The organism is Pandoraea sp. ISTKB (assembly GCF_001721285.1).
GTDB lineage: Bacteria > Pseudomonadota > Gammaproteobacteria > Burkholderiales > Burkholderiaceae > Pandoraea > Pandoraea capi.
Map to the genome: position 1 here is coordinate 1 of NZ_MAOS01000027.1, position 57,671 is coordinate 57,671.

Consider the following 57,671-nt stretch of genomic DNA (forward strand, 5'->3'; position numbering starts at 1 on the left):
GCGCTGCAAGCCGCGCACCGTGGCTACGTGATGGACAGCGGCCTGGTCACCATGACCGGCGACGCGAAGGACATGCTCGACGATCCGAAGGTGCGCGCGGCGTATCTCGGGGAGTAATTCGAGACGTCAATCAAAGCGCGGGCAGGGATCGGTCGACGCCAGCCAGTCCATCGATCCCCACCCGGTCGGACGGTGTGTCATGCAAAGGGCGCCGGAGGCAACTCCCGGCGCCCTTTGTGTCTTGTGGCGCAGCGTGTTGTCGTCATCACGAACGGCGGCGCTTACCGATGGCGATCACGCCGACGCACATGCATCAACGCATCAGCGCTTCAGGCCACCACATGCGGGCTGGCGCCGGACGCGGGCGGCAGTCGCTTGCCGAGGGACACGACATCGTCCGCGGCGTACCCATGGGCGTTGTAGAACGCCAGCGCCTCCCGCGACTGCGTGAGCACTTGCAGGTTGAGCTTGAGACAACCCCGTTCGGCCAGCGCCATCTCCGAGTGGCGCAGCAGCGCACTCGCTACGCCGCGACGACGCAGCGCCGACGTCACCGCCAGCGAATAGACCCAGCCACGATGGCCGTCGTATCCGGCCATGACCGTACCGACGATCTTGCGCTCGCGCACTGCGACGAAGAACAGTCCGTCGCGCATGGCTACCTTGTTGGCGATCGAGCGACGCGGCTCGCGGTGCGGCTTGTCGGCCCGGTTGTATTCCGGAAACGCTTCACGCCAGAGCGTGATGACGGCGTCGGTATCCGCTTCGTCGAACGTGCGGATGTGAATGTCGGCGGATAGGCGGGTCATGGCGCTTCCTGCTGGCCCGTGTAGATGTCGGGCCGATGGATCTGCATCATCTTGTTCACGGGGCCGAGCGGCTCGAAGCCGTAACGGGCATAGAGGCTGGCGGCGTCGGTGGTCGCGAGCAGGAAGCGGCGCAGCCCCTGCAATGCCGGATGGGCGAGTACGTTCTCGCACAGACGCTTGCCGATACTGAGTCCGCGCATCGACGGGTCGACGAACACATCCGCCAGATACGCGAACGTGGCGTGATCCGTGATCACGCGGGCGAAACCGACCTGTCGCGAGATGCCGCCTTCGACCTGCGTGGCGTAAGCGCCGAAACACAGCGAGTGACTGATGGCGCGCATGAGCGTGGTGCGCGGAATGTCCTGCGCCCAGTGCGTCTGCGTCGACAGGGCGTGATGGATGAAGCCGATGTCGAGCCGTGCCGGATCGGCGGAAATTTCGACGATGGCGTCGGCGGGCGGTGTCGGGTGCCCCTGACTCAGGTCGTTCATCGATGGGTTCTCCTGAGATTGTCGTTTGCGCTCGCCCGAGCGAGGTCCGGGCGAGCGTCGTCGTTCAAAACGTTGCAAGCGAACGTTGTCACCGAACGTTGCCAGCGGGGCTGGCGCACGGTCGGTGGGCCGCGCTCAGACGTGCTTGGCGAGCAGCGTGTCGAGCATCGAGAGCATCTGGTCGATCTCTTCGCGGCTCACGTTCAGCGCGGGCATGAAACGCAGCAGGTTGGGGCGTGCCGAGTTGAGCAGCAGACCGTCAGGCGTCATGTCGCGGGCAGCTTCGACCAGCTGCGGGCCGATGTCACGACCGAGCAGCAGCGCACGCAGCAGACCGGCGCCGCGCTCGCCCTGACCGCCGTAGCGCGAGGACAGATGCTGCAACCCCGCGCTCAGATAGTCCGCCTGCGCCCGAACGAACTCGAGGAAGCCCGGCGAGCTGACCGTGCGCATCACCGCGAGGCCGACGGCGCACATCAGCGGATTGCCGTTGTAGGTACCGCCTTGATCGCCCGGCTGGAACACCGCGAACTCGTCGCCGCAGAGCATGGCAGCGAGCGGCACGCCGCCGCCGATGCCCTTGCCGAGCGTCATGATGTCGGGAACGATGCCGTTCTGCTGGTGGGAGAAGAGCGTGCCGGTACGCCCGCAGCCCGTCTGTACTTCATCCACGATCAGCAGCAGGCCACGCGCCTTCGTGAGCTCGCGCAAAGCCTTCATGAACGCGTCTGTGGCGGGCACGACGCCGGCTTCGCCCTGAATCGGTTCGAGCATCACGGCGACCGTATCCGGGCCGATGAGCGCCTCGACCGACGCGATATCGTTCAGTTCGGCCTTCGGGAAGCCCGGCACCTGCGGCGCGAAGATCTTGTCCCAGCCGGGTTTGCCGCTCGCGGACATGGTGGCGAGCGTGCGGCCATGGAAAGCGTTGTTGAACGTGATGATTTCGTAGCGCGCACCGCCTGCCGCGTTCGGATGCAACTGTCCCCACTTGCGCGCGAGCTTGATCGCGCTTTCGTTGGCTTCCGCGCCGCTGTTGGCGAAGAAGACCTTGCCGAGGCCGGAGAGCTTCGCGAGCAGATCGGCCAGCTCGATCATCGGCACGTTGTAGTACGCCGGGCTCGGGTTGAGGAGCAACGAGCCTTGCGTGGCGAGCGCATCGCGCATCACCGGGTGGCAATGGCCGAGGCTGTTCACGGCCCAGCCCTGAATGAAATCGAGATATCGCTTGCCTTCGTGGTCGTACAGCCAGCCGCCCTTGCCATGCGTGAACACGAGTTCGGGGCGCGTAGTAATGGGTAGCAGCGCCTGCGTCGGGAACTCGGTGAACTTGGCATTACGGGCATGACGGGTAGTAGCCGCTTCGTTGGAAGGGTTGGCGGCGGCGGACGATTGAGCAAGCGACATGACGGTCTCCGAGGGCAAAGGGAAAAGAGACGAGGGAATAAAAAAAGCCACGGGGGTTGCCCGTGGCTTCGCTGTGCTTGAGAACTTGCGTTGTTATCGCAGTCGATAGCGTGCCGCGCGGCATCCCGGTTGGGGCAGCGTACGGCGACGTCGGATCGAGGCGATGGCAATCAGGTTCATGTCGGCAAGCATAAGACGGTGACGCGCCGCTTGTCAAAGGGAATGCACGGACTGTGGTTTGCATGCATCTTCTGCGCATTCCTCTGACGGGCACGTCGATCAGCGGGGTCCGGATGCCATGACGGCGTCACGGCGTCCTGTCAGGTCACTCCCCGCCGCCAGGGTTATCGGCTTCGGTCGTGAAGGCGTCGGCGTAGAAGGCGTCTTCCGGCAGTCCGTGATGTGCGATGAAGTCGCGCCGGGCCGATTCGACCATCACCGGCGCGCCGCAGGCATAGACCTCGTAACCCGACATGTCGGCAAGGTCTTCGGCCACGGCGCGATGCACGAAGCCCGTGCGACCTTGCCACTGGTCTTCCGGCGCGGCGTCGGAGAGCACCGGTACGAACTTGAAGCCGGGGATCTCGCGCGCCCATTGCTCTGCCAGTTCGCGCAGGTAGATGTCCTTCAACTGACGTGCGCCCCAGTAGAGCGTCATCGGCCGGTCGAGTCCCTTGTGCGCGGCATGTTCGACGATGGCCTTGATCGGCGCGAAGCCGGTGCCCGAGGCGAGCAGCACGATCGGCTTGTCGGAATCTTCACGCACGAAGAACGTGCCCAGCGGTCCCTCGAAGCGCAGGATTTCGCGCTCCTTCATGTTGTTGAACACATGATCGGTGAACAGGCCGCCGGGCATGTGGCGCAGGTGCAGTTCGAGGAGGCCTTCCTCATGCGGCGCGCTCGCCATCGAATAGCTGCGACGCTTGCCGTCCTTGAGGATGAAGTCGAGGTATTGCCCGGCGAGATACTGGAAGCGTTCGTTGGCGGGCAGTTGCAGACGCATGACGATGACGTCGTCGGCGCGGCGCTCCAGCGCGTTCACGCGGCACGGCAGGCGTTTGACCGGAATATCGCCGATGCCCTTGACCTCGCGCGACTCGATGACGAGGTCACCTTTGGCGTGGGCGCAGCACAGCAAGGCGAAACCGCGCGTTTCTTCGTCCTTGGTGAGGGCCGAACTGGGGTGAGAGCCGTGTTCGACGGTGCCCTCGACGAGCTTGGCCTTGCACGACCCGCAGCCGCCGTTCTTGCATCCGTACGGCAGACCGACGCCCTGACGCAACGCGGCTGAGAGCACGGCCTCGCCGTCTTCGACCTGGAACTCGCGCCCGCTCGGCACGAGGGTAACGTTGTAAGCCATACTACAATCCGAAAAATGAAAAAACCGTCCAAATCATTCGGTCGACCGCGCCTCTTGATCGTGGGCTGCGGCGACGTCGGTATGCGTGCCTTGCCGGCGCTCGTCAAACGCTTTCGTGTCTTTGCCGTGACGTCCAGCGATGCACGTCACGCGGCCTTGCGCGCGGCGGGTGCAGTGCCTGTCGTCGCCAATCTGGACGACGCACGGCGTCTGCAACGCATCGGCCATCTGGCCTCTCGGGTCCTGCATCTGGCGCCGCCCGCAGCGGTTGCTGGCAACGGTACGCAAGATCTTCGTACCCGTCGATTGCGCGCTGCGCTGACCCGACCGTACAAACGCAATATTGTACCCGATGGGGGGTATCGCGCCGCGACAGGCGTGCCCCTGTCACGCCCTCCGGCTTCCCGGATTCTCGTCTACGCGAGCACCAGCGGCGTCTACGGCGATTGCGGCGGGGCATATGTCGATGAGACCCGAACACCCATGCCGCGTTCGCCGCGCGGCCAGCGCCGGGTCGACGCCGAGCACACCGTGCGCAGCCTCGGTCTTCCGACCTTCCATGCGCGCAATCCGCGCCGCTCGGCGGCGGCAGGGGCGCCGCGAGCGCGGGGGCCGCAGGTGGCCGGGACGTCGGGCACGCGTGCGTCATGGCGTCATACCGCCCGGGCCCGCGGGATGTGGCGTGCGTCGATCGTGCGGATTCCGGGGATCTATGCGGCGCAACGTCTGCCCCTTGCGCGATTGCAAAAGGGTACGCCCGCCTTGCAGGCGTCGGACGACGTCTACACCAACCATATCCATGCCGACGATCTTGCCGCGATCCTGATTCGCACGATGTGGCGCGGCAAGGCGCAGCGTGTCGTGCACGCGAGCGACGACACCGACTGGCGCATGGGCGAGTACTTCGACCACGTGGCGGATGCCTTCGGCTTGCCGCGCGCGCCGCGCATTTCCCGCGACGAGGCGACGCACGTGCTCGAACCGACATTGTTGTCCTTCATGTCGGAGTCGCGACGTCTGGTCAACACGCGGCTCAAGCGCGAACTCGGCTACCGTCTGAAGTATCCGGACGTGGCGGCGCTGCTCATGACGCTGTCCCCAGCGTACCGCCGAGCGCCTTGACGAGCGTGAGCGTCGCGTCGATCTGATCGAGCCGCGACTGCGCGGCGTTACGACGCGCCTGGCGCGAGAGTCGCTGCGCGTCGAGCCACGTTTGCAGGTCGATGTCCCCGGCGCGATAGCGCGCACCCGAGAGGTCTGCCGCGCGCTGCGCCAACGTGGCTGCGCTGGCGAGCGAGGCATATTGCGACGCCGTGCGCTCTCGCGCCGCGAGGGCGTCTTCCACTTCGGTCAGTGCAGTCAGCAACGTACTGCGGAACGTGGTGACGGATTGCGCGTAATCGTTGCGTGCGAGCGCCGTGGTGAAGCGCGCCGTTTGCACCTGAAGGAACGGCATCGCAATCGTCGCGGCGAGTGTACCGACGGGATTGGCGAGCAGACGGGAGAGCGCGTCGCTGCTGGTCGCGGCCGTGCCGGTCAGCGTGAGCGAGGGATAGAACGACAGACGGGCGGCGTCGACGTCGGCCAGACGGGCGCGAACGCGCGTCTCGGCTGCTGCGAGATCGGGGCGCTGCGCGAGCAGCGATGCGGGCAGTCCCGCTGCGACCTCGGGCAACTGCACGGGGGCGAGTGAATCGCGCTCGGCGAAGCGGGTTTGCGCCGGCTGCCCCAACGCATTCGCCAAGGCATGTCGCGCGACGTCGCGCAGACGCTCCCATTCGGCCAGCGCCCCGGCCACCGCGTCGCGATCCTGCTGCGCCTGCACCGGATCGAGCGCTGACACGGCCCCCGCACGACGACGCGCTTCGACGACCGTCACCACCCGATTGGCGGCGTCGAGGTCTGCCGTCGCACTGCGCACGTTCTCGTTCAGATAGGCCACACGCCAGTACAGCGACGCCACCTGACTCGACAGCGACAGCGCTGCGGCGCGCCGCTCCCATGCACTCGCGGCGGCTTGCCAGTTGGCGGCGTCGCGCTGCGCGCCGAGTTTGTTCCAGAGATCGATTTCATAGCTGATGCCGAGATTCGCGCCGGATTTCGTGCGCGTTTGCCCATCGTATGCGAGCGCGGCGCGGCCGCCGTCGAGCGCGCGCGACTTCGAGCCGGTGAGGCTGCCGGCGAACTGCGGCCAGCGGTTGGCGTCCGTCAGTCCGGCCTGGAGCGCGTCGCGATCCGCTTGCAACGCCTTGAGCGCGAGCCCCGGGTTGCCGGCGAGTGCCTGTGAGACGAGGGTATCGAGTTGAGGCTCGCGAAACGCCTGCCACCACGGCGCGATCTCCGCATCGGACGTGTTCTGTGCGTTGACGGACCCCACGTCGTCGGGCGCTGCACCTTGCTGTGTGCCGTCGATGGGCGTACCGAAGTGGGGCGGGACCGGCAGCGCCGGGCGCTCATAGTCCGTGCGCGTGAGCGCGCATCCCGAGGTGATGAGGGCGACGACGACAGACACGGCGAAGGGGGCAATGCGTACGCGCGGCGACAAGGGAAGCCATGGTGGGATCGGACGGAAAGGTCGTGGGAGACGAATCATCGGAGGTATGACATCGTGTATCGAATCGGCGCACGCCAGGCTACCGGTGCGCATGCGCGTGAATTGGACAAAAAGACCCCCGCGCGCGACACCGAATCGCGCGCGGGGTGTAAAAGCCATCCCGAGCCTGAGGGGGGGCGCCGCGGGACGGCGGGGGGCAATCATTCACGGGCGAGGGCATCGACCGGATCGAGGCGGGCCGCGCTGCGTGCGGGCAGCCAGCCACTGAGCATGCCGATGGCGCACGCGCAGGAGAGCGCTGCGGCGAACGTATTCGCGGAGAACACCACGGCGACCTGCGGCACGAACGTCGACACCAGCCAGCCGATCGCATACGACAGCGCGACGCCGACCGCGCCGCCCATCAGGCAGACCAGCACCGCCTCGATGAGGAACTGCCGGAGAATGTCCTGACGTCGTGCGCCGATGGCGCGTCGGATGCCGATCTCGCGCGTGCGCTCCGTCACCGAGACCAGCATGATGTTCATCACGCCGATACCGCCGACAACGAGCGAAATCAGCGCGACGAACGAAAGCAGCAGCGTGAGCATCTGGCTCGTGCGCGAGATCGACTTCACGATCGTGTCCATGTTGAACGTGAAGAAGTCCTTCTGGCCGTGCGCCCGCGTGAGCACGCGAACGATGCCGGCTTCGGCCGCCGCAGGCGGATGTCCGTCGAGAATGCGCACCGTGATCGACTCCAGATGCTGCTGTCCGGCCAGTCGGCTCGCGACCGTCGTCCAGGGCACATAGACGTTGAGCGAGCGGCTCACGAACATCGACGAACGATCTTTCACCACACCGATGACGCGTAGCGGCAGCGACCCGGCGAGCACGATTTGACCGACGGGGTCGCCGCCGTTCGGCATCAGCTTCTTGAGGGTGTTTTCGCCGAGCAGTGCGACTTGCGCCTGACGCTCGACTTCGGTGGCGTCGAAGCTGCGTCCACGGGCGAGCTTCAATCCGTTGGCCCGCAGGAAGTCGGCGCCTTCGCCGTGAACCTGTGCGTCGGTGTCGAGACGTCCGAAACGCATGCGGGCCGTGCGCGGACCGACCTGCGGCGACACGCTGTCGGTGTAGGGCTGCGCCGCGAGCAGCGAGGCGTCGCGCGGCAGCAGCGTGCGAATCTCGGCGGCCTTATCGTCGTTGAAGTCCTTGCCGCGCAGCACGGTGATCGTGTTGGGGGCGATGTTGCCGATGTCGTCGAGTACGCGCCGTTTGGTGCCCTCGCCGATGGCCGAGAGCGAGACGACCGACGTGATGCCGATGATGATGCCGAGCATCGTCAGCCCGGTGCGAAGCCGATGCGACGCGAGCGCGTGCCACGCCATCGACAGACTCTCCGCGAACGTGGGCCAGCCTTGCAGCCAGCGCGTGAGCGTGTGACGACGGCCGGCACGCAACGACGCTATCGCGGGCGATGAGACCGACAGCGCCGACGAGGCCTCTCGTGACGTAGTGCGTTCCGGATCGTCAGACAGATGGCCCGCCGTTGATGCCATCGATGCCGTTGATGCCGGTGACGCGTGCGATGCCTGCGGCGTGTCGTTGATGCGATCGCGCTGAATGCGTCCGTCGGCGATCTCGATGACGCGTTGCGCCCACGCCGCGACACCGGGATCGTGCGTCACGAGAATGATCGTGTGCCCGCGCGCGTGAAGTTCGCGCAGGATGTGCATGACTTCCAGCCCGCTGTGGCTATCGAGTGCGCCGGTCGGTTCGTCCGCAAGGATGATGTCGCCGCCATTCATCAGCGCGCGGGCGATGCTCACGCGTTGCTGTTGTCCGCCTGACATCTGCGCCGGACGATGCGCGTGGTGCCTGACGAGTCCGAGACGGTCGAGCAGGGCCGCAGAGCGCGACGCACGCTGCGCGCGGGAAGTCCCGGCGTACACGGCAGGCACTTCCACATTGCCCTGCGCCGTGAGATGCCCCATCAGGTGATAGCGCTGGAAGATGAAACCGAAATACTCGCGTCGCAGTTGCGCAAGTTCGTCATCGGACAGCGAGGCGACGTCCCGCCCATCGATCTCGTAACGTCCGGCGCTGGCACGGTCGAGGCAGCCGAGTACGTTCATCAGCGTCGACTTACCGGAACCGGACGGCCCCATGATCGCGACCATTTCGCCGCGTCGGATGACGAGGTCGACGTCGCGCAGCACGCTCACGGCCCCCACGCCCTCGCCGAACGTGCGCGAGATGCCGGTAAGACACAGGAGGGGAGCCTCGGTGTGCGTCACAGCAATGTCCCCGAGTCGTTGCTGCCGGTCGCAGGCGCGTCGGTTGGATCGGCGGTCACGACACGATCGCCCGCCGACAGACCGTCGAGCGCTTGCGCGGTGAGACGGTTGTCGAGCCCGACCTTGACCCAGCGCGCGTGAGCGTTGCCCTGCGCGTCGAGCACGCGAACACGATAACGGCCATCGGCACGTTTCTCGCCGAGCGCGACCGACGGAAACGTCAGCGCACTTGCGATCCGTGCGCTGACGATCGACACCTGCGCCGTCATGTCGGGACGCAGCACGCCGCTCGGATTCGGCACATCGAAAAGCGCATTGAAGAAGATCGCGTTGTTGATCTTTTCCGGCGACGGCTGAATCACGCGCAGCTTGCCCTCGTAGCGCTTGTCGGGGGCGCCGAGGATCGTGAAGTACACCGGCTGTCCGGCGCGAATGCGCACCACGTCGGCTTCCGAGACCTGCGCGCGCACCGTCATCATCGACAGGTCGGCGACCTTCAGGATCGTCGGAATCTGATAGATCGCCGTCACCGTCTGGCCTTCCTGCGTGGTGATGGCGGTCACGGTGCCGTTGATGGGAGCGGTGATACGCGTATAGGAAAGATTCGTGCGCGCCTTGTCGACCTTGACCTTTTGCTGGCTGATCTGCGAATCGAGCGACGCGAGTTCGGCGGTGAGCGCTTCGGCTTCGGTGCGCGCCTTTTCAAGATCGCGTGGCGAGGTCGCCTCGTCGCGTGCCAACTGACGTTGGCGTGCGAGTTCGCGATCGGCCTGCGCGTGACGAATGGCCTTCGCGCGCCGGTCGGCCGCGAGCGTCGTCAGTCCGGCGCTGGCTTCGCGCAGGTCGTTTTCGCTGGAGGTCGGATCGATTTCCGCGAGCAGTTGTCCCCTGGTGACGGTATCGCCGAGCACGACCTTGAGCGAGCGAAGCTGCCCGTTGGCCTGCGAGCCGACTTCGACCTGCTTGATGGGCTGGAGCACCCCGGTGGCGAGCACTGCATCTTCGAGATCGCTGTGCCGGACGGTAGCGAAGAGATAGGCCGGCGGCTTCGGATGCGGCCAGAGCCAGAGCGCCAGACCACAGGCCACGACGATCGCGACCGCAACGCTCATACGGCGACGCGACTTTCGTAAGCGGGCCAACGAGGTAATGGGCAAGGTAATGAGCAAGGCAACAAGCCGCGGGAAAAGCTTCATCGATCGGGAGATAGGCCAATGACTGCCGCAAACCAACCGGGATGCGGACCTGTGGCGATCCTAATCAAAGGGCGCCTGACAAACTGTTTTCAGTTGTTGGGACTTTGTGAACAGAGATGACCGGCGCGAGACCTTGGGAATCGACCCAGCGCGAACCAGCGAATCGACGCCCACGGCGAAATGTGGAGAGCGCGATCCGGGTCGAAATCGCGACGTGCGGCGGTCGCGTTAGTCCCCGTGGACGGTTCGATAGCCGCTCGGACCCGCACCGGATAAGGCGCTCGGCGATGCGGGGGCTGCGATGGCCCGTGTGCGGTGCCGTCGGCCATGTCGGGGTGCGCCGGCTGCACAGTGTGAAGATTGCGAGGGTGATCCTTCGCGCTGAGCACCGTCCGGCATGACGCGGGCGGTACGGTAAGGCGAGGGGTATGTGACAAATTGGCTATAATTTCGCCTTATGTCGTCCAACGTCGACGAAATTTGTATTTTTCGGCATATTTCTCAATGGTGATGACGACGAAACGTCTCAGTGCGCCTTACGAATCCTTTCTGAAATAAGGATTAGGCGCCATTCTGTTGGATGCTTCGGTCAACGGTGCACTGGACGGGCGCGCAAACTGCGGTGTATCTCGTCACAGAGGGAGCACAAAGCATGGCCATCACCATTGGTTCACCCGACACGGCGGTGCATCGGGCCTGGCGTTTGCCGGGGCAGGGTTCGGCGTCGACGATTGGCACGCATCGCGCGCAATCGGGCGCGGACCGCTATTCGAACGCGCTGCGGGCGCTCTCCAGCACCCCGGAGACGCCGTCTGTGACGCAGGACGATGCTGTGAAGTTGTCGCAAAGCGCGACCACGCCGCGCGGAATTTAAATTACCGAGAAATTTTCATGAGTCTGCATGTTCTTCTGGTCGACGACGATCCTGTCGTGCGCGACCTATTGCGCGAATTGCTGCACGCCAATGGCATGCAGGTCTCGGTGCTTCACAACGGCGCGTCGCTGCTGCGTCGACTCGAACTGGAACGGCCGTCGGTCATCCTGCTCGACATCATGATGCCGGAGCGCGACGGGCTGCGCGCCTTGCAGGACCTGCGTGCCGCCGGCGAAGACATTCCCGTCATCATGCTGTCCGCACGCGGGGGGCCGCTCGACCGTGCGCTCGGCCTCGAACTGGGCGCCGACGATTACCTCGCCAAGCCGTTCGACCCGCGCGAGTTGCTCGCCCGCATTCACGCCGTGCTGCGCCGTCGCGGCCCGGTGGCGGCCAGCGCCCCCGACGCGCGTGCGCCGTACCGCTTCGGGCCGTTCGAGCTCGATTACTCGCTGCGCACGCTTCAGCGCGCGGGCGAACGTCTGCCGCTGCGCGACACCGAGTTCGCGATGCTCAAGGCGTTCACGCAACATCCGATGCAAGTGCTGCCGCGTGTGAAGCTGCACGCCATGCTCTACGGCGACGGCATCGCGTTTCGCGACCGCAGCCTCGACGTGCCGGTGTGGCGTCTGCGCCGTCTCATCGAGGTCGATCCGTCCGAGCCGCGCTACATCCAGACCATTCGTGGCAAGGGTTACGTCTTCGTGCCGGGCGGCGAGCTGTCCGAAGGTGCGACGTCCGATGCGAGGGACCGCGGCATGGGCGACGTGGGTAACCTGAGCGGCGAAGGCGACGACGGCCTGTCGCTCGCCACGACGGCGTCGGCGTCGGCAGGCAAGCGTACAGTGCGCGGCTGGCGGGAGTCGGTTGCGTGACGTTACGTTGGTTGCTGCGAGACTCCCTGTTTCGCCGCATGGCTTGTCTGGGCATCGCCGTCTTGCTGGTGATGCATCTCGTGTGGAGCGCGCTGGTGTTCTACCAGCGCCCGCGACAGCAGGTCGACGGCTTCGCCCGCGGCCTGCTGGTCGCCATTCAGAGCGTGGATCAGCGCGCTGTCGATCCCGGCAGCCTCGCGCCGCCCCATGCGCTGCGTCGCGTACCGGTGGCGCAGACCCCGACGTTTAGCGGCGAGTCTGACGACGAACGCAGTATCCGGTTGCGTCAGGAACTGCTCTCGCGCCTGCCGACGGGCACGCAACTGCATATCGTCAACGACCGCAAGCGCGGCAACATCTGGGTGTTGCTGCCGCAGCATACGGAGTGGATCGTCATCGGCCTCGATCTGCCGCCGATGCCGCCGTTCATTCGCGAGACGCTTGGCATTCTGATCGGTGCTGTCCTGCTCGCATTGCTCGTTGCGTGGCAGATGCAGCGGCCCATCGCCCGGCTGGCGCACGCGGCGCGTGTGATCGCGCGTGGACGCCGCCCCGCACTATTGCCCGAGCAGGGGCCGCACGAATTGCGTGATCTGACGCACGCGTTCAACGACATGGCCAAGCGTCTGGCCGAAGCCGAAGACAACCAGGCCATCATGCTCGCGGGCATTGCCCACGACCTGAAGTCACCGCTCACGCGTTTGCGTCTGCGCGCCGATCTGATCGACAGCGAAGGCTCGCGCGACGGCTTCGTGCGCGATATCGCCTCCATCGATCACATCGTTCAGCAGTTCCTCGCCTACGCACGCGACGAGGCCGACACCAGCCCGCTGGTGAGCGTCGACGAATTCCTGCGCGAGCAATTTCCGGCGGACGAGGAAACCCCCGACAGCTCCCCAACCGCACGTGGGCCAACGGATGACGCCTCGCTATTCGTCAGCAGTCTGCGTGCGGGGCCGGACTTTCTGCTGCCGCGCACGCTGCTCGATCGCGTGATGTCCAACCTTGTCGACAATGCGCTCGAACACGGCGAGCCGACGGTGCGTCTGGCCACGTGGCGCGAGGGCGCGACCGGATACATCGAAGTGAGCGACTGCGGGAAGGGGATTCCGGACGATCAGGTGGCGCTGGCGATGCGGCCGTTCGTGCGGCTCGACGCGTCGCGCGGCGGCGAAGGGCACTGCGGCCTCGGCCTGTCGCTGGTCGTGCGTCTGGTGGAAGGTCTGGGTGGCGCGGTGCGTCTGGGCCGATCACCGGGTGACGGGCTACGCGTGACGCTGACCTTGCCGATCGGCGCCACGCAAGACAGCGTCGCTCAGTAAATCTCCGGCACGATGATCTCGGACGGCACCGGGTGACGGATGTAGCTTTCGCTGCGTGCGCGCTCGGGCAGCACGACCTGTGAGCGCTCCACGTCGTGATAAGGCACTTGCTGGAGCAGGTGATGGATGCAGTTCAGACGCGCGCGCTTCTTGTCGTCGGCCTGCACCACCCACCACGGCGCTTCCGGAATGTGCGTGCGCTCCAGCATCACTTCCTTGGCGACGGTGTACTTCTCCCAGCGCGTGCGGCTCTCCAGATCCATCGGGCTGAGCTTCCACTGCTTGAGCGGGTCCTGAATGCGCGCGAGAAAGCGCGCTTCCTGCTCCTCATCCGAAATCGAGAACCAGTACTTCACGATCTGGATGCCGCTGCGCACCAGCATCTTCTCGAAGTCCGGCACTGAACGGAAGAACTCCTCGTACTCGTTTTCCGTACAGAAGCCCATCACGTGCTCGACCCCTGCGCGGTTGTACCAGCTACGGTCGAACAGCACGATCTCGCCGGCGGCGGGCAGGTGCTGCACATAGCGCTGGAAATACCACTGCGTGCGCTCGCGATCGTTCGGCGCGGGCAGGGCGGCTACCCGGCAGACACGGGGATTGAGTCGCTGCGTGATGCGCTTGATCGCGCCGCCCTTGCCTGCGGCGTCGCGGCCTTCGAAGATCACCACGAGACGGTGACGGCTGCGGATCACCCAGTCCTGCAACTTCACTAGCTCGCCTTGCAGACGGAACAGCTCGCGGAAGTAGTGCAGACGGTCATCGCGCGCTTCGGCGCTCAGATCGTTCAGACCGGGCAGACGAAGGTCGTCGATTTCCATCTCGATCTCTTCGTCATAGCTGTCGATCAGGTCATCCTGGAGACGACGCGTGAGCATGGCGTCGTGGTTGGCGTCGGAATCGAATTTGGTCATGGCGACGATCTCTTGCGGCCAAAAAGCACAAAAGGCACCCGTACTGCGGGGGTGACGACGGACGCGCTGACACGGCGTCCGGTAGTGAATCCGAGTATGCGACGATTTTATGACACCCGCATGGCGTTGACGAATCACCGTCCGGCAGAGTTCCCATCAGTGCCCGGCAGGCAGGCGTCCCGGCGGTGCGGTTAGCGGATGGCGGGGGGCTCGTCATGTCACAAAAATGAAATATGACATTGTCATGATGGCAAGTCCCGCCGTCATACCGCGCGGATCGCGTGATCGCCACGCCATCGCCCGGTTGTCCCCGCCCACGTTCGCCCAGACAGCGCGCATGTTCGCCGACTTAGTTCACAACACCTACGGCTGCGATCAGGCTGGCCTGATCTACGGCTATCGCTTTACCGACGGTGCGCCTCCCCAACCGGTCGATTCCGGCGAGGCGCTGGCGTGGCTGATGCAAGGCGAACGGGCCGAAGGCTTTCTCTGGTTGCACTTCAACTTTGCTCACGCGGCTTGCGAGAAGTGGCTGCGCCTGCAAATGAACCTGCCCGACGAGTTCTACGAGAACCTGGCGGAAGGGTCGCGCTCCACGCGCATCGAACATTCCGACGATTGGCTGCTTGCCGTCATCAACGATGTGATCTTTGCCTTCGATATTGCGCAATCGGAGATATCGACGCTGCGTGTTGCGGCCAATGCGCGTCTGCTGGTGACGGGGCGCGTGAAGCCGCTGCGCTCCATCGACAAGCTGCGGGCGTCCGTGAAACGGGGCGACGCCTTTCGCACGCCCCTCGCGCTGCTCGTGCATCTGCTGCGCGATCAGGCGGATGTGCTGGAGCGCATCGTGCGCGAGACGAGCCGCCGCGTGGATATCGTCGAAGACCGGCTGTTGCAGCAGCGCATCGAGAGCAATCGGGCCGATCTCGGCTCGCTACGACGGGTGCTGGTGCGCTTGCAGCGTCTGCTGGCGCCGGAGCCGGCGGCGCTCTTCCGTCTGTTGAGTCGCCCGCCGGCGTGGGGACATGCAGACGACGTGCAGGAATTCCGTCAGGCGACGGAAGAGTTTGCCGTCGTGCTCAACGACCTGTCGGCGTTGCTCGAACGGATCAAGTTGCTTCAGGAAGAAATTGCGGCGATGGTCAGCGAGCGCACGGAACGCACGATTTATACGCTGACCGTCGTGACCGTGCTCGCGCTGCCGATCAACATCGTGGCCGGCTTTTTTGGGATGAACGTCGGCGGCATTCCGCTCGCCGATCATCCGCATGGCTTCTGGGTGCTGGTCGCCATCGTGGCGACAGGCACTGCGGCGGCTGGCTGGTGGGCGTTCCGGCGGCGACCCGACTGACATCGCAGCGCGGCCCGTCCCCCAACGACCGCCATCACTGCCGCCACCGCCGAAGCGGGTGCCGCCCCCCGGCAAGCCCCCGCTTCGGCAGCCGTACGTCAATGCCAGAACTTCATGAGCAGCGTGGCGATGACGACCATACCGGCGCCGCCGATGCGCGTCGAAATCTGCGCGAACGGCATCAGCCCCATACGATTCGACGACGACAGGATCGCCACGTCGCCCGTGCCGCCGAGCCCGCTGTGGCAGGCCGTGACGATGGCCGACTCGACCGGGAACATCTTCAGCCACATGCCGACGAAGAAGCCCGAGACGACCATGGCGATCACCGTCGACGCGCAAATCACGAAGTAGGCGGTGGAGAACGCGCCGACGAGCTTGTCCCATGAGACGAACAGCGTGCCGAGACCCACGAGGATCGCGAACGTCAGGTTCGTCGACATGAACTTGTACATCTGATACGCGCCGGTTTCCATGCTCGCCGGAATCACGCGCGCCACCTTCATGACCGCTGCCGCCACGATCATCAGCACCGGCCCGGGAATGCCGGTGATCGGCGCGAGCAATGCGCCGAGGATGAACAGCGTGCAGGCGAGCAGCAGACCGTGTCCCATCAGGCGCAGGTCGAGCGCCGGTTCGACGTGCTGTCCCTCCAGCAGCGCGCGGTCTTCTCCGCTGCGCACGAGCATGCCGTTGCCGTTGTAATGCGGACGCTTCTCGCCGAAGCGCTTGAGCAGCCCCGCCGACAGAATCGCGACGACGTTGCCGATGAGCGCGGCGGGCACCATCGTTGCGATCAGGTGACCTTGCGCTTCGCCCGTGATCTCCGAATAGCCGATCGACAGCGGCAGAATGCCTTCGCCGATACCGCCACCGAGAATCGGCATCACGATGAAGAAGAACGTGTGACGCGGGCTGAAGCCGAAGAGCAGCCCGGCCAGACATCCGGCGGCAATCGCCGCGAGCGTGCCGATCAGCAGGGGCACGAACATCTTCAGAAAGCCCTGAATCAGGATCTTCCGGTTCATGCCGAGCATACTGCCCGCCACCAGACAGGCGATGTAGAGGTATTGCAGGTTCGCCGTCTTCATGGTGACGGTGATCGCCTTGAGGATCGCGTCGTCCATCAGGCCATTGCCGAGTAGCGCGGCGGGCACGAACAGGCACAGGATGGCCGGGCCGCCGATGTGCTTGAACACGGGAATCGCGCCGCCGATTTCACCGAGCAGCATGCCGGCGATCATCAGCACCGCGAAGCCGCCGATCATGTCGGCGGGCAGGCGGCCTGTGACGGCGGCAAGCCCGGTGATGACGACAATCGCAGCGAACATCGGCAGCGGGGCGCCGCCGACGGTGAATTTCGTCCAGCGGGATGCGGGCGATGACTGTGATGCATCGGCGAGCGACGTCGCGCTCGCCTGAGCGGTCTGGCTTTCCATGGGGTGTCTCCTGAAAGTCCTGAGGGTTTGCTTTTCAGCCAGACCGGGGCGCTGGATGCGCCTCTTCTCGGTCGTGCCGGGTGGTTCGGTTTTTTAGGTTGTCGTTTTCCCGAGGCTTCGTGTGGCGTCAGGCCTGACGTTGTTGTCGCGGCAGATCGATCTGCATCCAGGGCGCGGCTTCGCGATGACGCGCTTCGAACGCGGAGATGGCGTCGCTGTCGCGCAACGTCATGCCGATCATGTCGAGGCCTTCCATGAACATGTGCTTTTGACGCGGTGGCAACTCGAAGCTGAACGTCATGCCGTTGGCCGTCGTCACGCATTGACGTTCGACGTCGATCGTCAATTGGCTGCGCGCCGGATCGCCGACCATCTCGGAAATCTGTGCGACCACGAGCGGGTCGAGCACGATCAGCAACAGACGGTTGTTGAGCGCATTGAAGTAGAAAATCTCGCCGAAGCTCGGCGCGATCACGGCCTGGATGCCAGCCTGCTGCAACCCCCAGACAGCGTGCTCGCGGCTCGAACCGCAACCGAAGTTCGCGCCGCCGACGAGAATGCACGCGTCGCGATAGGCGGGGCGATTGAGCACGAATGCCTCATTGGGCGAGCCGTCGGCGTTGGTGCGCAGGTCGTAGAGCACGCCGCGCGCGAGGCCCGACTTGTCGATGCCGAGCAGGAACTGCTTGGGCATGATCTGATCGGTGTCGAGATTGTTGAGCGGCAGCGGCGCGGCGATACCGGCAACGGTCGTGTGCTTAGTCATGAGCGATCTCCTTGCGAATGTCCACGATGCGACCTGCCAGCGCCGCAGCAGCGGCCATCGCCGGGCTCATCAGATGCGTGCGTGCGCCGCGTCCCTGACGGCCTTCGAAATTGCGGTTGGTGGTCGACGCGCAACGCTCGCCGGGCTTGAGAATGTCGTCGTTCATCGCGAGGCACATCGAGCACCCCGGCTGACGCCATTCGAAGCCCGCGTCGATGAGCGCGGCCGCAATGCCCTCGCGCTCGGCCTGATCGCGCACGCGGCCCGAGCCGGGCACGACCATGGCGCGCACGCTCGGTGCAACCTTGTGACCACGTACGATGTCGGCGATGGCACGCAGGTCTTCGATCCGCGCGTTGGTGCACGAGCCGATGAAGACGTGATCGATGGGCAGACCGTCGAGCGACTGACCGGCGTCGAGGCCCATATAGTTCAGCGCCTTCGACGCGTTGTGCCGCTCGGTCTCATCCGCCGACAGCGCCGGAATCCGGTGGTTGATCGCAATCGCCTGATCGGGGCTGGTGCCCCACGTCACGAAGGGGCCGACGTCGCTCGCGTCGAAGCGATGCGTGACGTCGAACTCGGCGTCGTCATCGGAGCGCAGCGAGAGCCAGCGGGCTTTCGCGTCGTCGAGCGCTTCGCCCGACAGATCCTTGATGTGGGCGCCGACGTATTGCAGCGTGGTGGCGTCGGGGGCGATGAGCGCGCCGCGCGCACCGGCTTCGACGGTCATGTTGCACAACGTCATGCGCGCTTCGGCCGACAGCGCTTCGATGGCCGGGCCGGTGTACTCGACGACGAAGCCGCGTGCGCCTTGCGCGCCGATGCGGGCAATGATGTAGAGCACGAGATCTTTCGACGTGGTGCCACGGGCGAGCGTGCCGTCGACATGAATGCGCATGTCGCGCGCGACACGGTAGATGAGCGTCTGCGTGGCCAGCACGTGTTCGACTTCGGACGTGCCGATCCCGAATCCCAGTGCGCCGAGCGCACCGTACGTCGTCGTATGGCTGTCGCCGCACAGCACGACCATGCCCGGGCGGATCAGACCCAGCTCGGGGGCGACCACGTGTTCGATACCCTGCTCGGGGTCCGTGACGTCGAACAGATGAATACCGTGCTTCTGGCAGTTACGCGTGAAGTTGGCGGCCTGATGCGCGGCGGCGTCGATCACGATGGTGCGCTGACCGACCGGTACCGGATGCGTGGGAATCACGTGATCCACCACGCCCATCTGCTTCTCGGGGCAACGTACCGGCAGGCCCTTTTCCGCGAGCCCGGCGAACGCCTGCGGGCTCGTGTACTCGTTCATGATGTGCAGATCGGCATACAGCGCGACGTGTTGCGCATCGACCTCGAAGACCGTGTGGCCTCGTACGATTTTCTGGTAAAGCGTTTGTCCCATGGGGTGACTCCACGAAGGGGGCGGTCGTCGATTTCGTCATGTGTCGCAACCTTGCGTGCAGTCTAATTCGTTCATAGAATCGCAAAATGCATATTCGCTTAACCTATTTTTAAGTTGAATTTAACAATGGATGCCATCGCCGATCTGGAATTCTTCGCAAGGCTGGTCACGCTGGGGAGTCTGTCGGCGTTGGCCCGCGATCTCGGCGTGACGCCGCCGGCGATCAGTGCGCGACTGAGTCAACTGGAGCGGCGTCTGGGGGTGAAGCTACTCAACCGCACCACCCGCCGCCTCGCAATGACCCACGAGGGCGAGCTGTATCTGGGCACCGGCTCGAAGATCATCGAGCAGGTGCAGGAGCTGGAGCGCATGGTGTCGAGCAGCCGGGATCTGCCGCGCGGGCTGCTCAAGGTGAACGCCACGTTCGGCTTCGGGCGCCGCCACGTCGTACCGGCGCTATCCGAGTTTCGTGAACAGTATCCGGAAGTCGAAGTGCAACTGGACCTGACGGATCGCCCGATGAATCTGGCCGAATTCGCGTTCGACGTCGGGATTCGGTTCGGCGAGTTGCCGGATCAGCGGGTGGTGGGGCGTCGCATCGCTGCCAACCGGCGTCTGGTGTGTGCGTCGCCGAAATATCTGGCGCGTCACGGCGTGCCGAAGGTGCCCGACGACTTGCGCAATCACCTGTGCATCGTGCTGCGGGAGAACGACACCGCTTACGGCACGTGGCATTTCACCAAGGGCCGCCGTCACGAACTGGTGAAGGTGCACGGCGCCATGAGCAGCAACGACGGCGAGGCGACCCTGCGTTGGGCGCTCGATGGGCATGGCGTGCTGGTGAGATCGGAGTGGGACGTGCAATCCGCGCTGGCATCGAAGGCGCTGACGCAGTTGCTTGCCGACTGGGCGCTGCCTGCGGCGGATGTTTATGCGATCTATCCCGAGCGTCTCAATCTGTCGGCGAAGGTGCGGCTTTTCGTCGATTTCATGGAGCAATATCTGATGCGGGAATTAAATCGCGACGGCACGGCGATTCCCCGCTGACATGAATCGGTTTGAATGGGTAGTGCGTTGATGGTGAACTGATGATTAAAGCGATTGCATGCAATCGCATCAGTCAATGTGTAATTCCAAACAATCGTATCAATCGATGGTGGCGCGCACCGTGCGTGCCGGATGCGCCTGCCGTACGGGCTTGTCGTCATTGGCGAGTCGTACGAAAAAATTAAAAACCGCACTCGAATTCCGGGCTTTCGGCATGTTTTGTATAACGAACAAACCGGAGGCATCTTTTACGGTGTTGCCTTTATAATCCGCTAAATCGGACGTCGAATATCCGGAGTCTGGCAAGCAGGCACGCGCTACGGGGCGAAGTATGGCGTGTGCGGCTCGCATGAGGACCCGGTTCAAACGGTGCGGACAGCCAGGCTTTCCACGCACCGCACATCAGGCATCCGACGTTGTCCATCAAGCTGTTTTTCATGGGCGAGGAGACCGACGATGAAGTGTCCCGCTGTATTGCCGACGGAAAAGGAAAGGCTGGCTGCACTGGCGGATTACGGCCTGGGCAGCGAACGTCCGCTGCCGAGTCTCGACGCGGTCGTGCATATTGCCGCGCACATGTTCGGTGTGCCGGTCGCCGCCGTGAACATGGTCGGCAACGATCACGTCTTCTTTGCGGCCGCCACCGGCTTTTCAAGCACGGACAAGGACGTCGACATGAGTCGCGACGCCTCGTTCTGCGCGCATGCAATCAATGGCGAAGGCGTCATGGTCGTGCCCGATGCCACGCTCGACGATCGCTTTCACGACAACCCGCTGGTCACTGGCAACGCGCAGGTGCGCTTCTACGCGGGCGTGCCGCTCAAATCGGTGGACGGTCATGCGCTCGGCGCGCTGTGCGTCATCGATAGCGAACCGAATCACACATTCACCGAGGTCGATCGCGAGCGCTTGCGCGAGTTGGGACGCATGGCGTCCGACCGGCTCGAATTGCGGCGTGTGGAACTGTTCATCGAGCGTGAGCGCCACACGTTCGCGGAGCCGGAGCGGCACTCGCCGACGGCGATGATCCGGTTCGACGCCTACGGCGAAATTCTCGACTGGAATCATGCTGCGGCGGCACTGTTCGGTCACGACGTCGCCGACGGCCCGGGACGCTCCGTCGAGACGCTGCTGGCCGTACGCAGCCGCGCCGCGCTGCGCGATCAGATCACGCAGGCCGTCAGTGCCGGATCGGTCGACGGCATGACGATGCCGGCCGAAGTGCACGGCCAGCGTCGTGATGGCCGCGAGTTTCCGATGAGTCTGTCGCTGTTCTGCTGGAAGGAGAACGACTCGCAGACCTTCAATGCCCACGTGCACGACCTGAGCACCTTGCGCGACGGTGGCGAGATGCTGAGGCGTCTGGCGAGCACCGATGTGCTGACCGGCATCGCGAATCGTGCGAGTTTCTATCGCGATGCCGAGGTGGCGTCGGTGTGTCTCAACGGCGCGGCCGTCGCCATCTTCGATCTCGACGGCTTCAAGGACATCAACGATACGCTCGGGCACGCCGTGGGCGACGGCATGCTGTGCGAGGTGTCGCGGCGCCTGACCCGCCTCGTACGCACGGTCGACACGGTGGCGCGCATCGGCGCCGACGAGTTCGCCTTGTTGCTGTGGGGTGTCACGGACGCTGTGGAAGCGCGTCGCCGGGCGGATGCCGCACTTGCGGCCATCGCGGAGCCGATGGTGGTCGGGGGATTCGATGTGCGGGTGAGCGCGTGCTGCGGCATTGCCGTGGCGCATCATCAGACGGAGGAGGCGCTGAGTCTGATCAGCAACGCCGATCTCGCGCTTTCCCGGGCGAAGCAGCACGGTGCCGGGCAGACATTCGTCTTCATCGACGCATTGCGTGTGGAAGCGACCGCACGACGTGTGTACAACATCGAGTTGCATCGCGCGGTCAACGACGGCGAGTTCGTGCTGTTCTATCAGCCGCAGGTGGATTTTGCCGACGGTTCGCTCACGGGGGCGGAGGCACTGATCCGGTGGCGGCATCCGCAGCGCGGCCTGCTCTCGCCGGCGGCATTCCTCCCCGCGTTGGAGCGTGGGCCGCTGGCGGCGTCCGTCGGGGCATGGGTGCTCGACGAAGCGTGCGCGCAGGCCGCGTACTGGCGTCGCAACGGCGCGCCCGACTTCCGTATCGGCGTGAATCTGTTCGGTCTGCAATTTCGCATCGGGAGCATCGTCGACGAGGTGAAGTCGGTACTGGCGCGGCACGGTTTGCCGCCACAGGCACTGGAGCTGGAAGTCACCGAGAGCATCGTGCTCGATGACGATGTCGTGCTCGACGCGCTGCAACGTCTGCACGAGCACGGCGTGAGCATTGCCTTCGACGACTTCGGCACGGGCTATGCGTCGATCAGCATGCTGCGCCGCTACCCGCTCAACCGCATCAAGATCGACCGTTCGTTCGTGCAGGGCATGATGGAATCGGAGCGCGACGCATCGGTGGTGCGCGCGCTCGTGGACATGACGCGGAGCTTCGATCTGCGCACCATCGCGGAAGGTGTGGAAACGCCTCAGCAGCGCGACAATCTGCGCCAGCTTGGCTGCGACGAAGGGCAGGGGTATCTGTTCGGTGTGCCGATGCCCGCAGTCGAGTTCGGGGCGATGTTCGATGTGGGGCGCCAGTTGAACCGGGCGTAAGCCTTTGTGCCGATGGGCACGAGAGGCTGCGCCGCCCATACCGATATCACGGGAGGGCGGCGCTTTGCTAACGGAGTTCGCCTACTGCGCCGCTTTCGGCGGCTGAATCATCTTCCAGCCATTGCCGGCGGGATCGCGAAAACCGGCGTCGACACTGCCGTAGCGGTCCACGGGTTCTTGCGTGAATTCGACGCCGCGGGCCTTGAGCTTGTCGTAGGTGGCGCGGCAGTCGTCGACATACAGCACGAGCGGCGGCATGGCGCCTTTGGCGACCATGGCCCGCAGCGTTTGCGCGGTTGCCTCGTCATGAATCGGCGGGCCCGGCGCGAACAGGCCCAACTGAAAGAGCGGCTGGTCCGGATGCTGGACCGTCAGCCACCGATACGTGCCGTTGCGCGCGTCCGTGTGCACGCGAAACCCGAGTTTGTCGACGTAGAACTTCAGTGCTTCGTCCTGATCGTCCACGTACAGCCCCACTACGCCAACGCCCTGATTCATCCCGCTCATAACGCTCATAAGGCCTCCTTGGTTGATGGATGGACTGTATCGTCTGTCAGCCGGCGGCGCTTCTCCAAAACTGCGATGTTGAGATCGGGTCGCTGCACCGCCTTCAGAACGCAGGCGGGGACGAGATCGAGCGGCGCCGGGTTCTCCCGTGCCTGTTTTCGGTACGCGCCGGGATTCTGCCCGGTGATGTCGCGAAAGATGCGCCCGAACGTGCCCACGCTCTCCCAGCCCGTGGCGAAGGCGATATCGGTGATGTTGAAGTCGGTGTCGCGCAGCAGCGTGCTGGCCTGCTCGATGCGGCGCGTGAGCAGGTAGCGATGCGGAGGAAGCCCGAAGGCTTGCTTGAACGAGCGCGCGAAGTGCGCTTCTGAGGTACCGCTGACAGCCGCCAGCCGCTTGACGGGCCACGCCTCGTGCGAGGCGGCGTCCATCCGATCCCGGGCGCGCAAGAGCCGACGCAGCAGTGCTGGCGATAGCGTGAGTCCACTGTCGGATGGTGTGGCGGCGCGACGACGTGCGGGAGGTGGCATAGCGGAATCGGGGATCGAAGATCGAGGATCGAGGATCGGATGGGGCCGACGGGCGCAATGAATGCCCGCCTAGTGTAAAGCCCAAACCCCCGCCCTCCCCGAATCCGGGGAGAACGCGCGCAAGCGACGCGCGACTCTCAGGCCATGTCAGGCCTTGTCAGACCATGCGCCACCACGCGGACCCGCTATGCGGGGCGCGCATATCCACGTGCTCGCCCATCTCAGGCGTGATCAGCGACACGCCCTGTGCGGCGGCCAGCGCAGCGATGCGCTCGAACGGCTCCTGCCAGACATGCATCGACAGATCGAACGTGCCGTTGTGGATCGGCAGGAGGTGGCGTCCCTTGAGGTCGAGGTGCGCCTGAAGCGTTTCCTCGGGCTGCATGTGCACGTAAGCCCAGCGCTCGTTGTAGGCGCCGGTTTCCATGAGCGTGATGTCGAACGGACCGAACTTCTCGCCAATCGTCTTGAAGCCGTCGAAGTAGCCGGTATCGCCGCTGAAGAACACGCGCAGGTCGTCGTCACGAATGACCCAGGACGCCCAGAGGCTGCGGTCGCTGTCGGTCAGTCCCCGGCCGGAGAAGTGCTGCGCCGGTGTGGCCGTCAGATGCAGACCCTCGACCGTCGTCGACTGCCACCAGTCCAGTTGCTCCACTTTGCTCGCGTCGATGCCCCACGCAATCAGTTGGTCGCCCACGCCCAGCGGCGTGATGAAGCGACGCGCCTTGTCCGCCAATGCCATGACGGCGTGACGGTCCAGATGGTCGTAGTGGTTGTGCGAGAGGATGACGCCGGCGATGGGCGGCAGATCGTCGATGCCGATGGGCGGCGCATGAAAGCGGGCCGGGCCGAGCCACTGGAACGGCGAGGCGCGCTTCGAGAAGACCGGATCGGTAATCCAGAACTCACCGCGCAGCTTCATGAGCACGGTCGAGTGGCCGAGCCGGAACAGGCTGCGATCCGGGGCGGCGTCCAGTTGGCTGAAGGTCATGGCGCGCACCGGAATCGGCTGGTTCGGCACCGTGCCGCGCGGCTTGTCGAACAGTACCGTCCAGAAAAGCTTCAGGCCCGCCAGGAAACCCATAGCGGGCCGTGGCGACGGGTTGCGAAAGCGCCCGTCGCGGTGTTGGGGAGATTCGGCGTAAGCCGGCAGACGGCGTTGGGGGCAACTGGAGACGGCGGTCACGGTAATTCCTGGATCAAGGGGGGGCAGGACGTCATTCTGGAAAAATTACACTGATGAGTGTAGATTCAAATTTCGAAAAAGTATACTCATCAGTGTAAAATTGCGCGTTCGCAGGTTTTTGCCAGTCCCTGGTCTCCTCTACCCATTCCTCCCGCTCATGACGCAAGCCCCGAAACGCCTCACCGACCGAAAGCGCGACGCCATCATGGGCGCGGCGGTGGAGGAGTTCCGCACCGCCGGCTTCGAGGCCACGAGCATGGATCGGATTGCGGCGGCAGCAGGCGTATCGAAGCGCACCGTCTACAACCACTTCCCGAGCAAGGAGGAGTTGTTCGCGGTGATGCTCGAACATCTCTGGGACAGCAGTGCGGCGGGCGTTGACGTCGTCTATCGTGCCGATCAGCCGCTGGACGTGCAGTTGCGTCACCTGCTGATGCAAAAGCTACAGTTGCTGGCAGATCAGAGCTTCATTGACTTGGCGCGCACGGCGATGGCCGAGATAATTCATTCCCCCGACCGCGCGGAGCGTATCGTTCGCCGGATGGGAGAGAAGGAAAGCTGTGAAACGGCGTGGATCCGCGCCGCGATGGCGGATGGACGTCTGGCGCAGGGCGATGCGGACTTTGTCGCCCATCAGTTGCAGGGACTCGTGAAGAGCTTTGCCTTCTGGCCGCAGGTCACACTGGGACAAGCGCCGCTGACCGAAGCCGAACGGGTGCGTGTGGCCGAAGCTGCGCTCGCCATGTTCCTCAGCTATTACGCGCGCTAGTCCTGGCGTTAGTTCCGTATCGGACGGTTGAAACACTGCAACACCGCATTACCCCCACATACACGAATCGCAAGTTGGAGCCCCGTCTTGAGCCAAATCGACGATCCCAAGCAGGCACAGACCACCGGCGTGGCTGATGCCACCCATGACACCACGCGCATCGACGACGTTCGTATCGGCGCCGTGCGTCCGCTCATCTCCCCCGCCTTGCTGCTCGACGAACTGCCCGTACCGGCGCAGACCGAGACGCTGGTCGAGACGAGCCGCCGCGAAATCGCCGACGTGCTCGCGTTTCGCGATGACCGCCTCGTGGTCGTCGTCGGCCCGTGCTCGATTCACGATCACGATCAGGCGATGGAATACGCCCGCCTGCTCAAGGCCAAGAGCGAAGCGCTGCGCGACGATCTGCTGATCGTCATGCGCGTGTATTTCGAGAAGCCGCGCACGACGGTCGGCTGGAAGGGATACATCAACGATCCGCGTCTGGACGGCAGTTTCCGTATCAACGAGGGACTGCGCGCGGCGCGTCAGTTGCTGCTCGACATCAACGCGCTCGGCCTGCCGACCGGCACCGAATTCCTCGATCTGCTCAGCCCGCAGTACATCGCAGACCTCGTGGCGTGGGGCGCCATCGGCGCGCGCACGACCGAGAGCCAGAGCCACCGTCAGCTCGCATCGGGGCTGTCGTGCCCCGTGGGCTTCAAGAACGGGACCGACGGCGGTGTGCAGGTCGCGGCGGACGCCATCGTGGCCGCACGCTCGCCGCACGCGTTCATGGGCATGACGAAGATGGGCATGGCGGCCATCTTCGAGACGCGCGGTAACCGGGAGTGCCACGTGATTCTGCGTGGCGGCAAGCATGGGCCGAACTTCGACGCCGCGTCGGTCGCGGCGTGCTGTGCGGCGCTCGCGAAGGCCGGGTTGCCCGAGGAAGTCATGATCGATTGCTCGCATGCGAACTCGAACAAGAATCACGAAAACCAGATTCCGGTGGCGCGCGATATCGGCAAGCAACTGGCCGGCGGTGAAAAGCGCATCGTCGGCGTGATGATCGAGAGCCATCTCAATGGCGGCCGTCAGGACCTCAAGCCCGGTGTGCCGCTCCAGCGTGGCGTGTCCATTACGGACGCCTGCATCGGCTGGGATCAGACCGCTGCGACACTCGACGAACTCGCACAGGCCGTGCGGGATCGTCGCAAGGTGGCATAACGGGATCTGGCGAAGGCCAATGCAGAACGTCGCAGAACGCCGCCGTGTCGATGTGACACCGGCGGCGTTTTGTATTCCGGATGGCGAGTTGCCGATGACCGTCAGGCGTCAGCGGCTTGCCGTTGTCCCAGACCGGGAATCCGGTCGACGGCCGACAGCACCGCCTCGGGGGCAATCGTCCGAGTACATTCGAACGCGCGCTCGGTGCCCTTGTGGCGCGGGCAGAAGTGAAAATCGTCGTGGTTGTAGCGAATGGCAGGGTCGTGCCAGCAGCCGGTGCAGACGTCCGGATTGATGACGCGGTAGGGTGTCGCGAACTCGTTGTGCGGCAGCGTGAAGCCGGAGATGAGGACCGTTGGTGTCTGCATCGTCCAGGCGAGCCACGACAGGCCGCTCGACAACCCGACGAACGCGTCGGCATGCTGGAGCCAGCGGGCACGTTCGGTCAGCGGCAGATCGCCCGTGGCGTCGATGGCGCCGTCCGGAATCAACTGCCAGAAGTCGTTCTTGCCGTGGCGTGGCTTCTGATCGATGCACACCACCTGCAAGCCGCGCTCGCGCAAACCCGCGACCACCGCATCCCATCCTCCGGGCCGATTCCAGTATTTGCACTGTGCCGTGCTCTGCACCGCGATGCACACGTACGGTTGTGCCATCGGACGCGACGTGTCCGGTAACGCCGTCTTCGCCGGGGCCTCACTGTCGTCCACGCCGAGAATGTGCGCCGCCGTCCGATGCAGCCCCGTCTCGCGAAAATCGCGCGGCTGCTGGATCAGCGTCGTGTCGTCGAAGAACAGGCCGACGTTGTACGTCGCGTAGTACTTGCGACGCTCCACCTTCTCCTGCTCGACGAAATCGATCTGCGGATGCGCGTCGCGAAACAGCGCGGCGACCGCCGGTGTGACCACGCACGCCAGTCGGCATCCATGCACCTCGGCGAAGCGCAGCGCATACGGTAGCCAACCCAGCACATCGCCCAGCGCGGCGAGCGGGAACTGGACAAGCACGTCCTGATCCCGAAGGTCGAAACGATGCTCGAAGACCACCACATCGTTGAGCCAGATCGTGATGCCGTAGGGCACGTAGTACTTGGCCGGGCTGCGCACCACGCCGGAGGATAGCGAGACGTCGTTCAGCGTGCTGTCGTCGCGCAGGTCGCTGATGCGCACACGCCACGGCAACGGCTGACCGAAGTCGGGGATCACCACGCGGGCGCCGTCGTTGAAGTCGAAGCGCAGGCCAGCCGGGCCGACCTGCGTTGGCAGCAGGGCGGGCGCGAGAAAGATCTGGCGCGGGGATTGGGCGAACGGCGTCACGGCCGGTGCGTTGCCGGCGGACGTCACGTTGTCGGGAGATGTGGGGGAGACGGCGTCGTTCATGGACGACACATTACGACGCCCGGCACGCGGGCAATCGCGCAGGAAACGAGCGGAAAAGGCCGTATTTCATGGAATTCGGCGATTTTGGCGGTGAAAGACCTTTCCGTCCCTTTCTTGCGCCACTGGCTTGTGCCCCGTTGGCTGTCACTTTTTGGCGTCGGAAGGGGCGCCCGCCACCATCTGATACTGCGTTCGCAACGCTTGCGTGAAGAGACGGTGCGTTTCCCGCGGGTTTTCGCGGCGGGTGAACATTGCTACGGGCGGCAGCGTCCACGTGAGCGACCACGGCACGATCGCCACACCGGCGATACGCACCAGTTCCTCGGCGATGTCGGCGGGCAGCAGGGATACGGCGCGCTCGCTGCTGGCGAGCAACTCCCCGGTCAGCCGCGACGAGAAGCTCTCCACCACGGGCACGGGCGGCACTACGCCGGCATGCAGGAACAGGTCGGAAAGCTGATCGCGCAGGGGTGTGTTCGGTGCACCCATCACCCAGTCGAGTTCGGCCAGTTGCGCCCATACCGGCGCGCTGCGGCCCAGCCGGGCGGCCAGGCGGCGGCTCGCGACCACCCGTGGCATCTGGTGATGCAGCACTTCGAACTGCACTTGCGTGGGGTCGACCGACGCCGCCGCGCGGGCGATCACGACGTCCAGCGTGTGATCGCGCAACTGCGCCATCAGGGCTTCGCTCGTGCCCTCGTGCAGCGTGACGGTCAGGCGTTGCGGAATCTGGGCCAGGGTCTGCTGGATGGCCGCCGCGAGCATCGTGCCGGAAATGTAAGGAATCACGCCGACCTGCAAGCGCGCGGCGTGTCCGGCCATCACGGCTTCGATATCGCGCGTGAGATGGTCCAGATCGTGCACCATCGCCTGCGCGCGGGCCAGCACCACGTCGCCCAGCGGCGTCGGGGTCATGCCGCGCGGCGTACGGTCGAACAGCGGGCCGCCGAGCATGCTTTCCAGCTCGGCCAGGGCGCTGGTTACCGCCGGCTGGCTGGTCGCCATATGCTCGGCCACCCGCGTGAGCGAACCGTGCTGCTGAATTTGCAACAGCAGCACGAGATGACGCATCTTGAGCCGGGTCGTCAGCCGCCGGACCACTTCCCCCGTATCGAAAGGCACCGCCACCATCTGTTCTCGATCCTCTGAAACCCCCGGTGCTCCGGGCTTATAACGAAAATATGATGCCCCCATAGTAATTCAGAATCGTCCCCCGCTGGCGGCTCCCTAGAATGGCCTCACCTCTGATGCGCCGGGGCGGTAGCCGTCTCCAGAACGGTTCGCTGCGCAAGACAGAGTCAGATAGCCGAGACATCCAACGAGGACGACATTGCCATGAGCAACAGCAACGATCACCAGGCCGCCCTGGAGTATCACCAGTTCCCGACCCCGGGCAAGATCTCCGTGACGGCCAGCAAGCCGCTCGTCACGCAGCGCGACCTGGCGCTCGCCTACACCCCGGGTGTCGCCATTCCGTGTCAGGAAATCGCGGCCGACCCGTCGGCCTCGTTCAAGTACACCGGCCGTGGCAACCTCGTCGGCGTGATCACCAACGGCTCCGCCGTGCTGGGGCTGGGCAACATCGGTGCGCTCGCGTCCAAGCCGGTCATGGAAGGCAAGGCCGTCCTCTTCAAGAAGTTCGCCGGGATCGATGTGTTCGACATCGAAATCACCGAGAGCGACCCGGACAAGCTGGTCGACATCATCGCCAGCCTCGAAGCCACGTTCGGCGGCATCAACCTCGAAGACATCAAGGCGCCGGAGTGCTTCACCGTCGAGCGCAAGCTGCGCGAACGCATGAAGATCCCCGTCTTCCACGACGACCAGCACGGCACCGCCATCACGGTGAGCGCTGCGTTCATCAATGGTCTGAAGGTGGTCGGCAAGGACATTCGTGAAGTGAAGGTCGTGACCTCGGGCGCCGGCGCTGCTGCGCTGGCTTGCCTCGACCTGATGATCGACCTCGGTCTGCCCATCGAAAACATCTGGGCGACGGACATCGACGGTGTCGTGTACGAAGGCCGCACCGTGGGCATGGACCCGGACAAGGCCCGTTTCGTCCAGAAGACCGACAAGCGCACCCTCGCCGAAGTGATCGAAGGCGCCGACGTGTTCATCGGTCTGTCTGCCGGCGGCGTGCTCAAGCCTGAAATGCTCAAGACGATGGCCTCGCGCCCGCTGATTCTGGCGCTCGCCAACCCGACGCCGGAAATCTTCCCGGAAGACGCCCGTGCCGCCCGCGACGACGTGGTGCTCGCCACCGGCCGCTCGGACTTCCCGAACCAGGTCAACAACGTTCTGTGCTTCCCGTACATCTTCCGTGGCGCACTCGACGTGGGCGCGACCACCATCACGCGCAACATGGAAATCGCCGCCGTGCACGCGATTGCCGGCCTCGCGCAGGAAGAACTCAACGACTCCGTCGCCAACGCTTACGGCGCGTATGACCTGTCGTTCGGGCCGGAATATCTGATTCCGAAGCCGTTCGATTCGCGTCTGATCGTGCGTATCGCACCGGCCGTGGCGCGTGCTGCCATGGAAGACGGCGTCGCTACGCGTCCGATCGAGGACTTCGACGCCTACGCTGACCAGTTGCAGCAGTTCGTGTACCACTCGGGCGCGTTCATGAAGCCGATCTTCTCGGCGGCCAAGCAACTCGTGCGTGACGGCGGCAAGTCGCGCATCGTGTTCGCCGAAGGCGAGGAAGAGCGCGTGCTGCGCGCGGTGCAGGTGATCGTCGACGAGAAGCTGGCGCGTCCGATTCTCGTGGGGCGTCCGGAAGTGCTGCTCGCACGCATCGAGAAGTTCGGTCTGCGTCTGCGTCTGGGCGAAGACGTCGAAGTCACCAACCCGTACTACGACGAGCGCTTCCACCAGTACTGGACCAGTTACTGGGAACTGCGTTGCCGTGATGGCATCACCAAGGAGATGGCGCGTGTCGAAATGCGTCGTCGTCTCACGCTGATCGGCGCGATGATGGTGCGTCTGGGCGATGCCGACGGCATGATCTGCGGCACCGTGGGGGCGTATCACGATCACCTGCGCTTTGTCGACGAAGTCATCGGCAAGCAAGCGGGCGCGAACACCTATGCAGCGATGAACATTCTGCTGCTCGACAAGCGCACCGTGGCGCTCGTCGACACGCACGTCAACGATGATCCGACGGCCGAGCAGATCACCGAATTCACGTTGGCTGCGGCCAAGCAGATGACGCGTCTGAACCTCAACCCGAAGGTCGCGCTGCTCTCGCGTTCGAACTTCGGCTCGGGCAGCGCCGCGTCGGGCACGAAGATGCGCCGCGTGCTGGAGATGGTGACGGCTCAGGCGCCGGATCTGGAAATCGACGGCGAAATGCACGGCGATTGCGCGCTGGACGAAGGCCTGCGCAGCCGCATCCTGCCGCACTCGCGTCTGAAGGGCGCCGCCAACCTGCTGGTGTGCCCGAACGTCGACTCCGGCAACATCGCCTACAACCTGCTCAAGACGGGCGCAGGCAGCAACGTGGCCGTCGGTCCGTTCCTGCTGGGTGTGGGCGCACCGGTCAACGTGCTGACGTCGAGCTCGACCGTGCGACGCATCATCAACATGACGGCGCTGACGGTCATCCAGGCCAATCGTGACTGAAGTCCACCCGGCGTTCGTGCTCCGGGAGGTGTTCCGGCGCGCGACGCCGGTCGCGATGCGCCAGACGGCGTAAGCGATCGAAGGTACGTGTGAGCCCCGACGGGGTCGGCAGCAGCATCGACACGATGCGTTGCCGAAACCGGCGGGGCTTTTTCATTGCGTATGGGGCTGCGTTCTGCGCATCGTCTTCATCAAGCGGCACACGCCGTGGCTTGCTCAGCAATCGCGTGCACAGCCATTCGAGCGCGCTGCACATCACAAAGTAGATCAGTGCGACGAACGCGAACACTTCGGCGGGATACACCATCAGCCGGCTGTTGACCTGCGTGGCGACGAACGACAGTTCGGCCACACCGACGATGTACGCCAGCGAGGTGTCCTTCACGAGCGACACCCACTGGTTGATGAACGATGGCGTCATGATGCGTAGCGCCTGCGGCAACACGATGTGACGCAGCGTCTGCACGCGCGTGAGACCGAGCGACATGCCGGCCTGCCACTGCGCGATGCCCACACCGCGAATCCCGGCGTAGACCGTGTGCGAGAGATACGCGCCGCCGATCAGCGCGAGCGCGCACGCCACGGTGGCAAGGCCGGGGACATTCACGCCGAACAGGATCGGCAGCAGGAAATACGTCCAGAAAATCAACATCAGCACCGGGATCGCGCGAAAGAAGCCGATCACGAACGTGAGCGCCCATCGCGACGGGCCGCTGAGCATCGCCAGTGCGATACCGCCGGCCAGACCGAGCACGCCCGAGGCGAGCGCGCTCACGCTCGCGAGCACGAGCGTGAGTGCCGCACCCGAGAGTGGGCCGTCGGGAAAGTCGCCCCAGAGCAGGTAGGGCAGGTTGTCGACTACGGCGGAGAAATTCATGGCGGGTTCATGACGGATGGGGGGGCGCCAGCGCGCGCGTGGTGCATCGGTAGGCGCAGACGAATCAAGGGGCGTAGCACGCGGTGATCAACGCGATGGCGCGGCGGCATGGCGATGCGTCGTAGTCATGCTGACGGCTTCGATCAGCGCGATGACACCGATATAGAGCAGCGTGGCGATGCCGAACGCCTGAAACGTCTTGAAGGTTTCCGTCTCGACCTGACGTGACGCGTATGAGAGTTCAGCGAGCCCGATCGCCATCGTCAGCGAGGAATTCTTCACGACGTTCATGTATTGCCCGAAGAGCGGCGGCAGGGCGATGCGCACCGCTTGCGGCAAGACCACGTGACGGAAGATCGCGAAGCGGGTGAGGCCGAGGGCGGCGGCGGCATGCGTTTGCCCGGCGGGCACGCCGCGCAGCCCTGCGCGAATCTCTTCGCCGATGAAGGCCGTGGTGTAGATCGTCAGGCCGACGAAGCCTGCGAGGGTTTCCAGCGTCGGCCAGCGGATATCGAACAGCACGACGTGCCAGACATGCGCCTGCGACAGCCATTGCACGGCATCCGGTGGCAGCAAGGCAGCCACACCGAAATACCAGAAGAAGAGTTGTACCAGCAACGGCGTGTTGCGCATGAGCGCAACGAACGTGGCGGCCGGGCGGGAGAACAGTGGGTTATCCGAGTTGCGCGCGACGGCCAGCACGAAGCCGAGCAACGTCGCGGCGGCGCTCGCGGCGGCAGCCAGCGCGAGCGTGACACCGAAGCCGGTCAGCAGCCAGCCGAGATACTTCGGGGCGAGCCAGTCGATCATGACGGGAGTTCCGATGGGGGCATGCAAGACGCGATTCAAGACGTGATGCGAGACGCTGTGCATGAAGCAAAGCAACAGGCCGGGCGCGCACGGGGCTCTCATCCCATGCGCCCCGGCCGGGGCCGACGGGCAAGCGTCAGACGGTGACGGCTTACGACTTATGCCTTATCGCCGATCTTGAACAGACGCGGCAGCGGCTGAGCCGACTTTGGACCGAACCAGCGGTCGTAGATGTTGGCGGCGGTGCCGTCCTTCTCCAGGTCGCGAAGCGTGTCGTTGACGAAGGTGGTCAGACGCGGCTCACCCTTGGGCACGCCAACGCCCATGTAGTCGTTGGAGATCGTAAAGGCGGGGATCTCGTAGTTCTGCTTGTCCGGCACGTTGGCGAGCAGACCGACGAGCTTCGGCCCGTCCTGTGTGATCGCCTGCACGGTGCCCGTGCGCAATGCGGCGAAGGCGAACGGCGTGTCGTCGAACGCGACGATGGTCGCCTTCGGGAATTTCTCGCGCAGCGTGATCTCGTTCGTCGTGCCCTTGTCGGCGCCGATACGCAACGCGCTCAGTTGGTCCGGCGACGACAACGTGCCTTTCTTGGCGAGGAATTGCTGACCCGAGGAGAAGTAGGGAATGCTGAAGTCGACCTGCTTGGCACGCTCGTCGGTGATCGTGAAGTTGGCCAGCACGAGGTCGACCTTCTTCGAGGTGAGGAACGGAATGCGGTTGGCCGGGTTGGTCGGTTGCAGTTCCAGCTTCACGCCAAGCTTGTCGGCGAGGGCTTTCGCGTAATCGACATCGAGGCCGACGATCTTGTGCGACTTCGCGTCCACGTAGCCGAACGGCGGGTTGCTGTCGAACGTGGCGACGCGCAGCACGCCGGCCTTCTTGATGTCGTCGAGCTTGTCGGCATGCGCGGCGAGCGGGGCGAGGGCGACGACGCCGAGCAGTGCTGCGGCGAGGGTCTTCGGCAGGGCGAGGCGTGCGCGTGGTTGGCGATTCTGGTTTTGCATGGCCTGTTGGGCTCCGTTTTTCGTTGATCCGTCATGAGTCCCGAAAGCGTCGACGCGTAGAAACACAGCGTGGACAGGCATCGACGGGGACCTGGCTGCGGGTAGCAGCGAGCGGGTATCAACGATAACGGGGCGGGCACGCGGGCCCAACCAACCGATTTTTCTTAGCAAAACGCCGACGCTGATAAGCGCCGGCGCTTTGTCACAACATCACTGCTTTACAGCATCAACTACGGCTTTACAGCTTCGCGGTCAAACGTACAACGAGAAGTACAACGAGAAGCGGCGATCAACCGTGGTAGCGGTCGTGATCATGATCGCGGTCACGACCGCGATTGTCGTGACGATCCGGACCCGGGCCCGGGCCATGATCCCATCCGCCACGGTTCAACTCCCAACCGTGCGGTCCCTGATGCCAGGCCGGTGCGCGATAGGCATAACCCGGGCGGGCACGTTCCCAGTGACCGGCACGCCACGCATGGCGGTGACCGTCCCAGTCCCAGAAGCCCGGTGCCCAGACATAGCCTGCACGCGGCGGCGGCACCGCCTCATAACGAGGTGCTGGCGGGGCGCCGATGCTGATCGAAACGCCCACCTGAGCGTGGGCCGGTGCAACAGCAACGCCGCCGAGCGTGGCAGCGACAAGCGCGATGGTCAAAGTCAGTTTTTTCATTTTCGCCCCCTTGAAAGCGAAGTTCTTGGTACGCCTTCATCGTACGAGGCGAAGGGGCCAATGACTAAGCAAATAGTCGTAAGAAAATGTTGAAAATGTTTCGTTTCATTCCACGAAAGTTCGCATGTGCAAAGGATTCGACGTCATCGGCAATCGGTCGGGATTGCCGATGGCGCACGGGTTTTCCTGGGCAGCGACGATGCTTCGATCAAAGCGAAGACGCGCGCTGATGCCGGTACTCCTGCGTGCGTCCGCCGTAACCGTAAGCCGCGGCGCGCGCATCGATCACATGGATGTACGAGCATGGGTGAACGTTGCCGAGCAATCCGCCGAGCGCTTCGAAGACCTGTGAAATGAATAGCGCCTTTTCCGCTTTCGTATTCGTCTCGTCCGTCACGCTGATATCGAGATGGAACGCGTTCTTGCCTTGCTCCGAGAGCGGCGCACCGCCGATGAACCAGCGCTCGTGAGGAATGTAATCGACAGTCACGGCAATGACTTCCGGCGCCTTGTGCAGCGTGTCGACGGTCAATTGCGAAACGGCGCGTACGGCGTCGCGGCTGAGCGAGTCGTTGGGGGTGCCCGAGAGTTGCAGGACGATGTGCGGCATGGTGAGGCTCCTGAAGAATGAGAGTCGATGAAGACGACGAGTTCAGTCTAGGGAGATGTTTGACATCGGAAAAGCAGGAATATACGATTTCATCCATCGGTTTCATCAATGGATGATCTCATGGCCCCCGGATTCGATTTCGATCAGTTACGCACCTTCGTCGCTGTGGCCGAGGCGGGCAGTCTTTCCGCTGCGGCGCCGCGCGTATTTCTGTCGCAGTCTTCCGTCAGCGAGCAGATTCGCAAGCTCGAAGAGCGCATCGGCGTGACGCTGTTCACGCGAGGCAAGCAGGGCGTGTCGCCCACGCCGGCGGGCGAGCGTCTGCTTGGACATGCCCGGCAGTTGATCGCGCAGTCGGAGCAGGCGTGGCACGACGTGCGCGGCTTCTCGCTCGCGGGGGAATTACGGCTGGCGATCACCGATTACTTCCGTCCTGCCGAGGTGGCGCGCATGCTGCGGCATCTTGGCGTGGCCTATCCGTCGCTGCGTATTCACGTGACGATTCTGAAAAGCGGCGTGATCGAGAGTGGTTACGACACGGGCGATTTCGACATCGGCCTGTCGATGCGTGTGCTCGGCAAGTCGCTTGGCCGAGATGCCGTTGCCGGCACGCGAACGCTCGGGCGCGAGTCGCTCGATTGGGTGGCATCTCCCGATTTCGTGCTGGACGACGGCGCACCGCTACCACTGCTGGTGCTGCCCGACACCTGCGCGCTGCATCGCTTCACCACGCAGTGGCTCGACGAGCAGCAGGTGCCGTACACCATCGCGCACGTGGCGTCGGGCGTGGCGGGGCTGCAATTGGCCTTGAATGCGGGACTGGGGGTGGCGTGTCTGAACGCGTCGGCGGCGGGGGCATCGCTTGTGCGCATCGAGACACTGATGCCGGGACGGCGTCTGCCCGCGCTGCCGGACGCCGAATTTCACCTGCTGCCCGCGCGTCGCGGCGAACCCGAGTGGGTCACGCAGGCGCGCGATGCGCTGGCGGAGCAGTTGACGGCGTCTGCCGGACTTACAGTGCGTTGAGCGGAATCTTCAGATAGCGGGTGCCGTTCGCTTCCGGGGCGGGCATATCGCCTGCGCGAATGTTCACCTGCACGGCGGGCAGGATCAGCGTGGGCATATCGAGGGTGCGATCACGGGCTTCGCGCATGGCGACGAAAGCGTCTTCGTCGATGCCGTCGTGCACATGGATGTTCGCGCGTCGCTGTTCGCCCACGGTCGTTTGCCAGTTCGCGGCGCGCCCGGCCGGCGGGTAGTCGTGACACATGAACAGGCGGGTTGACGCCGGCAGCGACAGCAGACGTCGAATCGACCGGAACAGCGTGTGGGCGTTGCCGCCGGGGAAATCGCAGCGCGCGGTGCCGACGTCCGGCATGAAGAGCGTGTCGCCCACGAAGACCGCATCGCCCACGAGATAGGCCATGTCGGCCGGTGTGTGGCCCGGCACGAACATCGCCTTTGCCTGCAAGGCGCCGATGGCGAACGTCTCGCCGTCTTCGAACAGATGGTCGAATTGCGAGCCGTCCGGCGGCACGTCCGCACCCAGATGGAACAGCTTCTTGAAGACGTGCTGCACGTCGCGGATGTGCGCGCCGATGGCGATGCATCCGCCCACACGCTCCTTGAGCCAGCGCGCCGACGACAGATGGTCCGCGTGCGCGTGCGTCTCCAGAATCCAGTCGACGGTAAGTTGCTGTGCTGCGACGAAGGCGAGCACGCGCTCGGCAGAGCCGGTGTGCGTGCGACCGGCTTTCGGGTCGTAGTCGAGTACCGGGTCGATGATCGCCGCATGGCCGCCGGGCGCATCGAACACGACATACGTGACCGTGGCGGTGACGGTGTCGAAGAAGGCTTCGATGTGTGCTGGCGTGGCTGACATGACCGGCTCCTGCAAGAATTTATCGATTCATATATTATAAATCAGTAAAGTGTCCGCACTGCATGTGACACCCCATGACATCGCGCAACGCGGTGCGGCATGTTGTCGCTCCCGCCGAGCCCGGATGTCCTGATTCGCCATCGATCCTGCCATGCCACGAGCCACTGCGCTATCCCCTGTCGAGCCTTTTGTGTCGGCGCCGTCTGCCGAGTCCGCCGCATCTGCCGCTGCGCTCGACGTCGCCCGTCTGCGCACGGCTGCTCAGGGGGCTACGGCCTTGTTGCGCGCACTCGCCAACGAAGACCGTCTGCTGATTTTGTGTCAGCTCACGCAGGGCGAGCGATCGGTCGGTGAACTGGAAGCTCAGCTCGACATCCGCCAACCCACGCTCTCCCAACAGCTCGCCGTGTTGCGTAGCGAGGCGCTGGTGACCACGCGACGCGACGGCAAACGTATCTATTACGCCGTGGCCGATGGGGCGGTGCTTGCCGTGCTTGCCTGTCTCTACGATCAGTTTTGTCCGAAACCCTGACGTCGCCTGGCGCGCACGGCGTACCCGGTCCGTCTGATTCAATCGATTTCCTCCGATCTCGCTGCGGGAGCTGGTTTTCATGACACTCGACACACTTCATTTCACTCCTTGGGCATCGCTTGCCGGTGGTGTGCTGGTCGGGCTGGCGGCCGTCTGGTTAATGCTGTCTTCGGGTCGCATTGCCGGCATCTCGGGCATCGTGGGCGGCTTGTTACGACCGAGGGCGGGAGACGTCGGATGGCGCGTGGCGTTCATCGTCGGGTTGATGGCGGCGCCGTGGGTGTATCGCGCAGTGGCCGTCGTCCCCGAGGCGCAGATCGATGCGAGCACGGCGATGTTGCTCGGCGCGGGGTTGCTGGTCGGCTTCGGCACGCGCCTGGGGTCGGGATGCACGAGTGGCCACGGCGTTTGCGGGCTGTCGCGTTTGTCGTGGCGCTCGCTCGTCGCCACGCTGTGTTTCATGGCGGCGGGTTTCTTGACGGTGTACGTCGTGCGTCACTTGTTGGGTATGGGGAGCTCGGTATGAAGAAGCTGTGCTTCGCGCTGATCGGCGGACTCGTCTTCGGCGTGGGATTGATTCTCGCGGGCATGGCGAATCCGGCGAAGGTGCTCGGCTTTCTCGACCTCGCTGGGAAGTGGGACCCGTCGCTCGCGTTCGTGATGGGCGGTGCGGTGGCCGTCGGCCTCGTCGGGTTCCGGCTCGCCCGGTCGCAGCCGCTGGCATGGACGGGGGAGCCCCGTGTCTGGCCGTCGTTGCGTGGCCTGGGGGACGTGGACAAGCGCCTGGTGATCGGTGCGTTGCTGTTCGGCGTGGGCTGGGGCATCGCCGGCATTTGCCCCGGCCCGGCACTGGTGTTGCTCGGCGCCGGTTCGGGCAAGGCGGTGCTGTTCGTCGTCGCAATGGTCGCCGGCATGGCGATCCACGCCGTGGTCATCCGGCCCGAAGCGAAGTCGACGTGACCGTCGCAGCCACAGTCACGTTCGGGCGTGCCCGGCCGTGGCTGTCAGTGCTTCCGCGCTAACTCCGTGCCCGCGTCGGCGGGTAGCTGACGCGTGACCGGAATCGACAGCAGCGAGAACAGACCGATGACCAGAAACGCGGGCAGGAAATCGCTTGCCATCAACTGCTCATGGCCGGCCAGTCGGCTGCTCGCCTGCAAGACCATCCCGGAAATCGTCACGCCCAGACCCAGCGACAACTGTTGCACGACGCTCGCGAGGCTGGTGGCGCGGCTGGCATCCTCGCTGCCGATGTCGGCGTAGACGATCGAGTTCAGGCAAGTGAATTGCAGCGACGGGAAGAATCCGCCGAAAGCAACAACGCCCAGCATCACGATGACCGGCGTGTTGTGCGTGAAAAGGCCGTAGGAGGCGAGCGCCAGTCCCGCCAGTCCGGCATTCACGATCAGCACCTGACGGAAACCGAATCTGGCGAGCACTCGCTGCGCAATCGCTTTCATGAAAATCGCACCGAAGGCCGAGGCGCACGTGATCATGCCGGACTCGAACGGGTCCATGTGCAAGCCTTCCTGCAACGCCAGCGGCAGCAGAAACGGCACGGCGCCCAGACCGATCCGGAAGAGCGAACCGCCCACGACGCTCGCGTGGAACGTCGGAATGCGCAACAGGCGGAAGTCCAGCAACGGGGTTTCTACGCGATTGGCGTGCAGCCAGTAAGCGTAGATGAACAACGCGCCCAGCACGCACATCACGATCACCACGGTGTCGCTCACCTGATGCTCGCCGATCAGCGCGAGCCCGAGCATGAGCAGACCGCTGCCGAGGGCGGAGAGCACGAAGCCGCGAGTGTCGAGCGGCCCGGCGTCGCCGCCGCGTTCGTTATCGATGTACTTGCCCGCGAGATAGATGCCGAGCAGGCTCACGGGAATATTGATGAAGAAGATCCAGCGCCAGTGAAGGTAGGCGGTAATCGCTCCACCCAGCGGCGGCCCGATGACCGGGCCGAGCAGGGCGGGCATCGTCAGATAGCCGATGGCCTTGACCAGCTCGTGCTTGGGCACGGCGCGGAAGATGACGAGGCGTCCGACCGGGACCATCATCGCGCCGCCCACGCCTTGCAGGAAGCGCGCGAACACGAACGTCGGCAGCGTGAACGACACCGCGCACAGGATCGATCCCGCCATGAAGATGCCGATCGCCGTGCGGAATACGTTGCGCGCGCCAAAGCGGTCGGAGACCCAGCCGCAGATCGGAATAAAGATGCCCAGCCCCACCACGTAGGCGGTGAGCGCCATCTTCAGCGAAATCGGATCCTGATGGAGGTCGCGTGCCATGGCGGGCAGCGAGGTGGTGATCACCGTGGCGTCGATGTTCTCCATGAACAAGGCGCAGGCGATGATGAGCGGAATGATGACGGCGCGCGACACGATGGGGGGGAGACGGCTTGCGCAAAGACTCGGATTTTCCCACGATTTAAGCGCTTGCTTCAATCGCCAAGGCGACGTTGATCGATGTTTTGCCGCCAATCGTGGTTCGGTGGGGCTCTATGGGCGTCCCGACATCCGATCGGTCAGACGGCCGGCAAACCGGCTAACCGGCGGTCAGGCGATCAAACGATCAGGTCGCCGGCATCCATCCGGTAAAGCACGTGACGGCGCAGGCGATGGCCTGGCGGAATCAGCGGGTGCAGGAAGTCTTCGTCGGGACAATGATGCATGCCGATGCGTTGCATCACAGCGCGCGAGCGGACGTTGGCCGGCACGGTGAAGGACACGAGGTCGTCCATGCCGAGCGTGTCGAAGGCGTAGTGCGCCGCCGCCGTGGCGGCTTCCGTCGCATACCCCTTCGACCAGAATGCCTTTGCGAGCCGCCAACCGATTTCGACGGCCGGCGCGAACGGGGCTTCGAAACCCACCCGCATCAGCCCGACGAAGCCGGCGAACGGCGTTACTCCCGGAATCTCAAGTGCCCACGGGCCATAACCATGCGTCTGAAGATGCTGCGCAAGACGCAGCGCGACGGCGTCGCTCTGCATCCGGTCCAGCGTCGTGGGGAAATGGCGCATGACGTCGCGGTCGGCATTGAGTGCAGCGAAGCGCGGCAGATCGTCGGTATGCCACTGCCGCAGAATCGTTCGCGGTGTGACGATCGTGGGCGCCTCGGTGTCGAAAGGCGAATGAGGATCGGAAGCCGTGGTCGATAGGGGCATGCGTTCAAGTCCGTAAAGAATCGGCGCTAATTCCGACCGCAAATGAGAAATGTCATTTATCAGCAAAAGCTTAATTACGCCATCGACACGAGGTCGAATCCACCGGAAAGCCTCGATTTTCGGCGATCGGCGCGGGACTGACCCATCGACCGATTTGCTTATCTTACGAAAACTTTTTCGATTCGTGAAATCGGATTGGCGTATGAGTTTGACGTATACGTCAACAAAATCGGGTGTGCGGTTCCCGCGTCCCGATTTATCGCTATTCCGACTGGTAGACGCGCTTCGATAGATATTGTGATGGCGTTCATTGGGGCGAACGGTGATCGGTTTGACAGATGCGCCCGGCGAAAATGACGAAATGCGACGAATCCTCAAGCTAAATCCTCAACTGAACTTATCCGTAAATTGCGGGCCTCATTGAGAATTGTCCGATTGATTGATCCGTCTCCGGAGTGTTTCGGATAACAGAATGATCGGAATGTGCTTAAATATTTATGATCGTATATTTTGATGCGTCGAATTATGTGTGAAGTTGCCCCACTGTGGCTTTCCTCTCATTAGCCCGAAAAATCTTTCCTATCCTTGCAGCATGGTGCGTGAACCGATAGTGCCGCGTGGAGTCCTGATCAGTTGGCGGCGAATTCCTCTCATATGGCGAGGGAATTGACTGGGCGTTCGGGGCGATATGGACAGGCTTATCGTGGGATCGCCGGTTGCGATAATCCGGCATTGCTGCCCCGCTGTTGTGCATTGTCTGAAGTGTCTCTCGGACAATTCAATGAGATTTGTGCTTCCTCAGACTCATTTGATGGAAATGCGGTTTTCAAATTATTAAAACTCGTGCTATTTTAAGTGGCGATCCATTTTTAACAATGTAAGGACACGCCAGATGGCAAGCTATAAGGAACTCGTCGCGCAACGCGACAAAATCGAAAAGCAGATCGAAGAGGCCCGCGCCCGTGAAGTGGCGGAGGTCATTGCTCAAGTCAAACAGAAGATCCAGGAATACGAACTGACCGCGAAGGATCTGGGTCTTGCCACGACGGACGGCCGTCGTCGCGCCGTTCGCGCGCAAATCGCTCCCAAGTACATGAATCCGGCCACCGGTGAAACGTGGTCGGGCCGCGGCCGCGCGCCGAAGTGGGTCGGGAAGAACAAAGAGAAGTTCCTGATCAAGTAATTCGCCGGCGTCAGCCGGACTGGCATTGCCGGTCACATGCCAGGGTGGTTGGGGAGCAGACGTTGCTGTGTCTCACTCGCACAGCGTTGCCATCTGTCCAACGTGTCCCTGTGAGCAGTAGAGCACAGCCCAGTAGTCGTATTGCCCCCCAACCCGGATCGCCTGGCTGTGGCTTGATGTGATGCAGTGCCGAGAAGACAAAACCCGCCGTTCGTTCATCGACGGCGGGTTTTTTCATTGGGTGAGAATCGAATGGGCGCTTTGCGATGCTAACGAGGCGCTGACGAGGTGCGACGAGGATGCTAACGAGGTGCCGACGGGGCGCTTTCGGGGCGTTTCCGAGGCACTGGCATCGTGTTATTCGGCGCCAGGATCGTCCGGCGGGAACATCAGCGTCACCTGCAAGCCGCCGGCCGGGCGATTGGCGAACGACACGCGTCCACCCAGTTGCTGGGTGAGCTTGTCGACGATGGCGAGGCCCAGTCCGCAGTGTGCGTTGCCGCCCCGGGCCGGATCGAGCCGTACGAAAGGCCGCACGATGCGATTGATGTCCTCGTTGGGGATTCCCGGGCCGCTGTCCTCGATCACGAGACGCCAGCCGCTCGCATCCTGCGAGGTACGGATGGCCAGTGGCGCGCGCCCATAGGTCACGGCATTGTCGAGCAGGTTGTTGACGATGCGCTCCAGATACGTCTGGCGCAGCTTGAACCCCGGCCCGGCCTGCAAATCCAGTTCGACGGCGTAGCCCTGATCGAGGAATGGCGCGGCCAGCGCAGGAAGTCGCGCCTCGACCGGCGACGCCGCACTGTCGACCTCCACGCCGCGCGCGAACAGCAGGAACTGATCGACGATGCGCGTCATCGATTCGGCGTCACGCGTGATGCCTTCACTCATCTGGATGTCGTCGAGCATCTCGGCACGCAGTCGCAAACGCGCCAGCGGCGTCTTCAGGTCATGGGCAATGCCGGCGAGCATCGTATTGCGCTCGCGATCGGTTTGCACGATGTCCTGACTCATCCGATTGAAACGCTCGGTGAGCTGGCGCAGCTCCAGCGGGCCGCGTTCCTTGACCTGCGTTCGAACGCGATGGGTCGCCAACTGCTCGGCAGCGGCGGCCATATCCCGCACCGGGCGCTGCAACTGCCACGCAGCGAACAGCGCGAAGATGACCGTAATGCCGAGCACGGCGGCCAGCCCCGGCAGAATCGTTGCGGTCCCGGGCGGGTTGCGCACGGACAGTACCGGTGTAGCGATCCAGTAGTCACGGCCCGGCAGGCGGGCCCAGATGCGCGGTGGCGGCGTACGTTCCACACGCAATTGCGTGCCGGCGGGCAAACGGCGGGCGAGCTCGGTCGTCAGTCGCGCATTCTTGCCGGGCGGCTCGAAGACATCGCCATGCGCGAACGAGACGGGCACCACCTGCACGAGATCGGGCAACGTCAGATTCGAATTGCCCTCATGCACCTCGGACGCGGCCTTGATGATGAAGGCCATCTGCTCGGCGGCGTTCTGGACACGCGTCTCGTCGTGATCGCTGCGAAGGATCGTGAGATACGAGAAATGGCTGATGACCAGCGCCGCAATGATGAGTACGGCAAGCCGGCCGAAAAGCGTATCGAAACGGCCTTTCATGCAGGGCTCCGCGTGTCGGCCGTCAGGGGTAACGAAAACAAAATCGGCTGCATGCCGGAGTCCTTGTCAGACCGGTGCATCAACCGGTCGCCATGTCGGCCCGCTGGCCGTCGGGAACGAAGATATAACCGCGTCCGCGCACTGTCTGGATAAAGCGCGGGCTCTGTGCGTCCTCGTCGAGCAGACGGCGCAGGCGCCAGATCTGTACGTCGATGCCGCGGTCGTTGACGTCGCTGTCGGCGCCGTAGAGCAATTCGATGATGCGTTCGCGAGACAGCACCTGCATCGCGTGATTCACCAGCAGACGCAGCAATCCGTATTCGCCGTCCGAGAGCGTGAGCAACTGCGAGTCGCGCGTGAGCGTGCGGCTGCGGAAGTCGAGCATGAACGGGCCGAACGCATAGTTTTCGCGTTGTTCGGGCACGGCGGCATCGGGCGTCTTGCGACGGCGCAACACCGCGTTGATGCGCGCGAGCAGTTCGCGCGGGCTGAACGGCTTGCCCAGATAGTCGTCGGCGCCGATTTCCAGCCCGACGATACGGTCGATCTCATCGCTGCGCGCCGTGAGCAGGATCACCGGCACGTCGTCGTTGCGGGCGCGCAGGTCGCGCAAGGCCGTGAGGCCGTCGACCTTCGGCATCATGAGGTCGAGCACGATCAGGGCAGGGCGCTCGCGCTCAAGGCGGGCGGCCAGCCCTTCGCCATCGTGCATGACAGCGACGGAGAAGCCATGGCGGCTCAAATACTCGCGCAGCAGGTCACGCAGATCGGGATCGTCGTCGACTACAAGAATCTTCATATTCGCTCGGACAGGTTGTGTCGTCATGATAGTGGTCTCCCTGCTCTGCTTTACACGTGTTTTGTTTCCGGAAATTACAGTCTTGGTTGCCTGTAACGATGCGTAATAATAGAGCGAGCTTCGATAACGCACGAATTTCGTTCGCGTCACGTAAGCTTCGGTCTCTTAATCAGACGCCCTGATTCCTGTTTGATGTCTCGCTGATTCGTCATTATCAGGACGTCTGACGCACACCCAGCCGCACGCCCGACGCGCATGTCTCATGTCGCGGGAACGCTGTGGCAAGGCAATGCACGGTAAGGCGCCGCACGGCCTCCGCGAAGGGGATTCGACGCGATCCGCGCATGCTCGCCCGGACGGTCGTCCGAACCTTGGCGATTCAGTCAGGTCTTTCAGCAACGTCGGATGTTTCCGAGCGCCAACACAGAGAAAGCTGATGTAACGAGCCATCTCGTTGAGCTGTTACAACCGTCTGCTATGCTGATTGGCCATTGAGGTGTGTGCCGTCGTTCGGGGCTTCCGGGCGATTTGCCGCGCCGCAGCAATCCGATAAAAAAGAACGTCGTCCGTATCGGACGAATCCGCCAACTACTCCGCTGTTAAGAGGAAGTCATGACCGAGCACGGTCCCCACGGTTCCGACAAGCCGAACGGTTCAGAGCGTTCACCTGCCCCGCAGGTGCCGCCGACACCACCGGTTTCGACATCTCCCGCGCCGTCGCGCAAGCGTCGCTGGCTCGTGCCGGGCGTCATCGGGCTGATCGTCGTGCTCATCGCCGGGGGTGTTTACTACCGCCTGCATTCGCAGAACGCGCAGGGCCCGGCGCAAGCTGGCGGGCGCCGTGGCGGGCCGCCGGGCGGCATGCCTGGCGCGGGCGGACCGGCTACGCCGGTCACTGCCGTCGAGGCGAAAACCGGGGATCTGCCGGTATTCCTCAATGGACTGGGGACTGTGACTCCGACGCGTAGCGTCACCGTGCATTCGCGGGTGGACGGCCAGCTCATGAAGGTGCATTTCAAGGAAGGCGATATCGTCAAAGCCGGGCAGTTGCTCGCCGAGATCGACCCGCGTCCGTTCCAGGTGCAGGTCACGCAAATGGAAGGCCAACTGGCGCGCGATCAGGCGCTACTCAAGAACGCCCAGCTCGACCTCGCCCGTTACGAGACCCTGCTCAAGCAGGACTCGATCGCCACGCAGACGGTCGATACGCAGCGTGCCCTCGTCAAGCAGTACGAAGGGACGGTCAAGTCCGATCAGGGCCAGCTCGATAACGCCCGCCTGCAACTGACCTATGCGAGCGTCACGGCGCCGGTGTCCGGTCTTGCCGGCCTGCGTCAGGTGGATCCGGGCAACATCATCCACGCGTCGGATACCAACGGTATCGTCATCATCAACGAAGTCACGCCGATCACGGTCGTGTACACGATTCCGGAAGACAACCTGCCCAAGGTCGTCAAACGCACGCGTGGCGGGGAAACGCTGCCGGTCGAGGCTTTCGACCGGGCGGGCAAGATCAAGCTGGCCGAAGGCAAGCTCGCGTCCATCGACAACCAGATCGATACGACGACGGGCACGGTGAAGCTCAAGGCCGAGTTTGCCAATGCCGACGGCATGCTGTTCCCGAACCAGTTCGTCAACGTGAAGATGCTCGTGGACACGCTCAAGGGCGCCACGCTGATTCCGACGGCCGCCGTGCAGCGCGGCACGCAAGGCAGCTTCGTCTATACCGTGCAGCCGGATCAGACCGTCAAACTCAAGACGGTGAAAGTTGGCCCGACTGACGGCACCAACATGGCGGTCGAGTCAGGCATTGCGCCGGGCGAGAAGCTGGTGATCGACGGCATGGACAAGTTGCGTGACGGCGCCAAGGTCGAAGTGATCACGGCGGAGAGCCGTGCGGCGGCCGTCGCGCCGCATGCGCCGGGTGAGAAGCGCAACGGCAACGGTGGCGGACACCGTCGTCAGGCGCAATAAAAGGTGCTCAGGGCGCTCGCCGAAGTCGCAAGACCGATGCTGACGCGCCCTTTGACCCTGCTGTCCCGCTTACGTATCGCCACGCCCCAAAGAGACGCCCTTCGACGTAGCCAATGAATCCGTCCCGCCAGTTTATTCTTCGACCGGTCGCCACATCGTTGCTGATGGTGGCGATCCTGCTTGCCGGCTTCGTCGCCTACCGGCTGTTGCCGCTCTCGGCACTGCCGGAAGTCGACTATCCGACCATTCAGGTGGTCACGCTGTATCCGGGCGCGAGTCCGGATGTGATGACCTCGTCGGTGACCGCGCCGCTGGAGCGTCAGTTCGGGCAGATGCCGGGGCTCAATCAGATGTCGTCGACGAGTTCGGGCGGCGCATCGGTGATCACGTTGCAGTTCTCGCTCGATCTCGGGCTCGATGTCGCCGAACAGGAGGTGCAGGCCGCGATCAACAGCGCCAGCAACCTGTTGCCGAGCGATTTGCCGATGCCGCCGATCTACAACAAGGTCAACCCGGCGGACACGCCTATTCTGACGCTGGCGATCATGTCGAAGACCATGCCGCTGCCGAAGCTTCAAGATCTGGTCGACACGCGCGTCGCGCAGAAGATCTCGCAGTTGCCGGGCATCGGTCTGGTCAGTATTTCGGGCGGACAGCGTCCGGCCGTGCGGATTCAGGTCAATCCCCGTGCCATCACATCGTACGGATTGAATATCGAAGACGTGCGCACGTCCATTGCGGCGGCCAACGTCAATCAGGCGAAGGGCAGTTTCGACGGCCCGCTGCGCGCGTCGACCATCGATGCCAACGATCAACTGGCCTCCGCCGACGAGTATCGCAACCTCGTGATTGCGTACAAGAATGGCGGTCCGATCCGTCTGTCCGATATTGCCGACGTGATCGACGGCGCGGAAAACACCAAACTCGCCGCATGGGCCGACACCACGCCCGCGATCGTGCTCAACGTGCAGCGTCAGCCGGGCGCGAACGTGATCGAGACGGTCAACAAGGTCAAGGCGTTGCTGCCGCAATTGCAGGCGGCGCTGCCGGGCAGTATCGACGTGCAGTTGCTGACCGACCGTACGACGACGATCCGCGCGTCCGTTTCCGACGTGCAATTCGAACTGATTCTCGCCGTCGCCCTGGTGGTGATGGTGATCTTCCTGTTCCTGCGTAACGTCTCGGCGACCATCATTCCCAGCGTGGCGGTGCCGCTTTCGCTGATCGGCACTTTCGGTGTCATGTATCTCGCCGGTTTTTCGATCAACAACCTGACGCTCATGGCGCTCACCATCGCGACAGGCTTCGTGGTCGACGATGCCATCGTGATGATCGAGAACATCGCCCGTTACATGGAGCAGGGCGAGAAACCGTTGCAGGCCGCGCTCAAGGGCGCCGAGCAGATCGGCTTTACGATCATTTCGCTGACGTTCTCGCTCATTGCCGTGCTGATTCCGTTGCTGTTCATGGGCGACGTGGTCGGGCGGCTGTTCCGGGAATTTGCCATCACGCTGGCGGTGTCGATTCTGATTTCGGCGGTGGTCTCGCTGACCCTGACGCCGATGATGTGCGCCAAGCTGCTGCGCCACGTGCCGGAAGAGAAGCAGGGCAAGTTCTACCGTAAGACTGGCGAGATGTTCGATCGCATCATCGCGAAGTACGGCGAATGGTTGACGTGGGTGCTCGATCGCCAACGCGCGACGTTGCTCGTCGCACTTGGCACGCTGGTGCTGACCGTGCTGCTGTATCTGTGGGTGCCCAAAGGCTTCTTCCCGGTGCAGGACACGGGGGTGATTCAGGGCATTTCCGAAGCGCCGCAGTCGATTTCGTTCGCCGCGATGGGCGAGCGTCAGCAAGCGCTGGTGGCTGCCGTGCTCAAGGATCCGGCTGTGCAGTCGGTGTCGTCGTTCATCGGCGTGGACGGTGTGAACGCCACGCTCAACAGCGGACGTCTGCTCATCAATCTGAGGGACAAGGAAACGCGCGGACTCGACGCGTCGGAGGTAATCCGCCGTATTCAGCCCGAGGTCGCCAAGGTGCCGGGCATCGCCCTCTACATGCAGCCGGTGCAGGATCTGACGATCGAAGACCGCATCAGTCGCACGCAGTATCAGTTCACGTTGCAGGACCCGAGTCTGGACACGCTGGGCGTGTGGGTGCCGAAGCTGGTCGACAAGCTGCAACATGTGCCGCAACTGGCCGATGTGACGAGCGATTTGCAGGTCAACGGACTGCAAGCCTATGTGGACATCGATCGCGATACGGCAAGCCGATTGGGCGTGACGCCGGCGGCTGTCGATCAGACGCTTTACAGCGCTTTCGGGCAACGTCTGATTTCCACCATCTACACGCAGGCCTCGCAGTACCGCGTGGTGCTGGAGGTGGCCGACGACTTCCAGCGCGGACCGGACGCCCTCAAGGGCATCTACGTCGCTTCGACGTCCGGCGTGCAGGTGCCGCTCACGTCGTTCGCGAAGATCGTCGAGAAGCCGACGCCGCTGGCCATCAACCATCAGGCGCAATTCCCGGCTGCGACGATCTCGTTCAACCTGGCGAAGGGCGCGTCGCTCGGCGATGCGGTGAAGGCGATTACGGAGGCCGAGCAGTCCATCGGCCTGCCGGTGAGCACGCAGACGACGTTCCAGGGGGCGGCGCAAGCCTTCCAGGCCTCGCTCTCGAACACGCTGTGGCTGATTCTCGCGGCGGTCGTGACGATGTATATCGTGCTCGGCGTGCTTTACGAGAGCTACATTCACCCGATTACGATTCTCTCGACGCTCCCGTCCGCCGGGGTGGGGGCTTTGCTCGCGCTCATGGTCTCGGGGAACGACATCAGCATCATCGCGATCATCGGCATCATCTTGCTGATCGGTATCGTGAAGAAGAACGCGATCATGATGATCGACTTCGCGCTCGAAGCGGAGCGAGAGCATGGCATGGCGCCGCGCGAAGCCATCTATCAGGCGTGTCTGCTGCGTTTTCGGCCGATTTTGATGACGACGATGGCCGCCGTGCTGGGCGCGTTGCCGCTGATGCTCGGCTCGGGCGTTGGCTCGGAGTTGCGCCAGCCGCTTGGTATCACCATGGTCGGCGGTCTGATGGTCAGTCAGGTGCTGACGCTGTTCACCACGCCGGTGATCTACCTGTGGTTCGATCGCTGGGCGCTGCGTGCGCGTGCCTGGCGTGAGCGACGCTTCGGCCCGTCGGATGACGCGTCGCATGGCGACCACGACGATCGGGGCGGCCCGGGCGGCGGCGCGGGTCCTGCGGTTACGACGGACGGCCCGGTACGATGAACCTGTCGGCCGTCTTCATCAAGCGCTCCGTCGCGACTGTCCTGCTCACCATCGGGGTGACGCTGGCGGGTATCGTCGCCTTCGGGTTGCTGCCGGTCTCGCCGCTGCCGCAGGTCGATTTTCCGACCATCTCCGTGTCGGCGTCGCTGCCCGGCGCAAGCCCGGAAACGATGGCTGCGAGTGTGGCGACGCCGTTGGAGCGTTCGCTCGGGCGTATCGCCGGCGTGACGGAAATGACGTCGAACAGCTCGCTCGGCTCGACCCGCATCACGCTGCAATTCGATCTCTCGCGTGACATCAACGGTGCAGCACGCGACGTGCAGGCCGCGATCAATGCGGCGCGCAGTCTGTTGCCGACGGGGCTGCCGAGCAATCCGACCTATCGTAAGGTGAACCCGGCCAGTGCACCGGTGATGATCATTGCGCTCACGTCGGAGAGCATGACGCGCGGGCAGATGTATGACGCGGCGTCCACGATTCTTGCGCAGAAGATTTCGCAGCTCGAAGGCGTGGGTGACGTGACCGTGGGCGGCAGCTCGTTGCCGGCGGTGCGCGTCGAACTCAATCCGACGGCGCTCAACAAGTACCAGATCCCGCTGGAGACGGTACGTACGGCGATTCAGGCCGTCAACGCGAATCGTCCGAAGGGCGCGCTCGAAGAAGGGGACCGTCGCTGGCAGATTCTGGCGAACGATCAGGCGAAGACGGCCAAGGAATACCTGCCCGTCATCGTCAGCTATCAGGATGGTCGTCCGGTGCGCCTGTCCGACATCGCGGACGTGGTCGATTCGGTTCAGGATCTGCGCAACGCCGGTTCGGCCAACGGCAAGCCGTCGGTGCTGCTGATCATTACGACGCAGCCCGGTGCGAACATCATCCAGACGGTCGACGGCATCAACAAGATTCTGCCGAACCTGCGCGCGTCGATTCCGGCGGCCATCAACCTCGATGTTGTGATGGACCGCACGCCGACCATTCGCGCATCGCTGCGGGAGGTCGAGCGCACGCTGCTGATTTCGATCGGGCTCGTGATCATGGTCGTGTTCCTGTTCCTGCGGAACTGGCGCGCCACCCTGATTCCGAGCGTGGCGGTACCGGTCTCTCTGATCGGCACGTTCGGGGTGATGTATCTGTGCGGCTTCAGTCTCGATAACCTGTCGCTCATGGCGCTCACCATTGCGACCGGTTTCGTGGTCGACGACGCCATCGTCGTGCTGGAGAACATCTCACGGCATATCGAAGAGGGGTTGAGTCCCTTCGCGGCGGCGCTCAAGGGGACACGCGAAGTCGGCTTTACCGTGCTCTCGATGAGTATTTCACTGGTGGCCGTGTTTATTCCGCTGCTGTTGATGGGCGGCATTGTCGGGCGGTTGTTCCGCGAGTTTGCCGTCACGCTGTCGGCGGCCATCATGGTCTCGCTGGTCGTCTCGCTGACCACGACACCGATGATGTGTGCGCGTTTGCTCAAGGGAAAGCCGGCGCCGGGTGTGCCGGTGGGCACGGCACCGCTTGCGCCGGAGCCGCCAAAGCGGCCGTCCATCTGGACACGCCTGGGCGAACGGACCGAGCGCATGTTCGAGGCGATGCTGCGCGAGTACGAACGCTCGCTCGCGTGGGCGTTGCGTCACGGGCCGCTCATGCTGCTGATTCTGCTGGCGACGATCTGTCTGAACGTCTGGCTCTACATGGTCGTGCCGAAGGGGTTCTTCCCACAGCAGGATACGGGCCGGATGATCGGTTTCATTCAGGCCGATCAGGCGATCTCGTTCCAGGCGATGGAGAAGAAGCTCGCGGACTTCATCAAGATCGTGCAGGCGGACCCCGATGTCGCGACGGTGACCGGCTTTACCGGTGGCTCCAACCGTAACGGCGGGTCGATGTTCGTCACGCTCAAACCGCTGGGCGAGCGCAAACTCACGGCCGATCAGGTGATTGCACGCCTGCGGGGCAAACTGGCGAAGGAGCCGGGCGCCATGCTCTATCTGCAATCGGTGCAGGACATTCGTGTCGGCGGGCGATCGAGCAATGCGCAGTATCAGTACACCTTGCAGGCGGACGACCTTCAGCAACTGCGCGAGTGGGAGCCGAAGGTGCGCAACGCGATTTCCCGTCTGCCGAATCTGGCCGATGTGAATACGGACCAGCAGGACAAGGGCTTGCAGACGACGCTGGACATCGATCGCGATCAGGCGTCGCGCCTCGGGCTGACGATGAGCCAGATCGACAACGTGCTCAACGACGCGTTCGGGCAGCGGCAGGTCTCGACCATCTACAACCCGCTCAACCAGTACAAGGTCGTCATGGAAGTGGCGCCCCAGTGGTGGCAGAGCCCGGAGTCGCTCAAGGATATCTATGTGGTGACGTCGGCGGGCGCGCAGGTGCCGCTCTCGGCATTCGCGCGGTATCGTCCCACGAACACGGCGCTGGGCGTCTCGCATCAGGGGCAGTTCGCGGCGAGCACGATTTCGTTCAACTTGCCGGCAGGGGTGTCGCTGTCACAGGCGCAGGCGTCGATCAACGATGCTGTCGGCCGGTTGGGGATGCCGACGTCGGTGCAGGGCAGTTTCCAGGGCACGGCGCAAGCGTTCCAGTCGGCGCTGTCGTCACAGCCGATTCTGATTCTGACGGCGTTGCTCACGGTGTATATCGTGCTTGGCGTGCTCTATGAGAGCTATATTCATCCGCTCACGATTTTGTCGACGTTGCCGTCCGCCGGGGTGGGGGCACTGCTGGCGCTGCTGCTCTTCAACACCGAGTTCAGCATCATCGCGTTGATCGGCGTGATTCTGCTGATCGGTATCGTGAAGAAGAACGCGATCATGATGATCGACTTCGCCCTGGAAGCGGAGCGGCGTCAGAATCTGCCGCCGCGCGAGGCGATCTTCAAGGCGTGTGTGCTGCGCTTCCGTCCGATCATGATGACGACGATGGCGGCCATGCTCGGGGCGATTCCTCTGGCGCTGGGCACGGGCGATGGTGCGGAACTGCGCCAGCCGCTGGGGATTTCCATCGTGGGCGGCCTGCTCGTGAGCCAGGTGCTCACGCTCTACACGACGCCGGTGGTGTATCTGTATCTCGACCGTTTGCGTCTGCGTTGGGCGCGTTGGCGCGCGCGTGGCCAGAGCGGTCACAGCGATGTCGGGGAGGTGGGCCATGGTTGATGCGATACGCGATGTGCGCTCGTCGCCGCAGTCCCTCTCATCCACGCGCGCCTGTTCGTCTTCCGAAACCTTTGTTGCGGCCGAAGGGCCGATGTGTGCCATGTCCCGTACCCTGAATCGTCAAGTCTCCAGCGTTCGTTCCCAGGCAGCAGTCGCGGCGGGGCAAGAGAAAGGGCATGGACGTAAAACCGGTACGACGCCTCGTATGCGTCGCTCGGCGACCTTTCTCGCGGCGAGCGCGGTGTTGTGGCTCGCGGGCTGCGCGCTGGGGCCGGACTATGTTCGTCCGGAGATCGATACGCCCGCCGCATTCAAGGAGACCGGCGACTGGAAGCTGGCCGAGCCGAGCGACGCGGCGGCCAAGGGCGACTGGTGGGCCATCTATCAGGACCCGGTATTGACCGACCTGATGGCGCAAGTCGACATCAACAACCAGAACGTCAAGGTTGCCGAGGCCAATTATCGTCAGGCACTCGCGGTGGCGGGGCAGGCCCGGGCCGCTTTTTTCCCGACGATCGGCGCCGATGCGGGCCTCACACGCAGCAGCTCGCGGGTGAGTAACACGGCGGTGAGCGGATCCGGCGTCGGCGGTATCTCGAACAGCTACAGCCTGTCAGGCACGGCAAGCTGGGAGCTGGACCTGTGGGGGAGCGTACGCCGCTCGGTCGAAGCGGGGAATGCCAGCGCCGAGGCGAGTGCCGCAGATCTGGCGAATGCCCGCCTGTCGGCGCAAGCGCTGCTCGCTCAGAATTACTTCGACCTTCGCGTGACGGACGCCCAGAAGGCGTTGCTCGACCGTACCGTTACGGCGTATGAGCAGACGCTCAAGCTCACGCAGAATCAGTATGCCGTCGGTGTCGCGCAGCGCTCGGACGTGATTCAGGCGCAGACGCAATTGCAGCAGGCGCAGGCGTCGTCACTCGATATTGAGGTGACACGTGCGCAACTGGAGCACGCAATCGCCCTGCTCGTCGGCAAGGCGCCCGCTGTCTTCTCGCTGACACCTTCGCCATTGCGTGCGGCATTGCCGCCGGTGCCGGTCAGTCTGCCGTCGCAATTGCTGGAGCGACGCCCCGACATCGCATCCGCCGAGCGCTCGGTGGTAGCGGCCAATGCAAAGATCGGCGTGGCCAAGGCCGCGTTCTTCCCGACGCTTTCGCTGTCGGCGACGGGTGGTTTCCAGAGCAACAGCTTTGCAGACTGGCTGACGCTGCCGAGCCGCTTCTGGTCGGTCGGCCCGGCGCTCGCAGCGACACTCTTCGACGGTGGGCTGCGCCGTGCGCAGACCGATGCGGCCATCGCGGCATACGATGCGCAGGTCGCCACGTACCGTCAGACCGTGCTCACGGCGTTCCAGGCGGTCGAAGACAACCTGGCCGCCCTGAACTATCTGGGACGTGAGGCGGCTGTGCAGAATCAGGCGGTGCAGTCGTCGCGAGAAGCCGCGCAACTCATCCTCAACCAGTACAAGGCCGGTACCGTCGGATTCCAGAATGTGCTGACGGCCCAGGCCACGGCATACACCACGGAACGTACCGCGCTGACGATCCTCGGCCGTCAGTTCACGGCGAATGTGTTGCTCGTCACGGCGCTTGGCGGTGGCTGGCACGGACTGCCGCACGAGGGCGGAGCGTCGGGCGGGGCCGCGGCGGATGCGGCGCCGGTAGGTGTTGCTTCCGGTGCGAGCGCGCAGGAATAACTACGCATATTCCGAGGCGCAGAGCGGCTCGATCATCAAATCCAGCGTCGGTGTTTAAGGTATTTCTGACTTTCACGATCAGAATGCAGGAAGCCCGCGCTGCGAATCCTCCGAATGCCGGTGACGCGAGTAGCACAAACTCCGTCGCTGCGCGTCTGTGCAATTTCATCTCTACGCGAGTCCCGTCAAGCAGTTAGGGTGCAGTATCCGCTCTATCGGGCAGCATGCGGGCTTTCCGGCCGTTGACCACACCGCGTGGCAAGTGAGCTGCTTCGGCATGACTATGTGACGTTTCCCATTCGATTGGCATCGCCCCTTTTTGCCAGAATGGACCCGCTTCGTTGTGACGGCCGGCGCGAAGCACCGCGTACGCGCGCGGTCACCACGGTCAGCCGGATGACGAATAGAAAAGGGGGCAGGGATGACGATCAATGTCGTGGTCGCAGACGACCATCCGATTGTGCGCTTTGGCATACGACGTCTGCTCGAAGAGCGGGAAATGATCCATCTGGTCGGGGAAGCCGGCAATTCGTCGGAATTGGTCAATTTGCTGGCCAAATCGCCGTGCGACATTCTCGTGACCGACTTCTCCATGCCGGGCGGGAATTTCAAGGACGGGCTTTTTCTCATCGGCTACGTCCGCCGATACTTCCCGCACATCAAGATCATCGTGGTGACGATGCTGGAGAATCTGGCGATTCTGCGCGGCATGCTCAAACTCGGCGTGCATTCGATTCTCTCGAAACTCGACGAGCAGAGTTCGATCGCCGATATCGTGTGTGTGGTCGCAGACGGCAGCCGCTACATTCCGGCGGGGCTGGCGACGCGCCTGCACGATTCCGTTGCCGACGATACCGAAATCGACGCGTCGAAACTCTCGGGACGTGAAGTCGAAGTCGTGCGGCTGTTCGTGTCGGGGCTCACCATCAGCGAGATTGCTTTCCAGCTCAGCCGCAGCGTCAAGACCGTCAGTTCGCAGAAGACAAATGCGATGCGAAAGCTCGGACTGGATCGCGATGTCGATCTTTATCACTACGCCACGCGCACAGGGATCACCTGAGCCGTCGTTGGCCCGTCAGGCAAACCCGTCTGCGACCGATTGAGGCGGGGGAGGGATGGGGCGGGCGGGTTCCGGCGGACTTCGCTGGACTTCCCGTCGGCCTCAGGCGGGCAAGCGAATCGCCCGCATGTCGCGCAGAATCAGCTCGCCCGCGCGCAGCATCTGCTTGAGTTGATGGACCACTTGCTTGATCTCCTGCACGTGAGCCTCGGCAGTGTCGGGTTGCTGTTCCTGCGCGACCACCAGTGCATCCAGACGCCGCGTGTAGTCGCGCATCGCCTCCGTCGCCGCCTGCGTGTCCGTCGGTACGGACGCCGCAGGCGCCGCAAGCGCCTGTGAGAGCAGGTCGCTGATGGCTGCGACGACCTGCCCCAACTCTCCACTCTTGTCCGCCGCAATCTGACGCGGCAAGACATCCGCCAGTCCGGTGATGTACGACGCCATCACATGGTTCTGCACCAGCAAATCGTTGAGTTCCGCCACGCAGACCTGCTTGGACTTCGGTTCGAGCATCATCCGCCGGAACGCGGCACCGAAATTCCCGAAGGCAATGTGCATATCCTTACGCGCCAGGCGATAGGCCAGACCGTCGCGCTTGCCGTCGAGACCAGCGCTCGATTCGAGATAGGTCCGCGTCGATTGCACGGCGTTGCGGATCAGCGGCCCCATCAGACGATATTCCCAATAAGGGAAGAGGTACGAGCACACCAGCGCGATCGCCGAACCGATCAGCGTGTCGATCGCTCGCTCACCGATGACTGACAGCGATCCGGGCAGCAGGAAGTGGAACAGCAACAGCACGTACGACGACATGAACACGACCGACAGGCCGTAGTTGAACAGCGACAGGCTGTTGCCCATCACCATGCAGAAGAACATGAGCGCCAGCAGAATCCACGCCTTGTGCACGAACGAGAGAATGATCAGCACGCTCACGCAGCCGACGAGGGTGCCCGTCAGACGCTGGGCATTTTTCTGTTTGGTCAGGCTGAAGCCGGGCTTCAGAATCACGATGATGGTGAGCAAGACCCAGTAGCTGTGGTCTTGTCCGGCGAGCAACGACCAGTTTTCGCAGATGAGCAGGCCGGCCGAGATGGCGATCGTCACACGTAACGCGTGCCGGAAGCTCGGCGAGGAAAAAGTCAGATTTTTCCACAGCAATTTAGGAGAAAAGCTCTGTCGCGACGTGAAGCGAACCAGGGCCTGATCGATTTGCATCTCCGTGGCCGTGCCTGCAGTGCTCACGTTCGTGTTGCGGTGCATGCGCTCCACGATACGCGTGGTGCTCCACACGCGCCGGAAGGTGCTGGTGAGCGCTTGATAGGCCTCGGGCGAGCGCTGCTGAAGCGACTGCTTGCG

46 protein-coding genes and 2 pseudogenes (1 of these 48 running past the window's edge) are annotated in these 57,671 nt (G+C 63.8%); 21 read left to right on the top strand and 27 right to left on the bottom strand.

The annotated features are described in order from the left end of the window. Window positions 1-117, top strand: a pseudogene (locus A9762_RS28490) (ABC transporter ATP-binding protein); the annotation flags it as partial. Between the two features lie 212 nt (window positions 118-329). On the opposite strand, the gene A9762_RS08230 reads toward A9762_RS28490, so the two are convergent. The 4 genes from A9762_RS08230 to A9762_RS08245 all read right to left on the bottom strand — a co-directional run bounded on the left by A9762_RS08230 (window position 330) and on the right by A9762_RS08245 (window position 4,070). Further along, a complete protein-coding gene (locus A9762_RS08230; RefSeq protein ID WP_069341561.1) occupies window positions 330-809 on the bottom strand; it encodes a GNAT family acetyltransferase in 480 nt (159 codons plus the stop codon). Next, window positions 806-1,303: a GNAT family N-acetyltransferase gene (locus tag A9762_RS08235; protein WP_069341562.1), complete on the bottom strand. Its 498-nt coding sequence runs from the start codon at window positions 1,301-1,303 to the stop codon at window positions 806-808. The genes A9762_RS08230 and A9762_RS08235 overlap by 4 nt, the downstream gene beginning before the upstream one ends. Window positions 1,304-1,438: 135 nt before the next feature. Continuing rightward, the gene (locus A9762_RS08240; RefSeq protein WP_083253749.1) at window positions 1,439-2,710 is read right to left on the bottom strand and encodes an acetylornithine transaminase; all 1,272 of its coding nucleotides are present in this window, start codon (window positions 2,708-2,710) and stop codon (window positions 1,439-1,441) included. Window positions 2,711-3,035: 325 nt separating this feature from the next. Then, on the bottom strand, window positions 3,036-4,070 hold the full coding sequence (locus A9762_RS08245) for a CDP-6-deoxy-delta-3,4-glucoseen reductase (protein ID WP_069341563.1): 1,035 nt from the start codon (window positions 4,068-4,070) through the stop codon (window positions 3,036-3,038). Between the two features lie 81 nt (window positions 4,071-4,151). On the opposite strand from A9762_RS08245, the gene A9762_RS08250 reads away from it, so the two are divergent. Continuing rightward, complete coding sequence (locus A9762_RS08250; protein WP_371442609.1) at window positions 4,152-5,192, top strand: SDR family NAD(P)-dependent oxidoreductase; 1,041 nt, start codon at window positions 4,152-4,154, stop codon at window positions 5,190-5,192. On the opposite strand, the gene A9762_RS08255 is transcribed toward A9762_RS08250, so the two are convergent. The 3 genes from A9762_RS08255 to macA form a co-directional block, all read right to left on the bottom strand. Next, window positions 5,155-6,615 (bottom strand): efflux transporter outer membrane subunit, encoded by a 1,461-nt coding sequence (locus tag A9762_RS08255; RefSeq protein WP_170836210.1) that lies wholly within the window; start codon window positions 6,613-6,615, stop codon window positions 5,155-5,157. The genes A9762_RS08250 and A9762_RS08255 overlap by 38 nt on opposite strands. A gap of 209 nt (window positions 6,616-6,824) precedes the next feature. After that, a complete protein-coding gene (locus A9762_RS08260) occupies window positions 6,825-8,903 on the bottom strand; it encodes a MacB family efflux pump subunit (RefSeq protein WP_069341566.1) in 2,079 nt (692 codons plus the stop codon). Continuing rightward, window positions 8,900-10,099, bottom strand: a complete 1,200-nt coding sequence (macA, locus tag A9762_RS08265; protein WP_083253751.1) for a macrolide transporter subunit MacA — start codon at window positions 10,097-10,099, stop codon at window positions 8,900-8,902. Before macA ends, A9762_RS08260 begins: the two co-directional genes overlap by 4 nt. A 652-nt stretch (window positions 10,100-10,751) precedes the next feature. On the opposite strand from macA, the gene A9762_RS08270 reads away from it, so the two are divergent. Genes A9762_RS08270 through A9762_RS08280 form a run of 3 tightly spaced genes read left to right on the top strand, consistent with a single transcriptional unit; the run spans window position 10,752 to window position 13,170 of the window. Then, on the top strand, window positions 10,752-10,973 hold the full coding sequence (locus A9762_RS08270) for a hypothetical protein (protein WP_069341568.1): 222 nt from the start codon (window positions 10,752-10,754) through the stop codon (window positions 10,971-10,973). 17 nt (window positions 10,974-10,990) lie between these two features. Continuing rightward, complete coding sequence (locus A9762_RS08275; protein WP_083253752.1) at window positions 10,991-11,848, top strand: response regulator; 858 nt, start codon at window positions 10,991-10,993, stop codon at window positions 11,846-11,848. Further along, window positions 11,845-13,170 (top strand): ATP-binding protein, encoded by a 1,326-nt coding sequence (locus tag A9762_RS08280; RefSeq protein WP_240493484.1) that lies wholly within the window; start codon window positions 11,845-11,847, stop codon window positions 13,168-13,170. Before A9762_RS08275 ends, A9762_RS08280 begins: the two co-directional genes overlap by 4 nt. Here the strand turns inward: A9762_RS08280 and ppk2 are convergent. Beyond that, window positions 13,164-14,084 carry a polyphosphate kinase 2 gene (gene ppk2, locus A9762_RS08285; RefSeq protein WP_069341569.1) on the bottom strand — a complete coding sequence of 307 codons (921 nt, stop codon included), beginning with the start codon at window positions 14,082-14,084 and terminating at the stop codon, window positions 13,164-13,166. The genes A9762_RS08280 and ppk2 overlap by 7 nt on opposite strands. Window positions 14,085-14,421: 337 nt before the next feature. Here ppk2 and A9762_RS08290 point away from each other — a divergent pair, with 337 nt between their 5' ends. Continuing rightward, window positions 14,422-15,438 (top strand): transporter, encoded by a 1,017-nt coding sequence (locus tag A9762_RS08290; protein ID WP_069341635.1) that lies wholly within the window; start codon window positions 14,422-14,424, stop codon window positions 15,436-15,438. Window positions 15,439-15,536: 98 nt separating this feature from the next. Here A9762_RS08290 and A9762_RS08295 read toward each other — a convergent pair whose 3' ends face one another. The 3 genes from A9762_RS08295 to leuC all read right to left on the bottom strand — a co-directional run bounded on the left by A9762_RS08295 (window position 15,537) and on the right by leuC (window position 19,048). Further along, a complete protein-coding gene (locus A9762_RS08295; protein ID WP_069341570.1) occupies window positions 15,537-16,877 on the bottom strand; it encodes a 2-hydroxycarboxylate transporter family protein in 1,341 nt (446 codons plus the stop codon). 127 nt (window positions 16,878-17,004) lie between these two features. After that, entirely contained in the window at window positions 17,005-17,643 is a 639-nt protein-coding gene (gene leuD / locus A9762_RS08300) for a 3-isopropylmalate dehydratase small subunit (RefSeq protein WP_069341571.1), read from the bottom strand. Further along, window positions 17,636-19,048, bottom strand: a complete 1,413-nt coding sequence (leuC, locus tag A9762_RS08305) for a 3-isopropylmalate dehydratase large subunit (protein WP_069341572.1) — start codon at window positions 19,046-19,048, stop codon at window positions 17,636-17,638. Before leuC ends, leuD begins: the two co-directional genes overlap by 8 nt. A gap of 126 nt (window positions 19,049-19,174) precedes the next feature. On the opposite strand from leuC, the gene A9762_RS08310 reads away from it, so the two are divergent. Together A9762_RS08310 and A9762_RS08315 are read left to right on the top strand one after the other, a co-directional pair. Next, window positions 19,175-20,095 (top strand): LysR family transcriptional regulator, encoded by a 921-nt coding sequence (locus A9762_RS08310; protein WP_069341573.1) that lies wholly within the window; start codon window positions 19,175-19,177, stop codon window positions 20,093-20,095. Window positions 20,096-20,551: 456 nt separating this feature from the next. Further along, window positions 20,552-22,744 (top strand): bifunctional diguanylate cyclase/phosphodiesterase, encoded by a 2,193-nt coding sequence (locus A9762_RS08315; protein WP_069341574.1) that lies wholly within the window; start codon window positions 20,552-20,554, stop codon window positions 22,742-22,744. An 81-nt stretch (window positions 22,745-22,825) separates the two neighbouring features. On the opposite strand, the gene A9762_RS08320 is transcribed toward A9762_RS08315, so the two are convergent. The 3 genes from A9762_RS08320 to A9762_RS08330 form a co-directional block, all read right to left on the bottom strand. Beyond that, the gene (locus A9762_RS08320) at window positions 22,826-23,242 is read right to left on the bottom strand and encodes a VOC family protein (protein ID WP_069341575.1); all 417 of its coding nucleotides are present in this window, start codon (window positions 23,240-23,242) and stop codon (window positions 22,826-22,828) included. 14 nt (window positions 23,243-23,256) lie between these two features. Next, entirely contained in the window at window positions 23,257-23,781 is a 525-nt protein-coding gene (locus A9762_RS08325; RefSeq protein WP_069341576.1) for a helix-turn-helix transcriptional regulator, read from the bottom strand. A gap of 157 nt (window positions 23,782-23,938) precedes the next feature. Further along, a complete protein-coding gene (locus A9762_RS08330) occupies window positions 23,939-24,967 on the bottom strand; it encodes an MBL fold metallo-hydrolase (protein ID WP_069341577.1) in 1,029 nt (342 codons plus the stop codon). A 157-nt stretch (window positions 24,968-25,124) separates the two neighbouring features. Between A9762_RS08330 and A9762_RS08335 the strand changes: the two genes are divergently transcribed. Together A9762_RS08335 and A9762_RS08340 are read left to right on the top strand one after the other, a co-directional pair. After that, window positions 25,125-25,736 carry a TetR/AcrR family transcriptional regulator gene (locus A9762_RS08335; RefSeq protein ID WP_069341578.1) on the top strand — a complete coding sequence of 204 codons (612 nt, stop codon included), beginning with the start codon at window positions 25,125-25,127 and terminating at the stop codon, window positions 25,734-25,736. A gap of 87 nt (window positions 25,737-25,823) precedes the next feature. Next, the gene (locus A9762_RS08340; protein ID WP_069341579.1) at window positions 25,824-26,945 is read left to right on the top strand and encodes a 3-deoxy-7-phosphoheptulonate synthase; all 1,122 of its coding nucleotides are present in this window, start codon (window positions 25,824-25,826) and stop codon (window positions 26,943-26,945) included. 101 nt (window positions 26,946-27,046) lie between these two features. Here the strand turns inward: A9762_RS08340 and A9762_RS08345 are convergent, their stop codons facing one another. Both A9762_RS08345 and A9762_RS08350 read right to left on the bottom strand, forming a co-directional pair. Beyond that, window positions 27,047-28,324: an autotransporter strand-loop-strand O-heptosyltransferase gene (locus A9762_RS08345; protein ID WP_069341580.1), complete on the bottom strand. Its 1,278-nt coding sequence runs from the start codon at window positions 28,322-28,324 to the stop codon at window positions 27,047-27,049. 144 nt (window positions 28,325-28,468) lie between these two features. Continuing rightward, on the bottom strand, window positions 28,469-29,446 hold the full coding sequence (locus A9762_RS08350; protein ID WP_069341636.1) for a LysR family transcriptional regulator: 978 nt from the start codon (window positions 29,444-29,446) through the stop codon (window positions 28,469-28,471). A gap of 213 nt (window positions 29,447-29,659) precedes the next feature. On the opposite strand from A9762_RS08350, the gene A9762_RS08355 reads away from it, so the two are divergent. Beyond that, a complete protein-coding gene (locus A9762_RS08355; protein ID WP_069341581.1) occupies window positions 29,660-31,948 on the top strand; it encodes an NADP-dependent malic enzyme in 2,289 nt (762 codons plus the stop codon). Window positions 31,949-32,090: 142 nt separating this feature from the next. Here A9762_RS08355 and A9762_RS08360 read toward each other — a convergent pair. From A9762_RS08360 to A9762_RS08380, 5 genes and pseudogenes are all read right to left on the bottom strand, one after another. After that, window positions 32,091-32,825: pseudogene (locus tag A9762_RS08360) on the bottom strand (amino acid ABC transporter permease); the annotation flags it as partial. A gap of 87 nt (window positions 32,826-32,912) precedes the next feature. After that, window positions 32,913-33,635 (bottom strand): amino acid ABC transporter permease, encoded by a 723-nt coding sequence (locus A9762_RS08365; protein ID WP_069341637.1) that lies wholly within the window; start codon window positions 33,633-33,635, stop codon window positions 32,913-32,915. A gap of 158 nt (window positions 33,636-33,793) precedes the next feature. Continuing rightward, window positions 33,794-34,642 (bottom strand): ABC transporter substrate-binding protein, encoded by an 849-nt coding sequence (locus A9762_RS08370; RefSeq protein ID WP_069341582.1) that lies wholly within the window; start codon window positions 34,640-34,642, stop codon window positions 33,794-33,796. 289 nt (window positions 34,643-34,931) lie between these two features. Further along, window positions 34,932-35,315, bottom strand: a complete 384-nt coding sequence (locus A9762_RS08375; RefSeq protein ID WP_069341583.1) for a YXWGXW repeat-containing protein — start codon at window positions 35,313-35,315, stop codon at window positions 34,932-34,934. Window positions 35,316-35,523: 208 nt separating this feature from the next. Continuing rightward, the gene (locus A9762_RS08380) at window positions 35,524-35,925 is read right to left on the bottom strand and encodes a 4-oxalocrotonate tautomerase family protein (RefSeq protein ID WP_069341584.1); all 402 of its coding nucleotides are present in this window, start codon (window positions 35,923-35,925) and stop codon (window positions 35,524-35,526) included. Between the two features lie 108 nt (window positions 35,926-36,033). On the opposite strand from A9762_RS08380, the gene A9762_RS08385 reads away from it, so the two are divergent. Further along, window positions 36,034-36,951 (top strand): LysR family transcriptional regulator, encoded by a 918-nt coding sequence (locus A9762_RS08385; protein ID WP_083253754.1) that lies wholly within the window; start codon window positions 36,034-36,036, stop codon window positions 36,949-36,951. Here the strand turns inward: A9762_RS08385 and A9762_RS08390 are convergent. Continuing rightward, complete coding sequence (locus A9762_RS08390; protein ID WP_069341585.1) at window positions 36,938-37,807, bottom strand: MBL fold metallo-hydrolase; 870 nt, start codon at window positions 37,805-37,807, stop codon at window positions 36,938-36,940. The two genes, A9762_RS08385 and A9762_RS08390, sit on opposite strands and share 14 nt — an antisense overlap. A 151-nt stretch (window positions 37,808-37,958) precedes the next feature. Between A9762_RS08390 and A9762_RS08395 the strand changes: the two genes are divergently transcribed. The 3 genes from A9762_RS08395 (at window position 37,959) to A9762_RS08405 (ending at window position 39,299) form a co-directional block, all read left to right on the top strand. Next, a complete protein-coding gene (locus A9762_RS08395; RefSeq protein ID WP_083253755.1) occupies window positions 37,959-38,339 on the top strand; it encodes a helix-turn-helix transcriptional regulator in 381 nt (126 codons plus the stop codon). Window positions 38,340-38,418: 79 nt separating this feature from the next. Beyond that, window positions 38,419-38,865: a YeeE/YedE family protein gene (locus A9762_RS08400; protein ID WP_069341587.1), complete on the top strand. Its 447-nt coding sequence runs from the start codon at window positions 38,419-38,421 to the stop codon at window positions 38,863-38,865. Then, a complete protein-coding gene (locus A9762_RS08405; RefSeq protein ID WP_069341588.1) occupies window positions 38,862-39,299 on the top strand; it encodes a DUF6691 family protein in 438 nt (145 codons plus the stop codon). The genes A9762_RS08400 and A9762_RS08405 overlap by 4 nt, the downstream gene beginning before the upstream one ends. Window positions 39,300-39,343: 44 nt before the next feature. Here the strand turns inward: A9762_RS08405 and A9762_RS08410 are convergent, their stop codons facing one another. Continuing rightward, window positions 39,344-40,726 carry an MFS transporter gene (locus tag A9762_RS08410; RefSeq protein ID WP_083253756.1) on the bottom strand — a complete coding sequence of 461 codons (1,383 nt, stop codon included), beginning with the start codon at window positions 40,724-40,726 and terminating at the stop codon, window positions 39,344-39,346. Window positions 40,727-40,908: 182 nt separating this feature from the next. Then, window positions 40,909-41,508 (bottom strand): GNAT family N-acetyltransferase, encoded by a 600-nt coding sequence (locus A9762_RS08415; protein ID WP_083253757.1) that lies wholly within the window; start codon window positions 41,506-41,508, stop codon window positions 40,909-40,911. 892 nt (window positions 41,509-42,400) lie between these two features. Between A9762_RS08415 and A9762_RS08420 the strand changes: the two genes are divergently transcribed. Continuing rightward, window positions 42,401-42,691, top strand: coding sequence for an H-NS family nucleoid-associated regulatory protein (locus tag A9762_RS08420; RefSeq protein WP_069341589.1), 291 nt, complete (start codon window positions 42,401-42,403; stop codon window positions 42,689-42,691). A 357-nt stretch (window positions 42,692-43,048) separates the two neighbouring features. Here the strand turns inward: A9762_RS08420 and A9762_RS08425 are convergent, their stop codons facing one another. Together A9762_RS08425 and A9762_RS08430 are read right to left on the bottom strand one after the other, a co-directional pair. After that, complete coding sequence (locus A9762_RS08425; RefSeq protein WP_069341590.1) at window positions 43,049-44,323, bottom strand: ATP-binding protein; 1,275 nt, start codon at window positions 44,321-44,323, stop codon at window positions 43,049-43,051. Window positions 44,324-44,402: 79 nt separating this feature from the next. Continuing rightward, the gene (locus A9762_RS08430; RefSeq protein ID WP_069341591.1) at window positions 44,403-45,122 is read right to left on the bottom strand and encodes a response regulator; all 720 of its coding nucleotides are present in this window, start codon (window positions 45,120-45,122) and stop codon (window positions 44,403-44,405) included. Between the two features lie 612 nt (window positions 45,123-45,734). Between A9762_RS08430 and A9762_RS08435 the strand changes: the two genes are divergently transcribed. The 5 genes from A9762_RS08435 to A9762_RS08455 all read left to right on the top strand — a co-directional run bounded on the left by A9762_RS08435 (window position 45,735) and on the right by A9762_RS08455 (window position 56,312). Further along, on the top strand, window positions 45,735-47,096 hold the full coding sequence (locus A9762_RS08435; RefSeq protein WP_240493485.1) for an MdtA/MuxA family multidrug efflux RND transporter periplasmic adaptor subunit: 1,362 nt from the start codon (window positions 45,735-45,737) through the stop codon (window positions 47,094-47,096). Window positions 47,097-47,209: 113 nt separating this feature from the next. Next, window positions 47,210-50,392: an MdtB/MuxB family multidrug efflux RND transporter permease subunit gene (locus A9762_RS08440; RefSeq protein ID WP_069341592.1), complete on the top strand. Its 3,183-nt coding sequence runs from the start codon at window positions 47,210-47,212 to the stop codon at window positions 50,390-50,392. After that, window positions 50,389-53,553 (top strand): multidrug efflux RND transporter permease subunit, encoded by a 3,165-nt coding sequence (locus tag A9762_RS08445; RefSeq protein ID WP_069341593.1) that lies wholly within the window; start codon window positions 50,389-50,391, stop codon window positions 53,551-53,553. The genes A9762_RS08440 and A9762_RS08445 overlap by 4 nt, the downstream gene beginning before the upstream one ends. Before the next feature lie 205 nt (window positions 53,554-53,758). Continuing rightward, window positions 53,759-55,252, top strand: a complete 1,494-nt coding sequence (locus A9762_RS08450) for an efflux transporter outer membrane subunit (protein WP_069341594.1) — start codon at window positions 53,759-53,761, stop codon at window positions 55,250-55,252. Window positions 55,253-55,673: 421 nt separating this feature from the next. After that, window positions 55,674-56,312 (top strand): response regulator, encoded by a 639-nt coding sequence (locus A9762_RS08455; protein ID WP_069341595.1) that lies wholly within the window; start codon window positions 55,674-55,676, stop codon window positions 56,310-56,312. A 102-nt stretch (window positions 56,313-56,414) separates the two neighbouring features. Here the strand turns inward: A9762_RS08455 and A9762_RS08460 are convergent, their stop codons facing one another. Next, window positions 56,415-57,671: the 3' portion of an FUSC family protein gene (locus A9762_RS08460; protein ID WP_069341596.1), read on the bottom strand. 966 nt of this gene lie beyond the right edge of the window; only the last 1,257 of its 2,223 coding nucleotides appear in the window; the start codon falls outside the window, past its right edge — the gene reads right to left on this strand; the stop codon is at window positions 56,415-56,417.

What these genes read in the sequence shown, in the direction of transcription:
- A9762_RS08295 (WP_069341570.1), bottom strand. Translation starts at nt 16,877, where the DNA reads ATGGAAAGCCAGACCGCTCAGGCGAGCGCGACGTCGCTCGCCGATGCA.
- A9762_RS08455 (WP_069341595.1), top strand. Translation starts at nt 55,674, where the DNA reads ATGACGATCAATGTCGTGGTCGCAGACGACCATCCGATTGTGCGCTTT.
- A9762_RS08235 (WP_069341562.1), bottom strand. Translation starts at nt 1,303, where the DNA reads ATGAACGACCTGAGTCAGGGGCACCCGACACCGCCCGCCGACGCCATC.
- A9762_RS08405 (WP_069341588.1), top strand. Translation starts at nt 38,862, where the DNA reads ATGAAGAAGCTGTGCTTCGCGCTGATCGGCGGACTCGTCTTCGGCGTG.
- macA (WP_083253751.1), bottom strand. Translation starts at nt 10,099, where the DNA reads ATGAAGCTTTTCCCGCGGCTTGTTGCCTTGCTCATTACCTTGCCCATT.
- A9762_RS08275 (WP_083253752.1), top strand. Translation starts at nt 10,991, where the DNA reads ATGAGTCTGCATGTTCTTCTGGTCGACGACGATCCTGTCGTGCGCGAC.
- A9762_RS08230 (WP_069341561.1), bottom strand. Translation starts at nt 809, where the DNA reads ATGACCCGCCTATCCGCCGACATTCACATCCGCACGTTCGACGAAGCG.
- A9762_RS08390 (WP_069341585.1), bottom strand. Translation starts at nt 37,807, where the DNA reads ATGTCAGCCACGCCAGCACACATCGAAGCCTTCTTCGACACCGTCACC.
- A9762_RS08310 (WP_069341573.1), top strand. Translation starts at nt 19,175, where the DNA reads ATGGATGCCATCGCCGATCTGGAATTCTTCGCAAGGCTGGTCACGCTG.
- A9762_RS08445 (WP_069341593.1), top strand. Translation starts at nt 50,389, where the DNA reads ATGAACCTGTCGGCCGTCTTCATCAAGCGCTCCGTCGCGACTGTCCTG.
- A9762_RS08440 (WP_069341592.1), top strand. Translation starts at nt 47,210, where the DNA reads ATGAATCCGTCCCGCCAGTTTATTCTTCGACCGGTCGCCACATCGTTG.
- A9762_RS08395 (WP_083253755.1), top strand. Translation starts at nt 37,959, where the DNA reads ATGCCACGAGCCACTGCGCTATCCCCTGTCGAGCCTTTTGTGTCGGCG.
- A9762_RS08290 (WP_069341635.1), top strand. Translation starts at nt 14,422, where the DNA reads ATGTTCGCCGACTTAGTTCACAACACCTACGGCTGCGATCAGGCTGGC.
- A9762_RS08380 (WP_069341584.1), bottom strand. Translation starts at nt 35,925, where the DNA reads ATGCCGCACATCGTCCTGCAACTCTCGGGCACCCCCAACGACTCGCTC.
- A9762_RS08315 (WP_069341574.1), top strand. Translation starts at nt 20,552, where the DNA reads ATGAAGTGTCCCGCTGTATTGCCGACGGAAAAGGAAAGGCTGGCTGCA.
- A9762_RS08450 (WP_069341594.1), top strand. Translation starts at nt 53,759, where the DNA reads ATGCGTCGCTCGGCGACCTTTCTCGCGGCGAGCGCGGTGTTGTGGCTC.
- A9762_RS08325 (WP_069341576.1), bottom strand. Translation starts at nt 23,781, where the DNA reads ATGCCACCTCCCGCACGTCGTCGCGCCGCCACACCATCCGACAGTGGA.
- A9762_RS08240 (WP_083253749.1), bottom strand. Translation starts at nt 2,710, where the DNA reads ATGTCGCTTGCTCAATCGTCCGCCGCCGCCAACCCTTCCAACGAAGCG.
- A9762_RS08435 (WP_240493485.1), top strand. Translation starts at nt 45,735, where the DNA reads ATGACCGAGCACGGTCCCCACGGTTCCGACAAGCCGAACGGTTCAGAG.
- A9762_RS08355 (WP_069341581.1), top strand. Translation starts at nt 29,660, where the DNA reads ATGAGCAACAGCAACGATCACCAGGCCGCCCTGGAGTATCACCAGTTC.
- A9762_RS08415 (WP_083253757.1), bottom strand. Translation starts at nt 41,508, where the DNA reads ATGCCCCTATCGACCACGGCTTCCGATCCTCATTCGCCTTTCGACACC.
- A9762_RS08430 (WP_069341591.1), bottom strand. Translation starts at nt 45,122, where the DNA reads ATGAAGATTCTTGTAGTCGACGACGATCCCGATCTGCGTGACCTGCTG.
- A9762_RS08425 (WP_069341590.1), bottom strand. Translation starts at nt 44,323, where the DNA reads ATGAAAGGCCGTTTCGATACGCTTTTCGGCCGGCTTGCCGTACTCATC.
- A9762_RS08250 (WP_371442609.1), top strand. Translation starts at nt 4,152, where the DNA reads ATGCGTGCCTTGCCGGCGCTCGTCAAACGCTTTCGTGTCTTTGCCGTG.
- ppk2 (WP_069341569.1), bottom strand. Translation starts at nt 14,084, where the DNA reads ATGACCAAATTCGATTCCGACGCCAACCACGACGCCATGCTCACGCGT.
- A9762_RS08335 (WP_069341578.1), top strand. Translation starts at nt 25,125, where the DNA reads ATGACGCAAGCCCCGAAACGCCTCACCGACCGAAAGCGCGACGCCATC.
- A9762_RS08345 (WP_069341580.1), bottom strand. Translation starts at nt 28,324, where the DNA reads ATGAACGACGCCGTCTCCCCCACATCTCCCGACAACGTGACGTCCGCC.
- A9762_RS08420 (WP_069341589.1), top strand. Translation starts at nt 42,401, where the DNA reads ATGGCAAGCTATAAGGAACTCGTCGCGCAACGCGACAAAATCGAAAAG.
- A9762_RS08365 (WP_069341637.1), bottom strand. Translation starts at nt 33,635, where the DNA reads ATGATCGACTGGCTCGCCCCGAAGTATCTCGGCTGGCTGCTGACCGGC.
- A9762_RS08270 (WP_069341568.1), top strand. Translation starts at nt 10,752, where the DNA reads ATGGCCATCACCATTGGTTCACCCGACACGGCGGTGCATCGGGCCTGG.
- A9762_RS08245 (WP_069341563.1), bottom strand. Translation starts at nt 4,070, where the DNA reads ATGGCTTACAACGTTACCCTCGTGCCGAGCGGGCGCGAGTTCCAGGTC.
- A9762_RS08385 (WP_083253754.1), top strand. Translation starts at nt 36,034, where the DNA reads ATGGATGATCTCATGGCCCCCGGATTCGATTTCGATCAGTTACGCACC.
- leuD (WP_069341571.1), bottom strand. Translation starts at nt 17,643, where the DNA reads ATGACTAAGCACACGACCGTTGCCGGTATCGCCGCGCCGCTGCCGCTC.
- leuC (WP_069341572.1), bottom strand. Translation starts at nt 19,048, where the DNA reads ATGGGACAAACGCTTTACCAGAAAATCGTACGAGGCCACACGGTCTTC.
- A9762_RS08320 (WP_069341575.1), bottom strand. Translation starts at nt 23,242, where the DNA reads ATGAATCAGGGCGTTGGCGTAGTGGGGCTGTACGTGGACGATCAGGAC.
- A9762_RS08375 (WP_069341583.1), bottom strand. Translation starts at nt 35,315, where the DNA reads ATGAAAAAACTGACTTTGACCATCGCGCTTGTCGCTGCCACGCTCGGC.
- A9762_RS08400 (WP_069341587.1), top strand. Translation starts at nt 38,419, where the DNA reads ATGACACTCGACACACTTCATTTCACTCCTTGGGCATCGCTTGCCGGT.
- A9762_RS08370 (WP_069341582.1), bottom strand. Translation starts at nt 34,642, where the DNA reads ATGCAAAACCAGAATCGCCAACCACGCGCACGCCTCGCCCTGCCGAAG.